Origin of the sequence: Stenotrophomonas chelatiphaga (assembly GCF_001431535.1) — a bacterium.
Taxonomy (GTDB): domain Bacteria; phylum Pseudomonadota; class Gammaproteobacteria; order Xanthomonadales; family Xanthomonadaceae; genus Stenotrophomonas; species Stenotrophomonas chelatiphaga.
The window spans coordinates 1-57,442 of the sequence record NZ_LDJK01000020.1 but is presented as its reverse complement, the minus strand read 5'-3'; the positions used below and the strand labels follow the sequence as shown (position 1 = coordinate 57,442).

At 67.6% G+C, this 57,442-nt stretch carries 47 protein-coding genes, 3 tRNA genes and 1 pseudogene (1 of these 51 cut by a window edge); 33 read left to right on the top strand and 18 right to left on the bottom strand.

Annotated elements, in window-relative coordinates; all coding sequences use genetic code 11:
* On the bottom strand, positions 1 to 927 hold the 5' portion of the coding sequence (locus tag ABB28_RS06645; RefSeq protein ID WP_057507890.1) for an ATP-binding protein. 486 nt of this gene lie to the left of the window's left edge; 927 of the gene's 1,413 nt are visible here — the first part of the coding sequence; the start codon lies at positions 925 to 927; its stop codon lies beyond the left edge, outside the window.
* The gene (locus tag ABB28_RS06640; RefSeq protein WP_057507889.1) at positions 924 to 1,652 is read right to left on the bottom strand and encodes a response regulator; all 729 of its coding nucleotides are present in this window, start codon (positions 1,650 to 1,652) and stop codon (positions 924 to 926) included. The genes ABB28_RS06645 and ABB28_RS06640 overlap by 4 nt, the downstream gene beginning before the upstream one ends.
* 201 nt (positions 1,653 to 1,853) lie before the next feature.
* On the opposite strand from ABB28_RS06640, the gene ABB28_RS06635 reads away from it, so the two are divergent.
* From ABB28_RS06635 to ABB28_RS06625, 3 genes are read left to right on the top strand one after another with little or no spacing between them, the layout of a single operon-like run.
* Positions 1,854 to 3,098, top strand: a complete 1,245-nt coding sequence (locus ABB28_RS06635; protein WP_057507888.1) for an efflux RND transporter periplasmic adaptor subunit — start codon at positions 1,854 to 1,856, stop codon at positions 3,096 to 3,098.
* The gene (locus tag ABB28_RS06630; protein WP_057507887.1) at positions 3,095 to 5,062 is read left to right on the top strand and encodes a MacB family efflux pump subunit; all 1,968 of its coding nucleotides are present in this window, start codon (positions 3,095 to 3,097) and stop codon (positions 5,060 to 5,062) included. Before ABB28_RS06635 ends, ABB28_RS06630 begins: the two co-directional genes overlap by 4 nt.
* A gap of 8 nt (positions 5,063 to 5,070) precedes the next feature.
* Positions 5,071 to 6,507 (top strand): efflux transporter outer membrane subunit, encoded by a 1,437-nt coding sequence (locus ABB28_RS06625; protein ID WP_245625299.1) that lies wholly within the window; start codon positions 5,071 to 5,073, stop codon positions 6,505 to 6,507.
* A 425-nt stretch (positions 6,508 to 6,932) separates the two neighbouring features.
* On the opposite strand, the gene rlmB is transcribed toward ABB28_RS06625, so the two are convergent.
* The 3 genes from rlmB to rnr all read right to left on the bottom strand — a co-directional run bounded on the left by rlmB (position 6,933) and on the right by rnr (position 10,829).
* A complete protein-coding gene (gene rlmB / locus ABB28_RS06620) occupies positions 6,933 to 7,679 on the bottom strand; it encodes a 23S rRNA (guanosine(2251)-2'-O)-methyltransferase RlmB (RefSeq protein ID WP_057507885.1) in 747 nt (248 codons plus the stop codon).
* Between the two features lie 137 nt (positions 7,680 to 7,816).
* A complete protein-coding gene (locus ABB28_RS06615; RefSeq protein ID WP_057507884.1) occupies positions 7,817 to 8,299 on the bottom strand; it encodes a GFA family protein in 483 nt (160 codons plus the stop codon).
* Positions 8,300 to 8,357: 58 nt separating this feature from the next.
* Positions 8,358 to 10,829, bottom strand: a complete 2,472-nt coding sequence (gene rnr, locus ABB28_RS06610; protein WP_057507883.1) for a ribonuclease R — start codon at positions 10,827 to 10,829, stop codon at positions 8,358 to 8,360.
* Between the two features lie 128 nt (positions 10,830 to 10,957).
* On the opposite strand from rnr, the gene ABB28_RS06605 reads away from it, so the two are divergent.
* Positions 10,958 to 11,044, top strand: a tRNA-Leu gene (locus ABB28_RS06605).
* A 108-nt stretch (positions 11,045 to 11,152) separates the two neighbouring features.
* Positions 11,153 to 11,239: transfer RNA gene (locus ABB28_RS06600), tRNA-Leu, on the top strand.
* A gap of 43 nt (positions 11,240 to 11,282) precedes the next feature.
* On the opposite strand, the gene ABB28_RS06595 is transcribed toward ABB28_RS06600, so the two are convergent.
* Positions 11,283 to 12,032: a sulfite exporter TauE/SafE family protein gene (locus tag ABB28_RS06595; protein ID WP_057507882.1), complete on the bottom strand. Its 750-nt coding sequence runs from the start codon at positions 12,030 to 12,032 to the stop codon at positions 11,283 to 11,285.
* Between the two features lie 89 nt (positions 12,033 to 12,121).
* On the opposite strand from ABB28_RS06595, the gene ABB28_RS06590 reads away from it, so the two are divergent.
* Together ABB28_RS06590 and ABB28_RS06585 are read left to right on the top strand one after the other, a co-directional pair.
* Positions 12,122 to 13,018, top strand: coding sequence for a LysR family transcriptional regulator (locus ABB28_RS06590; protein WP_057507881.1), 897 nt, complete (start codon positions 12,122 to 12,124; stop codon positions 13,016 to 13,018).
* A 75-nt stretch (positions 13,019 to 13,093) separates the two neighbouring features.
* Positions 13,094 to 13,180, top strand: a tRNA-Leu gene (locus ABB28_RS06585).
* 160 nt (positions 13,181 to 13,340) lie between these two features.
* Here ABB28_RS06585 and ABB28_RS06580 read toward each other — a convergent pair.
* The 4 genes and pseudogenes from ABB28_RS06580 to ABB28_RS06565 all read right to left on the bottom strand — a co-directional run bounded on the left by ABB28_RS06580 (position 13,341) and on the right by ABB28_RS06565 (position 18,129).
* Positions 13,341 to 14,924, bottom strand: a complete 1,584-nt coding sequence (locus ABB28_RS06580) for a DHA2 family efflux MFS transporter permease subunit (protein WP_057507880.1) — start codon at positions 14,922 to 14,924, stop codon at positions 13,341 to 13,343.
* Between the two features lie 96 nt (positions 14,925 to 15,020).
* Positions 15,021 to 16,184: pseudogene (emrA, locus tag ABB28_RS06575) on the bottom strand (multidrug efflux MFS transporter periplasmic adaptor subunit EmrA); the annotation flags it as partial.
* Between the two features lie 11 nt (positions 16,185 to 16,195).
* Positions 16,196 to 17,689, bottom strand: coding sequence for an efflux transporter outer membrane subunit (locus ABB28_RS06570; RefSeq protein WP_057507879.1), 1,494 nt, complete (start codon positions 17,687 to 17,689; stop codon positions 16,196 to 16,198).
* The gene (locus ABB28_RS06565) at positions 17,686 to 18,129 is read right to left on the bottom strand and encodes a MarR family winged helix-turn-helix transcriptional regulator (protein ID WP_057507878.1); all 444 of its coding nucleotides are present in this window, start codon (positions 18,127 to 18,129) and stop codon (positions 17,686 to 17,688) included. The genes ABB28_RS06570 and ABB28_RS06565 overlap by 4 nt, the downstream gene beginning before the upstream one ends.
* Positions 18,130 to 18,274: 145 nt before the next feature.
* On the opposite strand from ABB28_RS06565, the gene ABB28_RS06560 reads away from it, so the two are divergent.
* Together ABB28_RS06560 and parC are read left to right on the top strand one after the other, a co-directional pair.
* Positions 18,275 to 19,180: an AraC family transcriptional regulator gene (locus ABB28_RS06560; RefSeq protein ID WP_057507877.1), complete on the top strand. Its 906-nt coding sequence runs from the start codon at positions 18,275 to 18,277 to the stop codon at positions 19,178 to 19,180.
* Between the two features lie 58 nt (positions 19,181 to 19,238).
* Positions 19,239 to 21,482 carry a DNA topoisomerase IV subunit A gene (parC, locus tag ABB28_RS06555; RefSeq protein ID WP_057507876.1) on the top strand — a complete coding sequence of 748 codons (2,244 nt, stop codon included), beginning with the start codon at positions 19,239 to 19,241 and terminating at the stop codon, positions 21,480 to 21,482.
* 118 nt (positions 21,483 to 21,600) lie between these two features.
* Here the strand turns inward: parC and bfr are convergent, their stop codons facing one another.
* Positions 21,601 to 22,089, bottom strand: coding sequence for a bacterioferritin (bfr, locus tag ABB28_RS06550; protein WP_057507875.1), 489 nt, complete (start codon positions 22,087 to 22,089; stop codon positions 21,601 to 21,603).
* A gap of 152 nt (positions 22,090 to 22,241) precedes the next feature.
* On the opposite strand from bfr, the gene ABB28_RS06545 reads away from it, so the two are divergent.
* Positions 22,242 to 24,551, top strand: coding sequence for a penicillin acylase family protein (locus ABB28_RS06545; RefSeq protein ID WP_057507874.1), 2,310 nt, complete (start codon positions 22,242 to 22,244; stop codon positions 24,549 to 24,551).
* Between the two features lie 28 nt (positions 24,552 to 24,579).
* Here ABB28_RS06545 and asnB read toward each other — a convergent pair whose 3' ends face one another.
* A complete protein-coding gene (gene asnB / locus ABB28_RS06540; protein WP_057507873.1) occupies positions 24,580 to 26,271 on the bottom strand; it encodes an asparagine synthase B in 1,692 nt (563 codons plus the stop codon).
* A gap of 363 nt (positions 26,272 to 26,634) precedes the next feature.
* Here asnB and ABB28_RS06535 point away from each other — a divergent pair, with 363 nt between their 5' ends.
* The gene (locus ABB28_RS06535) at positions 26,635 to 27,528 is read left to right on the top strand and encodes a tetratricopeptide repeat protein (protein WP_057507872.1); all 894 of its coding nucleotides are present in this window, start codon (positions 26,635 to 26,637) and stop codon (positions 27,526 to 27,528) included.
* Between the two features lie 82 nt (positions 27,529 to 27,610).
* A complete protein-coding gene (locus tag ABB28_RS06530; RefSeq protein WP_057507871.1) occupies positions 27,611 to 28,294 on the top strand; it encodes a pentapeptide repeat-containing protein in 684 nt (227 codons plus the stop codon).
* Between the two features lie 93 nt (positions 28,295 to 28,387).
* On the opposite strand, the gene dapE is transcribed toward ABB28_RS06530, so the two are convergent.
* From dapE to map, 5 genes are read right to left on the bottom strand one after another with little or no spacing between them, the layout of a single operon-like run.
* Entirely contained in the window at positions 28,388 to 29,515 is a 1,128-nt protein-coding gene (gene dapE, locus ABB28_RS06525) for a succinyl-diaminopimelate desuccinylase (RefSeq protein WP_057507870.1), read from the bottom strand.
* Positions 29,512 to 29,874, bottom strand: a complete 363-nt coding sequence (locus ABB28_RS06520) for a Spx/MgsR family RNA polymerase-binding regulatory protein (RefSeq protein WP_057507869.1) — start codon at positions 29,872 to 29,874, stop codon at positions 29,512 to 29,514. The genes dapE and ABB28_RS06520 overlap by 4 nt, the downstream gene beginning before the upstream one ends.
* Positions 29,875 to 29,879: 5 nt before the next feature.
* A complete protein-coding gene (dapD, locus tag ABB28_RS06515) occupies positions 29,880 to 30,938 on the bottom strand; it encodes a 2,3,4,5-tetrahydropyridine-2,6-dicarboxylate N-succinyltransferase (RefSeq protein ID WP_057507868.1) in 1,059 nt (352 codons plus the stop codon).
* Positions 30,938 to 33,574 carry a [protein-PII] uridylyltransferase gene (locus ABB28_RS06510; protein WP_057507867.1) on the bottom strand — a complete coding sequence of 879 codons (2,637 nt, stop codon included), beginning with the start codon at positions 33,572 to 33,574 and terminating at the stop codon, positions 30,938 to 30,940. Before ABB28_RS06510 ends, dapD begins: the two co-directional genes overlap by 1 nt.
* Before the next feature lie 2 nt (positions 33,575 to 33,576).
* Positions 33,577 to 34,353, bottom strand: a complete 777-nt coding sequence (gene map / locus ABB28_RS06505; RefSeq protein WP_042613845.1) for a type I methionyl aminopeptidase — start codon at positions 34,351 to 34,353, stop codon at positions 33,577 to 33,579.
* Between the two features lie 223 nt (positions 34,354 to 34,576).
* On the opposite strand from map, the gene ABB28_RS06500 reads away from it, so the two are divergent.
* The 16 genes from ABB28_RS06500 to bamA all read left to right on the top strand — a co-directional run bounded on the left by ABB28_RS06500 (position 34,577) and on the right by bamA (position 52,295).
* Positions 34,577 to 35,119 (top strand): Csu type fimbrial protein, encoded by a 543-nt coding sequence (locus ABB28_RS06500; protein WP_057507866.1) that lies wholly within the window; start codon positions 34,577 to 34,579, stop codon positions 35,117 to 35,119.
* 14 nt (positions 35,120 to 35,133) lie between these two features.
* Positions 35,134 to 35,871, top strand: a complete 738-nt coding sequence (locus ABB28_RS06495) for a fimbrial biogenesis chaperone (RefSeq protein ID WP_057507865.1) — start codon at positions 35,134 to 35,136, stop codon at positions 35,869 to 35,871.
* A 7-nt stretch (positions 35,872 to 35,878) separates the two neighbouring features.
* Positions 35,879 to 38,233 (top strand): fimbria/pilus outer membrane usher protein, encoded by a 2,355-nt coding sequence (locus ABB28_RS06490; protein WP_057507864.1) that lies wholly within the window; start codon positions 35,879 to 35,881, stop codon positions 38,231 to 38,233.
* Positions 38,230 to 39,264, top strand: a complete 1,035-nt coding sequence (locus ABB28_RS06485; protein ID WP_057507863.1) for a Csu type fimbrial protein — start codon at positions 38,230 to 38,232, stop codon at positions 39,262 to 39,264. The genes ABB28_RS06490 and ABB28_RS06485 overlap by 4 nt, the downstream gene beginning before the upstream one ends.
* 114 nt (positions 39,265 to 39,378) lie before the next feature.
* Positions 39,379 to 39,627 carry a hypothetical protein gene (locus tag ABB28_RS06480; protein WP_057507862.1) on the top strand — a complete coding sequence of 83 codons (249 nt, stop codon included), beginning with the start codon at positions 39,379 to 39,381 and terminating at the stop codon, positions 39,625 to 39,627.
* A complete protein-coding gene (locus ABB28_RS06475; RefSeq protein WP_057507861.1) occupies positions 39,627 to 40,334 on the top strand; it encodes a fimbrial biogenesis chaperone in 708 nt (235 codons plus the stop codon). The genes ABB28_RS06480 and ABB28_RS06475 overlap by 1 nt, the downstream gene beginning before the upstream one ends.
* Before the next feature lie 237 nt (positions 40,335 to 40,571).
* Positions 40,572 to 41,381: a 30S ribosomal protein S2 gene (rpsB, locus tag ABB28_RS06470; RefSeq protein WP_042613841.1), complete on the top strand. Its 810-nt coding sequence runs from the start codon at positions 40,572 to 40,574 to the stop codon at positions 41,379 to 41,381.
* A 125-nt stretch (positions 41,382 to 41,506) separates the two neighbouring features.
* A complete protein-coding gene (gene tsf, locus ABB28_RS06465) occupies positions 41,507 to 42,385 on the top strand; it encodes a translation elongation factor Ts (protein ID WP_057507860.1) in 879 nt (292 codons plus the stop codon).
* Between the two features lie 212 nt (positions 42,386 to 42,597).
* Positions 42,598 to 44,136, top strand: coding sequence for a sensor domain-containing diguanylate cyclase (locus ABB28_RS06460; RefSeq protein WP_057507859.1), 1,539 nt, complete (start codon positions 42,598 to 42,600; stop codon positions 44,134 to 44,136).
* 122 nt (positions 44,137 to 44,258) lie between these two features.
* Entirely contained in the window at positions 44,259 to 44,990 is a 732-nt protein-coding gene (pyrH, locus tag ABB28_RS06455) for a UMP kinase (protein WP_057507858.1), read from the top strand.
* Between the two features lie 90 nt (positions 44,991 to 45,080).
* Positions 45,081 to 45,638 carry a ribosome recycling factor gene (gene frr, locus ABB28_RS06450; RefSeq protein ID WP_057507857.1) on the top strand — a complete coding sequence of 186 codons (558 nt, stop codon included), beginning with the start codon at positions 45,081 to 45,083 and terminating at the stop codon, positions 45,636 to 45,638.
* Entirely contained in the window at positions 45,635 to 46,411 is a 777-nt protein-coding gene (gene uppS / locus ABB28_RS06445) for a polyprenyl diphosphate synthase (protein ID WP_425479530.1), read from the top strand. Before frr ends, uppS begins: the two co-directional genes overlap by 4 nt.
* Positions 46,408 to 47,250, top strand: a complete 843-nt coding sequence (locus tag ABB28_RS06440; protein WP_057507855.1) for a phosphatidate cytidylyltransferase — start codon at positions 46,408 to 46,410, stop codon at positions 47,248 to 47,250. The genes uppS and ABB28_RS06440 overlap by 4 nt, the downstream gene beginning before the upstream one ends.
* 2 nt (positions 47,251 to 47,252) lie before the next feature.
* A complete protein-coding gene (locus ABB28_RS06435; protein WP_057507854.1) occupies positions 47,253 to 48,443 on the top strand; it encodes a 1-deoxy-D-xylulose-5-phosphate reductoisomerase in 1,191 nt (396 codons plus the stop codon).
* A 34-nt stretch (positions 48,444 to 48,477) separates the two neighbouring features.
* Complete coding sequence (gene rseP, locus ABB28_RS06430; RefSeq protein ID WP_057507853.1) at positions 48,478 to 49,836, top strand: RIP metalloprotease RseP; 1,359 nt, start codon at positions 48,478 to 48,480, stop codon at positions 49,834 to 49,836.
* A 95-nt stretch (positions 49,837 to 49,931) separates the two neighbouring features.
* Entirely contained in the window at positions 49,932 to 52,295 is a 2,364-nt protein-coding gene (gene bamA, locus ABB28_RS06425; protein WP_057507852.1) for an outer membrane protein assembly factor BamA, read from the top strand.
* A gap of 57 nt (positions 52,296 to 52,352) precedes the next feature.
* Here bamA and ABB28_RS17975 read toward each other — a convergent pair whose 3' ends face one another.
* Positions 52,353 to 52,895 carry a hypothetical protein gene (locus ABB28_RS17975; RefSeq protein ID WP_148049416.1) on the bottom strand — a complete coding sequence of 181 codons (543 nt, stop codon included), beginning with the start codon at positions 52,893 to 52,895 and terminating at the stop codon, positions 52,353 to 52,355.
* A gap of 269 nt (positions 52,896 to 53,164) precedes the next feature.
* Here ABB28_RS17975 and lpxD point away from each other — a divergent pair, with 269 nt between their 5' ends.
* From lpxD to ABB28_RS06400, 5 genes are read left to right on the top strand one after another with little or no spacing between them, the layout of a single operon-like run.
* On the top strand, positions 53,165 to 54,187 hold the full coding sequence (lpxD, locus tag ABB28_RS06420; RefSeq protein ID WP_057507851.1) for a UDP-3-O-(3-hydroxymyristoyl)glucosamine N-acyltransferase: 1,023 nt from the start codon (positions 53,165 to 53,167) through the stop codon (positions 54,185 to 54,187).
* Positions 54,184 to 54,639: a 3-hydroxyacyl-ACP dehydratase FabZ gene (gene fabZ / locus ABB28_RS06415; protein ID WP_057507850.1), complete on the top strand. Its 456-nt coding sequence runs from the start codon at positions 54,184 to 54,186 to the stop codon at positions 54,637 to 54,639. The genes lpxD and fabZ overlap by 4 nt, the downstream gene beginning before the upstream one ends.
* 19 nt (positions 54,640 to 54,658) lie before the next feature.
* Positions 54,659 to 55,450, top strand: a complete 792-nt coding sequence (gene lpxA / locus ABB28_RS06410; RefSeq protein WP_057507849.1) for an acyl-ACP--UDP-N-acetylglucosamine O-acyltransferase — start codon at positions 54,659 to 54,661, stop codon at positions 55,448 to 55,450.
* Positions 55,447 to 56,694: a lipid-A-disaccharide synthase gene (gene lpxB, locus ABB28_RS06405; protein ID WP_057507848.1), complete on the top strand. Its 1,248-nt coding sequence runs from the start codon at positions 55,447 to 55,449 to the stop codon at positions 56,692 to 56,694. The genes lpxA and lpxB overlap by 4 nt, the downstream gene beginning before the upstream one ends.
* Positions 56,691 to 57,368, top strand: a complete 678-nt coding sequence (locus ABB28_RS06400; RefSeq protein ID WP_057507847.1) for a ribonuclease HII — start codon at positions 56,691 to 56,693, stop codon at positions 57,366 to 57,368. The genes lpxB and ABB28_RS06400 overlap by 4 nt, the downstream gene beginning before the upstream one ends.
* Positions 57,369 to 57,442 lie beyond the last annotated feature (74 nt).

The window sequence follows — 57,442 nt, the reverse complement described above, 5'->3', positions numbered from 1 at the left end:
CGCCAGCTCCAGCCCCTCACGGATCAGTGCCTGCATGGCCGCCAGGTCAGCGACCAGGCGCTCGCGCAGGGCTTCGTCTTCCACGTTTTCTAGCCGAAGGCGCAAGCGCGTGACCGGCGTCTGCAGGTCGTGGGTGATCGCCGCCAGCATGTGGGTGCGCTCGGCCAGGTGCCGCTGCAGCTGCTGCTGCATGGCGTTGAAGGCTTCGGCGGCGCGCTGGACTTCCAGCGGGCCGGTGACCGGCATCGGCTCGCGGTGCAGGTCCACGCCCAGCTCCTGCGCGGCGCCAGCCAACCGCTGCAGCGGCGCACTGGCCATCCGCGCGACCGCATACGCCAGCACCGCGATGGCCAGCACCAGCAGGCTCAGGAACAGCGGATCCACCGCCAGCACGCCGTTGTGCGCCACCGCAGGCGATTCCAGCGCCAGCGCCAGCGGGGTGCCATCGGCCAGCGTCAACTGCACCGCCCGGCAGCGCGGCGGAATGAACGCCGGGTCGCGTTCGCGCGGCGGTCGATTGCGGTGCCTGTCCTTGTCCTGCGGCGGCAGCAGGTCCTCCATCCGCGGCAGGCACGAACGGAAGGAAGTGAAATGCACCGACGCGCCGGACACCGGCCCCGGACGCGCCGCCAGCACGTCCATCAACGCGTTGTCCGCCCTGCCCTGCCGCGCACCCGGCTGCAGCACGCGCACGCTGGGCCCACCGGCGGCCAGCAGCCGCTCGCGCAGTTCCGGATTGCCATCCAGCAGGTTCACGTAGCCCTGCAGGCGGTCGGCGATGCGGGTCAGGTTCTGCCGTTCGAACTCCTGCTGGCGCTTGGTCCCGGCCAGCAGGGTCGCGCCGATCGCCGCCACGCTCATGCCCAGCAGCAGGATCACGAACAGGCGTCCCACCATCGAAGACAGGAAGCGGCGCAGCCGGCTCATTCCAGCGTCACTGCCGTGGCCAGCACATAGCCTTCGTTGCGCACGGTCTTGATCAGGCCATCCGGGCCGCCATCATCGGCCAGCTTGTTGCGCAGCCGGCTGACCTGCAGGTCGATCGCGCGGTCCTGCGATTCGTAGTTGCGCCCCGTGCTGAGCGCCACCAGCTGTTCGCGCGAAAGCACTTTGTTGGCGTGCCCGACGAACACCCGCAGCAGGCGGAATTCGGCGCCGGACAGCACCACCACCCGTCCATCCGGATCGACCAGGTGGCGATGCTCCAGGTCGAAGATCCAGCGCGAGAAACGCGCACGGCGGATCGCCAGCGGTTCCAGGTTGGCCGGCAGCGCCTCGGTCCTGCGCAGCACGTTGCGGATCCGCGCCAGCAGCTCGCGCGGTTCGAACGGCTTGGCCAGGTAATCGTCGGCGCCCATTTCCAGGCCGAGCACGCGGTCGATGGGTTCGGCGCGTGCGGTCAGCATGATCACCGGCGTAGCCGAGCGGGCGCGCAGGTCGCGGCACAGGGTCAGGCCATCTTCGCGCGGCAGGTTCAGGTCCAGCACGATCAGGTCGACGTGCTCGCGTTCCAACACCTGGCGCATGCCCGCGCCATCGGCGGCGGTGCTGACCTGATAGCCGGCGCGACCGAGCTGCTCGGCCAGCAGGCTGCGGATGTCGTTGTCGTCATCGACAATAAGCAGGCGGTGCATCGGTTGAGTGGTCTCCATGACGGCATCATCCCCTGTCGGCAGCTGAACCGCACTCGGGCCAATGCGTTGCAGTGTATCCAGCGGCAATCGCGATACAGGGTGAAACAGACAGGGTGCCGCAATGTTACACACAGACACACGTTGAGGATTGAGCCTGCAGGCAAACGGTTCGCACAATGAACGCGACGCCGCTGGACGGCCTGCCGAGTACAACCCACCGTGAATTTCCGTCTGCTGCCCAGGACCCGTCGCGGTCGCCTGTTGCTGTCACTGCTGGTCATCGTGCTGCTGGCGGGTGGCGCCTGGTGGTTGCTGCGCAAGCCGGATGCGCCGGCCCTGGCCACGTCCCCGGTAACCCGCGCCGACGTGGAGCAGACGGTGGACGCCACCGGGGTCATCGATGCCTACCGGCTGGTCAGCGTCGGCGCGCAGGCCTCCGGCCAGGTGCGTTCGTTGAAGGTCCAGCTGGGCGACACAGTGAAGGAAGGCGACCTGATCGCCGAGATCGACGCCACCACCCAGCAGAACACCGTGCTCAAGGCCGAAGCCACCCTGCAGCAGCAGCGCGCGCAGTTGGCGGTGCAGCAGGCCAGCCTGCGCCAGGCCGAACTGGACTTCGCCCGCCAGCAGCAGATGCTCGCCGCTGAAGCCACCTCGCGGCAGGAGTACGACGCCGCCGAAGCTGCGCTGAAGACCGCCCGCGCGCAGATCCAGGCCAACCAGGCGCAGATCAAGGGCAGCGAAACCGAAGTGGCCACCGCGCGTGCCGACCTGGCCTACACCCGCATCACCGCGCCGATGGATGGCACGGTGGTGGCGGTGGTGACCGAAGAAGGCCGCACCGTCAACGCCAACCAGACCGCGCCGACCATCGTGATGCTGGCGCGGCTGGACCTGGTCACGGTCAATGCGGAGATTTCCGAAGCCGACGTGGTCAAGATCAAGCCGGGCATGCCGGTGTACTTCACCACGCTGGGCGAACCGGATCGCAGGTACCACGCCACGCTGCGCCAGGTGAATCCGGCGCCGGCGTCGATCGCCAGCGAAAGCGCGTCCAGTTCCAGCAGCTCGTCCAGCTCCAGTTCCAGCACGGCGGTGTACTACAACGCGCTGTTCGACGTGGAAAACCCGGATGGCACCCTGCGCATCGACATGACCGCCCAGGTGTCGGTGTTGCTCAAGCAGGCGAAGAATGTGCTGACGGTGCCGTCGGTCGCGCTGGGGCCCAAGACCCGTGATGGCCAGCAGCGGGTGCGCGTGGTCGGCGAGGATGGCCAGCCGCAGCCGCGCCGGGTCACGGTGGGCATCAACAACGGCGCCAATGCCGAGATCCTGTCCGGGCTGGCCGAAGGCGAGCGCGTGGTGGTCGGCGAAGGCGGCGCGGCCAGCGCCTCGGCCTCGTCCAACCGCGCCCCCGGCATGCGCATGGGTCCGGGCATGGGCGGCGGCGGGCCGCGCCGATGAGTACGCCGGCCGCTTCCACCGTGCTGCTGCGGCTGCGCGACCTGCGCCGCGAATTCCCGGCAGGCGAAGACACCATCGCCGTGCTGCGCGACGTCAACCTGGACATCCATGCCGGTGAGATGGTCGCCATCGTTGGCCAGTCCGGCTCCGGCAAATCGACCCTGATGAACATCCTGGGCTGCCTGGACCGCCCTACCCGGGGCAGCTACCAGGTGGCCGGCCGCGAGACCGGCCGCATGGGCCCGGATGAACTGGCGGAACTGCGTCGCGAGCATTTCGGTTTCATCTTCCAGCGCTACCACCTGCTGGGCGACCTGGATGCCCGCGGCAACGTGGAAGTGCCGGCCATCTATGCCGGCAACCCGAGCGAACAACGCAGCGCGCGCGCCGTGCAGCTGCTGCAGCGGCTGGGGCTGGGCGATCGCATGCAGCACAAGCCGGGGCAGCTGTCCGGTGGCCAGCAGCAACGCGTATCCATCGCGCGCGCGCTGATGAACGGCGGCGAGGTGATCCTGGCCGATGAACCCACCGGTGCGCTCGATACGCGTTCCGGCGAAGAAGTGATGGGCATCCTGGGCGAGCTGCATGCCGAAGGCCACACCATCATCATCGTGACCCACGACATGAGCGTGGCCGAACACGCCCAACGCATCATCGAAATCCGCGACGGCGAGATCATCGCCGACCGCATCAACCAGAACGCGCCGGCCTACCGTGCGCAGCGCGCGCCAAGCATCGATGCCGGCAAGGGCAACAGCTGGCGGGCGGCCCGCGACCGCTTCACCGAAGCGTTCAGGATGGCCCTGTTGGCGATGAACGCCCACCGCCTGCGCACCTTCCTGACCATGCTCGGCATCATCATCGGCATCGCCTCGGTGGTGTCGGTCGTGGCACTGGGCAACGGCTCGCAGCAGCAGATCCTGCAGAACATCAGCTCGCTGGGCACCAACACCATCGATGTCTACCCGGGGCGTGGCTTCGGTGACATGCGCTCGGCCCGGGTGCAGACGCTGAAGGCCAGCGATGCCGATGCCCTGGCCGGCCAGAGCTACGTGGACAGTGCCACGCCGAGCGTGTCCACGTCGGTGACCGCGCGCTACCGCAACCTGTCTGCCACCGCATCGGTAAGCGGGGTCGGCGAGCAGTTCTTCCGGGTCAAGGGCGTGAGCCTGGTCAACGGCAGCTTCTTCGACAGCGAGGCAGTGAAGTCACTGGCGCAGGTCGCGGTGATCGACGAGAACACCAGAACCCAGTTCTTCCCGGACAGCGATCCGATCGGCCAGGTGATCCTGCTCGGCAACGTGCCGGCGCGCGTGGTCGGCGTCGCCAAGCGGCAGAGTTTCGGCTTCGGTGGCAGCACCAGCCTGAGTGTGTGGGTGCCGCACACCACGGCGATGTCGCGCATGCTGGGCCAGAACCATGTCTCCAGCATCACCGTGCGGGTGAAGGACGATACGCCGATGGACGCCGCCCAGGCGGCAATCACCAATGTGCTGACGCTGCGCCACGGCACCGAGGATTTCTTCCTGAGCAACAGCGCGGAAATCCGCGAGACCATCGAGCAGACCACCCGCACGATGACCCTGCTGATCGGCGCCATCGCCGCCATCGCGCTGCTGGTCGGCGGCATCGGAGTGATGAACATCATGCTGGTGTCGGTGACCGAGCGCACCCGCGAGATCGGCGTGCGCATGGCGGTGGGGGCGCGCCAGAGCGACATCCGCCAGCAGTTCCTGATCGAAGCGGTGCTGGTCTGCCTGCTGGGAGGCCTGATCGGCGTCAGCCTGGCGCTGGCCCTGGGCTGGGCCTTCGGGCGGTTGTCCAGCGATTTCCAGATGGTGTTCTCGACCGCTTCCATCATTGCTGCCTTTGCCTGCTCCACCCTGATCGGCGTGGCCTTCGGCTTCCTGCCCGCGCGCAGTGCCGCGCAGCTGGATCCGGTGGATGCGCTGGCCCGCGAATGAGACTGCCCATGACCTGTTTTTATCCGGCGCCTTCGCGCCTGCTGTTGGCCACTGCCCTGCTTGCCTCGCTGGCCGGCTGCGCTTCGGCGGGGCGTTACCCGGTGCTGGCCGCTGCGGTTCCCGCCAGCTATGGCACCCACAGCACCAGCCTGGGCGCGGCCGATGCGGCCCCGGTGAGCGGGCTGGACCAGCCCCGTGCCGATGTGCGCGCCGATGCCTGGTGGACCGGTTTCGGCGATGCCGGGCTGGACCGGCTGGTCAGCCGCGTGCTGGAGGTCAACAACGACCTGGCCGTGGCCGGGCTGAACGTGCAACGGGCCCGGCTGCAGGCCGGCCTGGCGCGCAATGCGCTGTTTCCGGATCCTTCCCTGAGTGGCATCGGCACCAGCACCGCACGGCCGATCGACCGCAGCGCGGACTGGCAGCGCACCGGCGACTACGCCACCGGTGTTTCGCTGCAGTGGGAGGTGGACCTGTGGGGCAAGCTGCGCACCCAGCGTGACATCGCGGTGTGGTCGGCGCAGGCCACCGAGGAGGACCGGCAGAACACCGCGCTGATCGCCATCGGCGATGCGGTGGACTACTACTGGAACCTGGCCTACCTCAATCAGTCCATCGCCGCCGGGGCGGAAGACCTGGCGCGGCTGCAGCGCACCCTTGAGCTGGTGCAGGCACGGCTGGACGCCGGTGCCGCAGCGGGCATGGAAGTACGCCAGGCGCGGCAGAGCCTGGAAGCGCAGCGCGCCGCGCAATCGGCGCTGGAACAGCAGCGGGTGGAGGCACGCAACGCGCTGACCGTGCTGCTGGACGGCCAACCCTGGCCGCAGGCGGAAGAACCGCAGAGCCTGGCCGGCGCCACCAGCCCGGCCCTGCAGGCGGGCCTGCCGGCCGAGCTGCTGGCGCGCCGGCCGGACCTGCGCGCGGCCGAACTGCGGCTGCGCAACAGCCTCAAGCAGATCCACGTGACCGCGACCAGTTACTACCCGACGCTGAGCTTGAACGGCGGCATCAGTACCAGCGGCCCGAGCCTGGGCGATGTGCTGCGCAATCCGGTGGCCACGCTGGGCGCCGGGCTGGCGCTGCCCTTCCTCAACCTGCAGCGTGCGCAACTGGAGACGGACGTGGCCGGTACCGACTACCAGGTCGCCGCCACCACGTTCCGCAAGACGCTGTATACCGCGCTTTCCGAAGTGGACAACGCGCTGTCCGCGCGTGACCAGCTGGCCATCCAGGTGGCCGCCTCACAGGCCTCGTTCACCGAGGCGGTGGCGGTGGAGCGGGCCGAAGAAGTGCGCTACCGGGTTGGTGCGACCGACCTGCGTGACTGGCTGCTGGCGCAGCAGACCCGGCGCCAGGCCGAACTGTCGCTGGCGCGCGTGCGGCAGACCCAGTTGGCCAATGACGTCACGTTGTTCAAAGCACTGGGCGGCAGCGCAGCGCGGTAGCGACGGCCGCTGGCCGGCCTACTGCCGCAGTAGTGACGGCCGCTGGCCGTCAGGCTTTTCGCCGTGGTGGGTGACGACCGTTGGTCGTCACGCCGTTGCTGCCTCACCGCTGCGCTCGCCGAGCGCGGCTCGGCGCTACCAAGGGCGGCGGCTCCTGCCGCTGCCTTCGGCGCTACGCTACTGCCGCCGGTAGTGACGGCCGCTGGCCGTCAGGCTTTTCGCCGTGGTGGGTGACGACCGTTGGTCGTCACGCCGTTGCTGCCTCACCGCTGCGCTCGCCGAGCGTGGCTCGGCGCTACCAAGGGCGGCGGCTCCTGCCGCTGCCTTCGGCGCTACGCTACTGCCGCCGGTAGCGACGGCCGCTGGCTGTCAGGCTTTCCGCCGTGGTGGGTGACGACCGTGGGTCGTCACGCCGTTGCACTGGCTCAGCCGCGCTGGCGCACGACCTCGAACAGGCTGACGCCGGTGGCGACCGACACGTTCAGGCTTTCAATCTCGCCCGGCATCGGAATCTTGACCAGGCCATCGCAATTTTCGCGGGTCAGCCGGCGCAGGCCGTCGGCCTCACCGCCCAGCACCAGCGCGATGTTGCCCTTCAGGTCCAGGTCGTACAGCGACGCGGTGGCTTCACCGGCCAGGCCGTAGATCCATACACCCTGCTTCTGCAGGTCCTTCAGGCAGCGCGACAGATTGGTCACCGCGACCACCGGGATGCGGTCTGCGGCGCCGGCCGAGGTCTTGCGCACCGTGGCATTCACCGTGGCCGACTTGTCCTTGGGGATGATCACCGCCGTGGCACCGGCGGCAGCCGCGCTGCGCAGGCAGGCGCCGAGGTTGTGCGGATCCTGCACTTCATCCAGCACCAGCAGCAGCGCCTTGCCTTCGGCGGCTTCCACCAGCGCCTCCAGCTCGTTTTCGCTGTAGGTGCGCGCTGCGGCATAACGCGCGGCAACGCCCTGGTGGCGCACCGAACCGCCGACACCGTCCAGCGCCTGGCTGTTCACCTTGCGCACGTCGATGCCCTTGCGGCGGGCGTTTTCCTCGATCTCGGTCAGCCGCGGGTTCTTCGCGCCCGCCTCGACCAGCACCTCGCGGACGTTCTCGGCATCGTTTTCGATGGAGGAAGCGACGGCGTTGACGCCGACAATCCACTGGCTGCTCTTGCTGCTCATGCTCGGCGTGACCGGTAAGGGGGGTGGGTATGGTAGAGCATCTGCCGGGCGGGGTCAGGATGGGGTCAAACGCCTCTTCGTCCGAAAAGGACTCTGACCCCGTCAGCTACCCCGTCAGCGGATACCGCCATCACCGCTCAACGACTCTGCGGAGGCCAGTGCGGGGTGTCGTGGTCCGGATGCTGGTGGGATACCAGCCGGGCCAGGAACTCCAGCGCCTCCACGTCCTGCTCGGTGCGCGAGGACGGCAAGCCGCCCAGCGCATCGATGAACGGCAGCCGCGCTTCCATGCCGTACTGGCGCACCGGCGGCAGCCGCGCAGGCTGGTCGAAGGCCCCGGCCGCGATGGCCATTCCGTCCGGCGCTTCATAGGTGAGCGGCGTACCGCACTCGCTGCAGAAGCCGCGCCGCACCAGGTTGGAGGACTGGAAATGGCGAGGCTGGCCACGGGTCCAGCTGAACTGCGCACCGCGCACCGATACCAGCGGTGCGTAGTACGCACCGAAGGCCTTCTGGCACATCCGGCAATGGCAGATCGAGCTGTCCTTCAGCTCACCGCGGACTTCGAAGCGGACGGCGCCACACTGGCAACCGCCGCTGTGTTCGGGTTGGCCCTGCATGGTGTTCGCCTCCCTGTGCAGCGGACGCCGAGCAAAGCTCGGCGCTACCCGCGATGTCTCAGTACTTCTTCTTGGCGCGCTTGGCCGGCTTGCCGTGTTCGGGCAACGGTGCCGGGCGCGGCGCTTCTTCTTCCTCGCCCTTGTGCTCGACCAGGCGGAAGTCGATCTTGCGCTCTTCCATGCTGGCCTTCAGCACCAGCACGCGCACGCTGTCGCCCAACCGGTAGCTGGTGCCACGGCGCTCACCACCGAGGGTCTTACGCACCGCATCGAACTTGTAATAGTCATGCGGCAGCTGGGTGACGTGGACCAGGCCCTGCACCTTGGAATCGGTCAATTCGACGAACAGCCCGAAGCTGGTGACGCCGCTGATCACGCCGTCGAACTGGCCGCCGACGTGCTTTTCCATCCAGGCAGCGCGGTAACGCTCGTCCACTTCGCGCTCGGCCTCGTCGGCACGACGCTCGCGTTCGGAACACTGCAGGGCCAGCGCCGCCATTTCGCGCGCGGTGTAGATGTATTTCTCCACGCGTGCACCGGTCAGCGCGTGCTTGATCGCGCGGTGCACCAGCAGATCGGGGTAGCGACGGATCGGCGAAGTGAAGTGCGCGTACGCCTCCAGCGCCAGGCCGAAGTGACCGTTGTTGTCCGGGCTGTACACCGCCAGGCTCTGGCTGCGCAGCAGCACCGACTCCAGCAGGGCGGCATCGGGACGGTCGCGGATCTTCTTCAGCAGCTTGGTGTAGTCGCCCGGCACCACCTTCGACCACGGCGGCAGGCTCAGCTTGAACTCCTTGAGGAACTCCAGCAGGTCGGCGAACTTGGTCTCCGGCGGCTTTTCATGCACGCGATACGGTGCCGGCACGCCGTGGCCGAGCAGGTAACGCGCCGCCTCCACGTTGGCAGCGATCATGCATTCTTCGATCAGCTTGTGCGCGTCGTTGCGCACCAGCATGCCGGCCTGGGTGACCTCGCCGGTGTTGTCCAGCACGAAGCGCACTTCGCTGGATTCGAACTCGATCGCACCGCGCTTGCTGCGCGCCTTGGCCAACACGTGGTAGAGCTGGTACAGGCGTTCCACCTGCGGCAGCAGCGGACCGATCGCCGCCCTGGCGCCGGCATCGTCCTCGCCCACCGCCTGCCATACCTGGGTGTAGGTCAGCCGTGCGTGCGAGTTCATCACCGCTTCGTAGAATTTCGAGCTGCTGACCTGGCCGTCGCGGTCCACCTGCATGTCGCAGACAAAGCACATGCGGTCGACCTTGGGCATCAGCGAGCAGATGCCGTTGGACAGGGTTTCCGGCAGCATCGGCACAACGAAGCCCGGGAAGTACACCGAGGTGGCGCGCTTCTGCGCTTCGTCATCCAGCGGGGTACCGGGGCGCACGTAGTTGGACACATCGGCGATCGCCACCACCAGCCGGAAGCCGTTGGCATTGGGTTCGCAGTAGACCGCGTCGTCGAAGTCCTTGGCATCCTCGCCATCGATGGTGACCAGCGGCGTGCTGCGCAGGTCCACGCGGTTGCCGATCATCGCCGGTTCGACCACCAGCGGCACCGAGGCGGCTTCGTCCAGCACCTCCTGGGGGAACTCGAACGGCAGTTCGTGGCCGTGGATGGCGGTCTCCACCACGAGCGAAGCGGTCAGCTTGTCACCGAGCACCGCGATGATGCGGCCGATCGGCGGACGGCGGCTGTCCGGGGCCTGGGTCAGTTCGCACACCACCAGCTGGCCATCGCGCGCGCCGCCGGTGTGGTCCGGCGGTACCTGCACGTTGCGCTGGATGCGCTTGTCATCGGGCACCACGTAATTGATGCCCATCTCGACGCTGAAGCGGCCGATCAGGCGGGTCATGCCGCGCTCCAGCACGCGGGCGATGCTGCCCTCGCGGCGGCCGCGGTGGTCGATGCCGGTCACGTTGGCCAGCACCTTGTCACCGTGCATGACCTTGCGCATTTCATACGGTGGCAGGAACAGGTCGTCGCCCCCTTCCACCGGGCGCAGGAAGCCGAAGCCTTCCGGATTGGCGATCACCACGCCGGTCACCAGGTTCAGCGCCTGGATCGGAGCGAAGCCACCGCGGCGGTTCTGCACCAGCTGGCCATCGCGGACCATCGCGCCCAGTCGGCGCGACAGCGCTTCGGCGCGATCCGGTGCGGTCAGGCCCAGGCGGGCACCGACTTCCTCGGCAGTCTGCGGACCTTCGCAGCGTTCAAGCAGGGCCAGGATGGCCTCGCGGCTGGCGATGGGCTGTTCGTATTTTTCCGCTTCGCGGGCGGCATGCGGGTCATCCACCGGCGCGCCCATCGGCGGCAGCGGACGGCGACCGCGCGGGCCGGACGGAGCCGGGCCGCGGCGGCCTGCGCCACGCGGTGCGGACGCCGCAGCGGCGTTTCCACCGGTCAGGGTGTCCGGCATCCACGGCGGCAGGCTCTTCTTCTTCGCGCCCTTCGGCGATCCGGTGGGGGCGCCCTGGGGCGGCGACGTGCGGGAGCTCTTCCCGCCCTTGCTTGGTTTTTTGGTGTTCATCGCCCTCCATGGTAGCCGTTGCGGGCGTGCAGAACGGGTCATGGCCCGGCGTAAATGAATGGAGACCATGATTTTTCGAAAATCGTTGACAAGCGCCTCCCGCATCTTCAAAATCGCCCGCTCTGCAAGCCCAGATGGCGGAATTGGTAGACGCACTAGCTTCAGGTGCTAGCGGGGGCAACTTCGTGGAGGTTCGAGTCCTCTTCTGGGCACCAAAACAAACAACCCTCGCGCAAGCGGGGGTTTTTTGTTGGGCGCGATAAAGCGCTTGAAAAACAGGGTTGACAGCCTCTTCACCCCTCTGCATAATTCGCTCCCTCGATGCCCAGGTGGCGGAATTGGTAGACGCACTAGCTTCAGGTGCTAGCGGGGGCAACTTCGTGGAGGTTCGAGTCCTCTCCTGGGCACCATCGATAAAAAAAACCCCGCTGATGCGGGGTTTTTTTTGCCTGCTTATCCGATCCACGGACGCACCACCAGCTCGATTCCCAGCAACAGCAGGAAGCCGAGGAAACACAGGCGGAACGCGCGCGCGCTGATCCTCCCGCGGATCTTCTGACCCAGCCACATCCCCGCCAGCGCCGGCACGATCGCCAGTGCACTCAGCCCCAACTGCTGCACACCGAAGGCGCCGTGCACCAGCAGACCGGTGGTCAGCGAGATCGTCGAAACCGTGAACGCCAGGCCCAGCGCCTGCACCAGCTCATCGCGATCCAGCCCAAGCGACTGCAGGTACGGCACGGCCGGCATCACGAACACCCCGGTGGCACCGGTGACCACACCGGATACCGCGCCCACCAGGGGCGACAGCCAGCGCTCCTTGCGCGCTGGCACGCGGAACGCCGGCGCGAAGGCCGAGTACACCGCGTACACGATCAACGCTACGCCCAGTGCCAGGCCGGACCAGCGCGCCTGCACCCGCACCAGCAGCGCCGCGCCGGCCACGGTGGCGACCACCACGCCCAGCATCATCGGCCACAGCCGGCGCACGATGCGCCCGATCGACGGCCCGGCCAGGATCTGCCACGCATTGGTGACCAGCGTCGGCACGAACAGCATCGAGGCGGCGGCCACCGGTGACAGCGCGCTGCCCAGCAGGCCCATCGCGACCGTGGGCAGGCCCATGCCGGTCACGCCCTTGACCACGCCGGCCAACACGAACACCACCACCAGCAGGAAATAGAAGTACAGCGAATCGTTCATTGCGCCATTAGGACCCGGCACCGGCCTGCGGCACAATGCGGCCTGGATCATCGCGCCTTCGGCTGGGCCGAAGGCAGGGAGCAGCAGATATGCGAATGGACCTGGCCGACCTGCGCCTGTTCCTGGCGGTGGTTGAAGCCGGCAGCATCACCGCCGGGGCCGCACGCGCGCACCTCGCCCTGGCCTCCACCAGCGAACGACTGCGCACGATGGAGGCCGAAGCGGGGATCGCCCTGCTGACCCGCCACCCGCGCGGGGTCACCACCACCGAGGCCGGCGAGGCCCTTGCCCACCACGCACGCCTGATGCTGCGCCAGCAGTCGTTGCTGCGCGAGGAACTGCAGGAGTTCGCCAGCGGCGCGCGTGGCACCCTGCACCTGTATGCCAACACCGGCGCACTCACCACCTTCCTGCCCGGCCGCCTCGCCCCGTGGATGGCGACGCGGCCGCGCCTGCACGTGGACCTGAAGGAACGCACCAGCAAGGAGATCGTGCGCGCGGTGCGCGGCGGGCAGGCCGAGGCCGGCATCACGTCCGATGCGGTGGACAGCGCCCCGCTGCAACTGCAGCCGGTGGCCGATGACCCGCTGCTGCTGATCGTGCCGCCCCACCATCGGCTCGCGGCCAGCCCCTCGACCCGGTTCGCCGAGGTGCTGGGCGAAACCTTCGTCGCCCTCGCCGATGGCAATGCGCTGCAGGAACATATCGAAGACAACGCGCGTGCGCTCGGCCGCAGCCTGTCACCGCGCATCCGCATGAAGACTTTCGAAGGCGTGTGCGAGATGGTCGGCCATGGGATCGGCATCGGCATCGTGCCGCGCTCGATCTGCCGGCAGCATCGGCGCCGTTACGGCTTCCACGCCATCGCGCTGGAAGATGCCTGGGCGCGTCGCCAGCTGAGCCTGTGCTTCATCCGCTGGAACGGGCTGTCGCGTTCCATGCAGAGCCTGCTGCTGCACCTGGGCGGGCATGCAGTGGATGACTGATGCGGCGGCGTCATCGGAATGCAGAAATGTTGTTGACACAAATTAATTCGTTCCCCATAATTCTCCTCCTGAGTCGCCCAGGTGGCGGAATTGGTAGACGCACTAGCTTCAGGTGCTAGCGGGGGCAACTTCGTGGAGGTTCGAGTCCTCTCCTGGGCACCACGACTCGGAAAATGATCAAACCCGCGAAAGCGGGTTTTTTCATGTCCGGCGTTTACGTAGCGACGGCCGCTCACCGTCAATCTTCAGCGTTGGCCGTCGCTTGTTTACCGCTGTGCTCGCCGGGCATGGCCCGGCGCTACCGTAATGTCCGCGCCTGCGATCAGTGCCCGCCCGCCGCCGCCGCGCTGCCCGCACCCGCACCGAATGGCGGCTTGGCCAGCCACAGGAACGCGATGATGGCCAGGAATATCCAGCCCAGCAGGAAGAAGATATCGTTGAACCCCATCTGCGATGCCTGATGGTTGATCATCGTATTGAGCGCTGCCGCGCCGTGCTGCAGGTCGCCCTGCCCCATCGCGGTCACCTGCTCCTGGATGCCCGGCTGGTACACCGATATGTGTTCGGTGATGTCGGCATGGTGCACCTGGGTGCGCCGTGACCACAGCCAGGTGGTCAACGACGCCGCGAAGCTGCCGCCCAGCGTGCGCAGGAACGTGGCCAGGCCGGAGCCGGCGGCGATCTCGCGCCCGTCCAGGTCGGACAGCAGGATCTGCAGCACCGGCATGAAGAACAGCGCCACGCCCACGCCCATCAGCAGCTGTACCCCGGCCACGTGCTGGAAGTCCACCTGCAGGTTGAATCCGGAACGCAGGAAGCTGGTGAAGGACAGGAACACGAACGCCACCGAGGCGAGCATGCGCATGTCGAAGCGCGATGCGTACTTGCCCACGAACGGAGTCATGATCACCGGCAGGATGCCGATCGGCGCGGTGGCCAGGCCGGCCCAGATGGCCGTGTAGCCCATGTCACGCTGCAGCCATTGCGGGATCAGCAGCGACACGCTGAAGAACGCCGCATAGGCCACCACCATCGCCATCGTACCGGCCCGGAAGTTGCGATGCCGGAACAGGCGCAGGTCGACGATGGGATCCTTGTCGGTCAGTTCCCAGATCAGGAACACCGCCAGGGCGACCACCGAAACGCAGGACAGCGCGACGATCATCGGCGAACTGAACCAGTCTTCGTCGTTGCCCAGGTCGAGCACCAGCTGCAGCGCACCGACGCCGATCACCAGCGTGACCAGACCGACGTAATCCATCTTCGGCTTTTCGATCTGCTCCGGGCGGCCCTTCATCTGGTTGCCCACCACCAGCGCGGCGAAGATGCCCAGCGGTACGTTGATCAGGAAGATCCATTCCCAACTGTAGTTGTCGGTGATCCAGCCACCCAGGATCGGCCCGCAGATCGGTGCCACCACGGTGATCATCGCCAGCAGCGCCAGCGCCTGCCCGCGTTTCTCACGCGGGTAGATCGACACCAGCAGCGACTGGGTGATGGGATACATCGGGCCGGCAACGAAGCCCTGCAGTGCGCGCGATACCACCAGCATGCCCATGCTCTGGGCCAGCCCACACAGCAGCGAGGCGATGGTGAAGGCCAGCGTGGCCCACACGAACAGCTTGGTCTCGCCGACCCGGCGGCTGAGCCAACCGGTCAGCGGCAGCGCGATCGCGGTGCTGACCGCGAACGAGGTGATCACCCAGGTGGCCTGCTGCGAACTGGCCCCCAGGTTGCCGGCGATGGTCGGCAGGGACACATTGGCGATGGTGGTGTCCAGCACCTGCATGAACGAGGCCATCGCCAGGCCCGCGGTGCACAGGGCGACGTTGGGTGGCAGGAAACCGGCGGCCGGGGCGGCCGGCGGGCCCGGCGTACCGGGCACGGCAGGGGCTTGGGAAGACATGGAAACTCAGCCTGCCTTGGATACGTGGGGCGGCGTGGTCGGCTGCTGGCCCACCGCAGCGGTCGCCTTGGGGCCGGCCGCGGCGGCAGCGCCGGCGCGCTGTGGCAGGTTGCCCTGGATGATGGCGTGGATCGCATCATCGGCATCGTGCATCTGCTTGGCGTACACGTCGGTGTCGAACACCGAACCGGTGGCGGCCTGGCTGGGTAGCACTTCGCCCTTCTGGTCACGCAGGCTCACTTCGGCCTTCATCGACAGGCCGATGCGCAGCGGGTGTTCGGCCAGCTGCTTGGCATCGATGGCGATGCGCACCGGCACGCGCTGCACGATCTTGATCCAGTTGCCGCTGGCGTTCTGCGCCGGCAGCAGCGAGAACGCCGAACCGGTGCCCATGCCCAGGCTGGTCAGGTGCCCGGTGTAGCGCACATCGCCGCCGTACAGGTCCGAACGCAGCTCCACTTCCTGGCCCAGGCGCATGTGCCGCAGCTGGGTTTCCTTGAAGTTGGCTTCCACCCACATCTGCTCGGTCGGCACCACGGCCATCAGCGCATTGCCCGGCTGCACGCGCTGGCCCACCTGCACCGAACGACGCGCAACGTAGCCGGTGACCGGCGAGACGATGCCGGCACGCGCATTGTTCAGCCATGCCTGGCGCAGCTGCGCTGCGGCGGCCTGCACGTCCGGCTGGGTGGCGATCACGGTGTCATCCACCAGCGCACGGCTGCGCTCGAAGGTCTCGCGCGAACCGGCTACGGCCGCTTCGGCAGCGGCCAGTTCATCGCGTGCATGCGCCAGCTCTTCGTTGGAAATGGCGCCGGTGGTGGCCAGGTCCTTGCGGCGTGCGAAGTCATCGCGGGCGCGCTTCAGGGTGACCTGGCGGGCGTTGAGTTCAGCCTGCGCACCTTCCACGCTGCGGTACAGACCGCGCACCTGGCGCACGGTACCGGCCAGCTTGGCTTCGGCCTGCTGCAGGGCGACTTCGGTATCGGACGGATCCAGCTGCACCAGCACCTGGCCGCGCTCCACGCGCATGCCATCGTCGGCCGCAATGCCGACCACCGTACCGGTGATCATGGAGGTGATCTGCACCTGGTTGCCGCCGACGTAAGCATCGTCGGTTTCTTCGAACCAGCGGCCGAACATGAAGTACCACAGCGCGGCGGCAGCAATCAGCAGCAGCACGATGACAAGCAGTCCGCGCAGCAGCTTGCCGCGACGGCTGGGAGCGGCGGGGGCCGCGGATGAGGGAGTCTGGCTCATGGAAGGCTTCTTCAGGAATGCGAGGAATCGGAAAGGGAGGCGGCGCGGCGGCTGTCATCGGCGGTGGGATCGAAGCCCCCGCCCAGCGCCTGGCTCAGGCGGATCGAGGACAGCACCTGCTGCGACTGCAGCCCGGCCAACCGCTGCTGCGCCTGCAGCAGGGTGGACTGCGCGGTCAGCACATCGAGGTAGCCGCCGATGCCGGCGCGGTAGCGCTGTTCGGCCAGTCCATGCGCAGCGCGCGCGGTGTCCACCGCCTGCTGCTGCGACTGCGCCTGCTGCTGCAGAGAGCGCACCGCGTTGACCTGGTCGGCCACCTCGTGCAGCGCATCCAGCAGCCGCTGGTTGTAGCTGGCCACGGCCAGGTCATAGTCGGCGTCCTTGCTGTCCAGGCCGGCGCGCAGGCGGCCGCCATCGAATATCGGCAGGCTCAGCGCGGGGCCGATGTAGGCGAAGGTGGAGCTGCTCTGCAGCAGGTCGCCCACGTTCGGGGCGACCACCCCGGCCAGCGCGGTGAGATTCAGGCTGGGATAGAACTTCGCCTTGGCGGCATCGATCTGCCTGCCGGCCGCCTCCACCCGCCAGCGCGCGGCCACGATGTCCGGACGACGGCCCAGCAGCGCGCTGGGCAACACGCCGGGCAGCTGCAGGGCCAGCGGATCGAGATGGCGCGGCCGTTCGATCTGCAGCCCACGATCCGGGCCCTGCCCGACCAGCGCGGCCAGTGCCGTGCGGCCCTCGTCGATCTGCTGCTGGGCGGCCTGCAGCTGCTGCTGCGCGGCCGGCACGCGTGCCTCGGCCTGGCGTACCTGCAGGTCGCTGTCGATGCCGGCAGCGCGACGCTGGCCGGTCAGCTGCAACGCCTTCTGCGAGCGCGCCAGTTCTTCGGCTGCCACGTCGTGCAGCTGCCAGGCATAGGCCAGCCCGGCATACGCCTGGGTGATGTTGGCCGACAGGTTCAGTCGGGCGGCCTGCGCATCGATGGCCGCCGCGTGGGCGCTGTCCACCGCCGCTTCCCAGGTCGCACGCTTGCCGCCCCACAGGTCCACGCCATAGCTGAAATTGAACGCGACCTGCCCACTGCCGGCGTAATGGCCACCGGCTTCATCGCCGAGCATCGACTCGGGCAGGCGCAGCCCGGTGTAGCCACCGGATACGGACAGGTTCGGCAGCTGATCCGCACGCGCACCGCCGACCTGCGAACGGGCCTGGCGCAGGCGTGCGTCGGCCGCTTCCAGGCTGGGGTGGCTGGCCAGGCCTTCGCTGATCAGCGCATCGAGCTGCGGGTCGCCCAGCGCCGTCCACCAGTCGCGGGCGGGGAAACCGGCCGCGCCCAGCGTGGCATCGGCCAGCGTGCGCTCGCTGTGCAGGGAATCAACGTCGCGCAGCGCGCCCTGCGGCTGCAGGCCACGGCTGCTGGCGCACGCGGCCAGGGCCAGCGCCAGGCCGGCAAGCAGCAGCGGCCGGCCGTGCCGCCATGAAGTAGAGAGAGTGATGGGAGTCATGGAGTCGCCAGGGAGTCGCGGATTCGGGTCAACAGGGAGAGCAGCTGCGCGCGTTCGTCGGCGCTGAGCTCACGGGAGGCGTAATCGATCACGTCCTCGCCACGTTTCTGCAGCCGCAGCCACAGCGCGCGGCCTTCTTCGGTCAGTACGATCTGCAGCGCGCGCCGGTCCTGCGCATGGGCTTCGCGGCGAACGCAGCCCAGCGCTTCCAGCTTGTCCAGCAGGCGGGTCACCGCGCTGGGCACCTGGTCGATCGCCCTGGCCAGTTCGTTGGCGGTGCACGGCGCCATCCGCGCAAGCACTTTCAGGCCGATGTAGTGGGTGAAGTTGAGGCCAAGGTCTTCTTCGGCCATCGAGGCATCAAGCTGGCGGACCAGGCCGTCGCGCACCTGGCGCAGCAGCAGCCCGAAACTGGGGGGCGAGTCGGAAGGACAGATCATGGGGTAGCATTCTCTTCCAAAAATTATATTTCTCAATAGAAATATTTCGATCTGGCAATGAATGCTGTGTTGCAGCAATGGGCGTGATCGCGAAGGTGGCTACCTTAACGGGCGTCCGGAGTGGCCGGGTAGTACAATCCAGCCAATGAATGACAGTTTCCAGCCAATGCCGCCGGCCCATGTGCGCCAAGGTCCAGATACCGAAGCCGCCAGACAGCTGCTGCGTGACAGCGCGTTGGAGTGGTTCGAACGCGAGGACGGGCTGCCGGTAGTGGGCTTCCGCATCGACAGCCCGACCGGGCTGGCCAACGAGGTGGATTGGCATACCCACGGCCGTGCCCAGCTGATCTGCGTGGAAAGCGGCCTGCTGACCACCCGCACCCGCCACGGTACCTGGTCGCTGGCGCCCGGATCGGCCGGCTGGATGCCCGCCGCCGAACCGCACACGGTGGCCATCGATGGGCCCCTGCGCGGCTGGGGCATGGTGCTGGCGCCGGCGCTGTGCCATGACCTGCCCGCCGACCCCTGCGTGATCGGCATTTCTCCGTTGCTGCAGGCCGTGGCGCTGCGGGTCTGCGACTGGCCGATCGCCGATGCGGCCAGCGCCCGCCAGCAGCACCTGATCGAGGTGCTGCTGGACGAAATCCGCGCCGCCCCGCGCCAGCGCATGCACCTGCCGATGCCGCGCGACCGGCGCCTGCTGAAGATCGCCTCGCAGCTGCTGGCCGAACCGGCCGATGACCGCAGCCTGGCGCAGTGGGCGGCGTGGGCGGGCCTGTCGACCCGTTCGCTGACCCGCCATTTCCGCGAGGAGACCACGCTCAGCTTCGCCCACTGGCGCCAGCAGGCGCGGTTGGCCGAGGCGCTGCGCCAGCTCAGCGAAGGCCGCGCGGTGTCCGATATCGCCCACGCACTGGGCTTCAGCAGCTCCAGCGCCTTCGTCACCGTGTTCCGCCGCCACTTCGGGGTACCACCGGGACGCTACCTGGCGCGCGCCGGGCGCGGACTGGATCCGCCGCGTGGCTTGGCTTCTCCGGCCGCATCCGGATAATCAACGCATTGCGAGGGCGACGGCCGTCGCCGCCTCCGAACACAGGTAACAACCCCGCATGACCGATCTTGCCCGCCCCGTCTTCCACGGCTTCGAACAACTGCCGCTGCGCGAGTATGCCGAGCGCGCCTACCTCGACTACTCGATGTACGTCGTGCTGGACCGTGCGCTGCCGTTCCTCGGCGACGGCCTCAAGCCGGTGCAGCGCCGCATCATCTATGCGATGAGCGAGCTGGGACTGAACGCCGCCTCCAAGCCGAAGAAGTCCGCCCGCACCGTCGGCGACGTCATCGGTAAATACCACCCGCATGGTGACAGTGCCTGCTACGAAGCACTGGTGCTGATGGCGCAGCCGTTTTCGTACCGCTATCCGCTGATCGAAGGCCAGGGCAACTTCGGTTCCAGCGACGACCCGAAATCCTTCGCGGCGATGCGTTACACCGAATCCAAGCTGACCCCGATCGCCGAAGTGCTGTTGGGCGAACTGGGCCACGGCACCACCGACTGGACGCCGAACTTCGACGGCACCCTGCAGGAGCCGACCTGGATGCCGGCGCGGCTGCCGCACCTGCTGCTCAACGGCACCACCGGCATTGCCGTGGGCATGGCCACCGACGTGCCGCCGCACAACCTCAACGAGATCGTCAGCGCCCTGCTGCACCTGCTGGAAGATCCCGATGCCAGCGTGCGCGACCTGTGCGAACACGTGAAAGGTCCGGATTATCCGTCCAACGCGGAGATCATCACCCCGGCCGCCGACCTGCTGCACATGTACGAAACCGGCCATGGCAGCGTGCGTGCGCGCGCGACCTTCCTCAAGGAAAACGGCAACGTGGTGGTCAACGCCCTGCCCTTCCAGGTTTCGCCGTCGAAGGTGATCGAACAGATCGCCGCGCAGATGCGCGCCAAGAAGCTGCCGTGGATCGAGGACGTGCGCGATGAATCCGACCACGCCAATCCGGTGCGGGTGGTGCTGGTGCCGCGCTCCAACCGGGTCGACGCCGACCAGCTGATGGGCCACCTGTTCGCCACCACGGACATGGAACGCAGCTACCGGGTCAACCTCAACGTGATCGGCCTGGATGGGCGCCCGCAGGTCAAGAACCTCAAGACCCTGCTGAGCGAATGGCTGGCCTTCCGCAGCAGCACCGTGACCCGCCGCCTGCAGCATCGCCTGCAGAAGGTGGAGCGTCGCCTGCACCTGTTGGAAGGCCTGCTGGTCGCCTTCCTCAACCTGGACGAGGTGATCCACATCATCCGTACCGAAGACGAGCCGAAAGCCGCGCTGATCGCGCGCTTCGGCCTGTCCGACGACCAGGCCGAGTACATCCTGGAAACCAAGCTGAAGCAGCTGGCGCGCCTGGAAGAGATGAAGATCCGCGGCGAGCAGGACGAGCTGGCCAAGGAACGCGACAAGATCCTCGGCATCCTGGACAGCAAGGCCAAGCTGAAGAAGCTGATCAAGGACGAACTGACCGCCGATGCGAAGAAGTTCGGCGATGCCCGTCGTTCGCCGCTGGTGCAGCGCACGGCCGCCCAGGCCATCGACGAAACCGAGCTGGTGCCCAGCGAGCCGATGACCGTGGTGCTGTCGGAGAAGGGGTGGATCCGTGCGGCCAAGGGCCACGACGTGGATGCGTCGTCGATGAATTACCGCGACGGCGACAGCATGCTGGCTTCGGTGCGTGCACGCAGCACCCAGCAGGTCGCCTTCCTGGACAGCGAGGGCCGCGCGTACTCCACGCCGGTGCACACCCTGCCGTCGGCACGTGGCAACGGTGAACCGCTGACCGGCCGCTTCTCGCCGGCGCCCGGCACCAGCTTCGTCACCCTCGCCAGCGCCGAACCGAACGGCCGCTTCGTGCTGGCCTCCACCCACGGCTATGGCTTCGTGACCCGCTTCGAGAACCTGATCGGCCGCAACAAGGCCGGCAAGGCGATGCTCAACCTGGCATCGGGCTCTTCGGTGCTGCAGCCGGCGCTGGTGGCCAACGTGGACACCGACCGCATCGTGGCGGTGACCAGTTCGGGCAACCTGCTGGCGATCGCCGCCAGTGACCTGCCGGAACTGGACAAGGGCAAGGGCAACAAGATCATCGAGATCCCCAAGGCCAAGCTGGCCACCGAGCGGGTGGTGGCGGTGGTGGCGATCAGCCCCGGCCAGACCCTGCAGGTACGCAGCGGCCAGCGCACCATGGGCCTGAAGTTCAGCGAGCTGGACGCCTACCTGGGTTCGCGCGCCACGCGTGGACACCTTCTGCCGCGCGGTTGGCAGAAGGTGGAAGGACTTTCGGTGGACTGAGCGAGGTAGCGCCGGGCCCTGCCCGGCGCCACCCACCCTCCGCGATCGGACAAAAAAAAGCCGGGGAAATCCCCGGCTTTTTCGTTGCTGGCTGGCGCGAAGCTGGCTGGCTGCGAGGTCAGTGCGCGGCAGCGCCCTTGCCGTCGATCTTGCTCAGCTGGTAGAGCTCCAGGCCGATGCGCTGGATCAGGCCCAGCTGCTGCTCCAGCCACCAGGCATGGTCTTCTTCGGTGTCCTTCAGCTGCACCAGCAGCATGTCACGGCTGACATAGTCCCCGTTGGCTTCGCACAGCTTCATGCCGGCGGCCAGGTTGTTGCGCACCAGATACTCGGTGTCCAGGTCCTTGCGCAGCATCTCTTCCACGGTCTTGCCGGGTTCGAAGGCATGCGCGCGCATGTCCGGGTCTCCGCCCAGGAACAGGATCCGGCGTAGCAGCGCATCGGCGTGCTGGGTTTCTTCTTCCATTTCGTGGTTCAGGCGTTCGTACAGCGCGAACAGGCCCTGGTCCTCGTAGCGGCGGGAATGGATGAAGTACTGGTCGCGGGCGGCAAGCTCGCCGCGCAGCAGTTCTTTCAGGCAGGCGATGACGTCCGGATTGCCTTTCATGGGGGATGCTCCTTTGACTCGATGGCGCCATGGTGCCCTATCCGGAAATCCCGTGATCTAATCGGAATCAATCGCAGTCGCGTCACGTCTGCGATCTGCCACACCGGCTGGCTAGACTCGTCCCACCCTCCTCTCCTGCAAGGAAGCGTCCCATGCGTCGATGGTTGATGCGGCTGTTCTGGCTGCTGCTGGTACTGGCCCTGGGACTCGGCCTGGCCGGGTGGTGGCTGCTGCGCGGAAGCCTTGCGCCGCTGGATGGCGAGCAGGTCCTGGGCGGACTGCAGGCCCCGGTGACCGTCAGCCGCGACCGCCTGGGCGTGGTCACCATCGAAGGCGCCAGCGAGCGCGATGTGATGCGCGCGCTGGGCCAGGTGCATGCGCAGGAACGCGGGTTCGAGATGGACCTGATGCGCCGCAGTGCCGCTGGCGAGCTGTCGGTGCTGTTCGGCCCGGCCGCGCTGGAGGCGGACAAGCGGATGCGCGTGCATCGCCTGCGCCATCGCGCGTCACGGGAACCGGTGAGCGCCGAACTGCAGGCTTACGTGGAGGGCGTGAATGAAGGCATCGCCCGCCTGCGCGTGCGCCCCTGGCCGTACCTGCTGCTGCGCCAGCAGCCTGCGCCGTGGCAGGCCAGCGACAGCCTGCTGACCGGCTATGCGATGTATGCCGACCTGCAGGATCCAGGCAACCAGAGCGAGTTGGCATACAGCCGCCTGCGTGCGGTGGTGCCGCCAGCGCTGTATGCGCTGCTGAGCCACGATGGCAGCAGTTGGGATGCGCCGCTGATGGGCGGGCCGCGGGGCGATGCACGGCTGCCCGCCGCCGATGTGCTGGACCTGCGTGGCCAGCCTGCCGCGCCTGCCGCTGCCGTGGCAGATACGGATGTCAAAGGCAGCAACAACTTCGCCGTGGGCGCGGCGCTGACCGCCGATGGCCGCGCGATCCTGGCCGACGACATGCACCTGGGCCTGCGCGCGCCGAACATCTGGTTCCGCGTGCGCCTGCGCTACCCGGATCCGCAGGCCCCCGGCGGAAAAGTCGACGTGAGTGGATTTTCGCTCCCCGGCCTGCCGGCGATCATCGTCGGCAGCAACGGATACGTAGCGTGGGGGTTCACCAACAGCTACATCGACACTGCCGATTTCCGGCCGGTGCCAGCCGGTACCAAGCTGGCCGAGTACCACGAAAAGATCGAGGTGGCTGGTGCCCCGCCGGTGGATTTCATCGTGCGCGAAAGCGCATGGGGTCCGCTGCTGCACCAGCGCGCTGATGGCAGCGGCGATGCGCTGCGCTGGGTTGCCCACCAACCCGGTGCGGTCAGCCTGGCGCTGACCGGACTGGCACGCGTGGCCGACATCGACCAGGCATTGCAGGTTGCCGACCACACCCGCATCCCGGCGCAGAACCTGCTCCTGGCCGACCGCAACGGACGCATCGGCTGGCGGGTGCTGGGGGCGCGCCCGGACCGTGCCGCCGGCTGCGCGCCCACCGACATGCGCACCACTGCGGCCGATGGGTGCCCGGCATGGGGAATCCGCAGTGATGCGGCGCCCTCGCTGGTTGATCCACCCAGCCACCGCCTGTGGACGGCCAACGGCCGTGTCATGGACGGCGAGGCACTGGCCGTGGCCGGTGACGGGGGCTACGACCTCGGCGCGCGCGGGGCACAGATCCGCGATGCGCTGCAGGCCAGCGAACGTTTCAGCGAAGCGGGCCTGCTGGCGATCCAGCTGGATGACCGCGCGCTGTTCCTGCAACGCTGGTGGCAACTGCTGCGCCAGGTAGTGGTGGGCTCCAATGATCCGCAACTGCAGCGGCTGGAGGTCGTCACGCGCACCTGGGACGGCCATGCTTCGGTGGACTCGGTGAGCTACCGGGTGGTGCGCGGCTTCCGCGGGATGCTGCTGGACGAGGTCTCCGGCGCGATGCTGGCACCGGCCAGACAGACGCTGGGCGATGACTGGCTGGAGCCGCGGCTGGCGCAGTTCGAAAGCGTGCTGTGGCCGCTGGTCACCCAGCGCCCGGCGCACCTGCTGCCGCCTGGCCACGCAAGCTGGGACGCGCTGCTGGCCGACACGGCCAAGCGCCTGGAAGCGGACCTGGGCGCGCAGGGACCACTGGCCGAACGCAGCTGGGGCGAGCGCAATACCGCCGCGATCTGCCACCCGATCAGCCGTGCCCTGCCGGCCATCGCCAGACGCTGGCTGTGCATGCCGGCCGAGCCGCTGCCCGGTGACAACAACATGCCGCGCGTGCAGGGACCGGGCTTCGGCGCTTCGCAGCGGATGGTGGTGTCCCCCGGCCACGAAGACCAGGGCATCATCCATATGCCGGGTGGCCAGAGCGGCCACCCGTTGTCCCCGTTCTGGGCGGCCGGACACGAAGATCATGTGCACGGGCGGCCGACCCCGTTCCTGCCGGGCCCCAGCCAGCACACGCTGACCCTGCGGCCTGCGCGCTGACTTCCCCGCCTGGCGGGCTAGCCGTGCATTACGCCAGTGCGGCTTCGTGCACGCCGGCGATCGCCCGGCCGGACGGGTCCGCCGCAGCGGCGAAGCTGGCATCCCAGGCAATCGCCGCCGGTGACGAACAGGCGATCGACTTGCCGCCGGGCACCGTTTCCGCCGCCGCATGGCTGGGGAAGTACTGCTCGAACACGTGGCGGTAGTAGTACGCCTCCTTGGTCTGCGGCGGGTTGTGCGGGAAGCGCTTGTCGGCGGCAGCCAGCACACGGTCGCTGACCTGCGCTTCGGCGTGTGCCTTCAGCCCGTCGATCCAGCCGTAGCCCACGCCATCGCTGAACTGCTCCTTCTGGCGCCACAGGATGCTCTCCGGCAGGTAGCCTTCGAACGCCGCACGCAGCACGCCCTTCTCCACCCGGCGGCCACCGGAGGCTTCGCTGCCGACCATCTTGTGCGCGGCATCGAAGCGCATCGCCACGTCCAGGAACTCACGGTCCAGGAACGGGACGCGTGGCTCCACGCCCCAGGCCATCATCGACTTGTTGGCGCGCAGGCAGTCGTAGTTGTGCAGCGCATCCAGCTTGCGCACCAGCTCGCTGTGGAACTCACGTGCATCCGGCGCCTTGTGGAAGTACAGGTAGCCACCGAAGATCTCGTCGCTGCCCTCGCCGGACAGCACCATCTTCACGCCCATCGCCTTGATCCGGCGCGCCAGCAGGAACATCGGGGTGGAGGCGCGGATGGTGGTGACGTCGTAGGTCTCGATGTGGCGGATCACCTCCGGCAGCACGTCCAGGCCTTCTTCGAAGGTGTATTCGAAGCCATGGTGCACCGTACCCAGCGCCTCGGCGGCAATGGCGGCGGCGGCGAGATCAGGCGAGCCCTTCAGGCCGATGGCGAAGGAATGCAGCCGCGGCCACCACGCCTCGCTCTCACCACCGTCTTCGATGCGTCGGCGCGCATAGCGTGCGGCCACCGCGGCCACCAGCGAGGAATCCAGGCCACCGGACAGCAGCACGCCGTAAGGCACATCGCTCATCAGCTGGCGCTCCACCGCGCGCTCGAACGCTTCGCGCAGTTCGGCCAGGTCCACCGGCTTGCCCTGCACCGCGTCGTACTCGCGCCAGGACTGCTGGTAGTAACGCACCAGCGCGCCGGTTGCGCTGTCGTAGTAATGGCCCGGCGGGAACTGCGCGGCATCGGCGCAGGTATCCACCAACGCCTTCAATTCGGAGGCCACGCGCAGGCGCCCCTGCGCATCGTGGCCCCAGTACAGCGGCACCACGCCGATCGGATCACGCGCCACCAGCACCCGCCCAGCCGCCTTGTCCCACAACGCAAAGGCGAAGATGCCGTTGAGCCGTTCCAGCCACTGCGACGGTTCACCCTGGCGGTACAGCGCGTTGATCACCTCGCAATCCGAGCCGGTCTGGAACGCGTACGGCTGGTCCAACCCGGCCTTCAGCTGCTGGTGGTTGTAGATCTCGCCGTTGACCGCCAGCGCCAGGCCGCCATCTTCGGACAGCAGCGGCTGCGAGCCACCGGCGGGATCGACGATGGCCAACCGCTCATGCACCAGCAGCGCGCCGTCGTCCAGGTAGACACCGCTCCAGTCCGGGCCGCGGTGGCGCTGGCGCTGCGAGGATTCCAATGCGTGGCGGCGCAGCGCGGGGAGGTCATCGCCGGCCTGCAGGCCGAATATTCCGAAGATCGAACACATGGGGGGAAGCTCCTGTTTGGGGTCTATACGTGGCGGGGGTGTTCGACCGGCCAGCCTGGCCCGGGAGGTTTCCCGGGCACAAAAAAAACCCGCATCGGTCGATGCGGGTTTTCTGGTGTCCGGGTGTGTAGTGTCCTATCTACCCAGGGCGCAGTCCCGCATCGGCCGCGCACGATTATTCGCGCGCAGGTTATTGCGGTTGGTATTGCCGACGGCGGTGGCGGGGAGCAGGGACATGGATCGACCGTAACCGGGTTCCGGCGGCGGCGCAACTGTTGCGATGGCAACCGTTCCTGCGTGCGCGTTCAGCCGCCACGCGGTCGGCGTCGCGGATAATCTCCCGCCCCCTGCAGGACTTCACGGATGATTCCCTTCCCCCGCCGCGCGCTGTTGCACGCGCTGGCACTGCTCGCGCTGGCCGGTTGTGCCAGCACGCCGACCCGCCCACCCAGCGACACCGAGCGCGATGCCCTCGCTGCGGCCGCCGATGGCCGTTTCGACTCGGCGCTGCGCGTGGCCCGGATGTACCAGGGCTGGAATGATCCGCGCGCGCTGGACTGGTATGCGCGCGCGGCCGCGACGACCCCGCGCACGCACCACAGCACCAGTGCGGAGGAAACGCTCGGCACGCTGTACGCGCGCGGCCGCCTGGACAGCAGCGACGAACCTCAGAAGCCCGCCGACGTGGTCATGAAGGCATCACCGCGCAAGGCGTTCCACTGGTTCCAGAGCGCGGCCTACCACGGCTCGCCCTATGCAATGCACGACCTGGAGCGCTGGTACGAGGGTCGCGGCGACATGACCGGCGCGCTGCGCTGGCGGCTGCGTTCGGCGGTGTACCTGCGTGAACTGTACAAACTGAAGCCGCTGCGCGAGGCGACCAGCGGCTCGGCAGCGCACGGCCAGCCGATCGCTCCCGGCCCGTCACCCAACCCGGTCATCGCCGGCATCCAGCGCCGCGCCGCGCGCGGCGACGCCGAGGCCCAGGTCGACCTAGGCGCACTGCATGAAGCCGGCATCGGCGTGGTGCAGGACAAGGCCGAAGCATTGCGCTGGTACGCACGTGCTGGCAACCAGGGCAACGTGTATGGCCAGTACCTGGCCGGGCTGGCCGTCGGCCGCGGTGGCGATGGACTGGCCAAGGACGTGGAGGCAGCGGCGGCATGGTTCGCCCAGGCCGAGGCACAGGGTTTCTACATGGCAGCCGAATCCTACTGGCGCGAGGCGATCGCACCGCCGTTCTGGACCTTCGAGTAAGCGCGTAGCAGGCAACGTTGTACACACTCCGGCGCAATGCTCAAGACTACTGCGTGCGCTGCCCATCACCCAGAATGGCGGCATGAAAACCCCCATCTTCCGTGCTGAAATCCTCACCCGGGAACGCATGCAGGCGATCATCGCCGCGCATCCACGCGCGGCGATCTTCGAAGGCTGCACGTTCGACCACGGCGACTTTTCGCGGCTGGACATGGACGGATTCCAGTTCATCCAGTGCTCGCTGGCGGGGGCGAACTGGTTGGCGGCGTCGCTGGAGGAAAGCCAGTGGAGCAAGTGCCGTGGCGCGGCGTGCGACTTCAGCTCGGCCCTGCTGAGTGACTCGCGCTTTTCGCACTGTGATCTCAACAACAGCCACTGGCGGCGCGCCACGTTGTCCTCGGTGCAGTTCCAGGATTGCAAGCTGACCGGGGCCCACCTGCAGGAGGCAGGTGGGTGGGCGTTGGAGTTCCGCGACTGCCTGCTGGTCAGCGCCGACCTGCGCGGCCTGTCGTTCCGCAAAGCGCAGTTGCACGGCCTTGATTTCTCCGACGCGGAACTGTCCGGCTGCGACTTCCGCGATGCCGTGTTCAACGGCGGCAGCCTGCGCAATGCGCAGACCCGGCTCACCCGTTTCGACGGTGCCGACCTGCGCGGCACCGACATCAGCGGGCTCAACGTGATGGATGCCAAGCTGTTCCGGAAGGCGGTGATTTCGCAGCGCCAGGCCGCCGCGGCGCTGGCCGCGTTCGGCCTGGTGGTGGCCTAGGCGCTATCGGCGGCAGCGCCGAGCCATGCTCGGCGAGATGCATCCGCGCGCCCGTTGCAAGGAGCCGCCGAGCATCGCCCGGGGCGACCCACCTCACGCCAACAGGCGTTCAATCAGCCGCTGGTACAGCGCCGGCAGCTGCTCCAGGTCGTCCACGCGCACGTTCTCGTCCACCTGGTGGATGCTGGCGTTGACCGGTCCTACTTCGATGCACTGCGCGCCCAGCGGCGCGATGAACCGCGCATCCGAGGTCCCGCCACCGGTGCTTTCTTCCGGCGGCGCACCGGCGAATTCGCCCAGCACCTCACGCGCCACCCGGCGCAGCGTGCCTTCCGGGGTATGGAACGGCTCACCGCTGCGATGCCATTTGACGGTGTATTCCAGCCCGTGCCGGTCTAGCAGCGCAGCGATCTCCGTCTCCAGCTTGTCTGCGTTCCAATGCGGGTTGTAGCGCAGGTTGAAGTCCACCTGCAGCTGGCCGGGAATCACGTTGTTGGCACCCGTTCCCGCATGCACGTTGGACACCTGCAGGCTGGTCGGCGGGAAGCTTTCAAAGCCCTCGTCCCAGCGCCGGGCCGTCAGCTCGGCCAATGCAGGCGCGGCCTGGTGGATCGGGTTGCGCGCCTTGTCCGGATAAGCGACATGGCCCTGCACGCCCTGCACCAGCAGCCGCGCGGACAGGCTGCCGCGCCGACCGACCCGCAACAGGTCACCCAGCCGCGCAGTCGATGACGGTTCGCCGGTGATGCACCAATCGATACGCTCGCCACGTTCGGCGAACAGCCGCGCGACATGACGCACCCCGTCGATCGCATCGCCTTCTTCGTCGCTGGTCAGCAGCACCGCCAGCGTGCCCGGATGCTCCGGGTGCGCGGCAACGAACTGCTCGGCCGCCACCACGAAGGCGGCCACGCTGCCCTTCATGTCGGCCGCCCCGCGGCCGTACAGCACGCCATCACGCACGGTCGGCACGAACGGATCGCTGGCCCAGTCCGCCACCGGCCCGGTCGGCACCACATCGGTGTGGCCGAGCAGTACCAGTACCGGTCCGCCGCTGCCGTGGGTGGCCCACAGGTTGTCGACCTCGCCCAGCCGCAGGTGCTCGCACTGGAAGCCAGCGGCCTGCAGCCGCGTGGCCAGCAGCTGCTGGCAGCCCGCGTCGTCGGGGGTGACCGACGGCCGTGCGATCAGGTCGCAGGCCAGGTCGAGCACCGCACTCACGCGCCCACTCCGAAGCGCTGCTTGAAGCCATTGTCCGAAAAGCCCTGGCTGACCGTGCCATCGTCGGTCACCACCAGCGGCCGCTTGATCAGCTGCGGGTACTCGCGCAGCAGCAGCTTCCATTCGGCATCCGAACCGGCCGCCTTGCGGTTGTCCGGCAGTTGCCGCCACGTGGTGGAGGATTTATTGACCAGCGCGGGGAAGCCACCGGCCTGGCTGGCCCAGTCGACCAAGGTCTCAGGCGACGGCTTGTTCTCGCGGTAGTCGACGAAGGTATACGGCACCTCGAAACGGTCCAGCCACTTGGTGGCCTTCCTGCAGGTATCGCAGTTCTTCAATCCATGCACGGTGGTGGTCATCGCGGTCAGTCAGCCAGGCCGCGCAGCAGGTCGTTGACGCTGGTCTTGCTGCGGGTACGCGCGTCGACCTGCTTGACGATCACCGCGCAGTACAGCGAATGGGTGCCGTCGGCCGAAGGCAGCGAACCGGACACCACCACGCTGTACGGCGGGATGTAGCCGTAGCTGATCTCGCCGGTGGCACGGTTGTAGATGCGGGTGCTCTGGCTGAGGAACACGCCCATGCCGATCACGCTGTGATGGCCGACGACAACGCCTTCCACCACTTCCGAACGCGCGCCGATGAAGCAATGGTCTTCGATGATGGTCGGGCTGGCCTGCAGCGGCTCCAGCACGCCACCGATGCCGGCACCGCCGGACAGATGGCAGTGCTGGCCGATCTGCGCGCACGATCCCACCGTGGCCCAGGTATCGACCATGGTGCCTTCGCCGACGTAGGCGCCGATGTTGGTGAAGCTCGGCATCAGCACCACGTCCTTGCCGAAATACGTGCCGCGACGCGCGATCGCACCCGGCACCACGCGCACGCCGGCGCGGCGGAACTTCGCTTCGTCATGGCCGGCGAAGCGCGATTCGACCTTGTCCCAGAACGGCGCCGGGCGCGCATCGACCACCGCCATGTCGTTGACGCGGAAGTACAGCAGCACGGCCTTCTTCAACCATTCGTTGACCTTCCAGCCGCCGTGCCCGTCCGGCTCGGCGACGCGGAATTCGCCGCTTTCCAGCCCATCGATGACCCGGCCGACCAGCGGCTTGGTGGAACCTTCCAGCTCATGCAGGGTGAGCGTGGCACGGCGCTCGAAGGCGCTCTCGATGCCGAACTTCAGCTCTTCCACGCCCACGGCGGGCGGCTTGCGCAGCGACTTGCGCGCGATGTTTTCCGCGCGTGCCTTCTCCGCCGGGACCTTCTTCGCAACGGCAGGCTTGGCCGCCGCCTTTTTCACCGTCTGCTTGACGGCCACAGTCTTGCCGGCGGTGCTCTTCTTGGTTGCCACGGTCTTGGCAGCGGCGCTCTGACCAGCCTTCGGCTGTTGTGAAGCTTTCTTGGTCGGCTTGGTGGCCATCAGTGGGTATCTCCGGTGTTTCGGTCTGGGTCCAGGCAGGACAGCATGGCGTCCTGCAGCTGCTGCCTGGCGGTTTCATCCAGGGGAAGGTCGTGTTCGTCAGTGATCACGAAAGTGTCTTCGGCGCGCTCGCCGAAGGTGGCGATGCGCGCGTCATGCACGCGCAGTCGCTGGTTGCGCAGCACGTGCGCCACATCGGCCAGCAGGCCGGGGCGGTCGGGCGCGACCAAGCTGAAACGGGTGCCGGCGGCATCGCCCGCTTCGTCGCGGAACTCGATGCGCGGAGCGAAGCGGAAGTGCCGCAGCTGGCGCGGGATCGCACGCCGAGAAGGACGCAACCGCGACAGGTCGCCGGACAGCGCCTCGCGCAGGGCGGCCTCAAGCCGCAGCGGGTCGCCGTCGGCGAAGCTGTCGGCCGGATTCACTTCGAACGTATCGAAGATGGTGTCGGAAGGTCCATCCAGCACGCGCGCACGGTGGATGCCGTAGCCCTTGCGGTCCAGCGTCATCACGATCGCGGCGAACAGGCCATCGCGGTCGGGCGAATGCACGAACACTTCCAGCGCCGGGTCGTCCGGGCTGATCGGGCGCACTTTCACCAGGGTGTGGCCCTGGCGGACCGGCACCAGGGCACCGGCCTGCCACGCCAGCTGCTCCGGGCGCAGGCGGATGAAACCTTCATCGGGCATCACCGCGAACTGGCGGTTGATCGTGGCATCGTCATAGCCCTGCTCGCGCACCAGCTGGCGCACGTACTCACGCGCCTCGATCACCCGCTCGGCGGCCGGCAGCGGCGGCTCCAGGCCTTCGCGCAGCGCGCGGCGGGTGGCGAAATAGAGGTCGGCAAGCAGCCGGTCCTTCCATGCATTCCACAACTTCGGGCTGGTGCCGGCGATATCGGCGCAGGTCAGCAGGTACAGGTAATCCAGCCGTTCGCGGCTGGCCACCAGCGTGGCGAAGCGATGGATGACCGCCGGATCGGAGATGTCCTGCTTCTGCGCGGTCACCGACATGCGCAGGTGCTGCTCGACCAGCCAGGCCACCAGATCGGTGTCGGCAAGGCTCATTTCCAGGGTCTGGCAGAATTCCCGCGCGTCCACCGCGCCGAGCTCGGAATGGTCGCCACCGCGCCCCTTGGCGATGTCATGGAACAGCCCGGCAAGCAGCAGCAGTTCGGGCTTGCGCAGGCGCGGCCATACCTCATGGGCGATCGAGAAACGTTCAGCGGCCTTGCTGCTGGAAAACTCGCCCATGTTCCGCAGCACCATCATCGTGTGCTGGTCCACCGTATAGACATGGAACAGGTCGAACTGCATCCGCCCGCTGACCTGGGCGAAGGCCGGGATCCACTGGCCGAGCACGCCCAGCCGCGCCATCCGTGACAGGGTATCGACCGGCCGCGGCTGGCGCAGCAGCGAAAGGAACTGCTGCCGCGTGTGTGGCCAGGCGTGCTGGTAATCCGGCAGTTGCGGCAGCGCTTCGGCCAGTGCGCGCGCAGTGAGCGAATGCAGGCCGCGCACCTGGCTGTTGTTGGCCCAGCTGGAGAACAGCGCGAACACTTCGCCGATGTCCCCGCGTGGCCAGTCCGCATCGTTGGCGGCCAGGTAACCGCGGCGCAGCGAGAAGCCGACCGTCAGCGGTTCGGGCACCGCTTCGCCATCGAACTGTTCCTCGAAGCGCTGCAGCAGCCGGTCGCTGATCCGCCGCACCACCGATGCGGCGCGGTAGAAGCCCTGCATCATTTTTTCGACGCCCAGGCTTTCCACATCGTCTTCGAACCCCAGCCGCGCGGCCAGGGTCTTCTGGTAGTCGAAGCGCAGCCGCTCTTCAGGGCGGCCGGCCACCAGATGCAGTCCGTAGCGCAGCCCTGCCAGCACCCCACGCTCGCGCTGCAGGGCCACTGCCTCGTCCGCGCCGAGGTGGCCGAGGCCGACCAGCGCCTCCAGCTCGCTCACGCCGAAGGCGCGCAGCGCCATCCAGCCCAGCGTATTGAGGTCACGCAGCCCGCCGGGGCCGTCTTTCAGGTCCGGCTCCAGGTTGTCGGCGGTATCGCCGAAGCGGGCATGCCGCGTGCGCAGTTCGTCCAGCTTGGCGAGGAAGAAGGCACGCGGCGGCCACAGCGCGCCATCGTCGATGGTCTGGCGCAGCGCGCGGCGCGCGCCTTCGGCGGCGACCAGCGGACGCGCTTCGATCAGCGCGGTCAGCACGGTCTGGTCGGCGGCGGCGTCGCGGCATTGCTGCAGCGAGCGTACTGCATGGCTGACCGGCAGGCCGCAATCCCACAGCAGCGCGAACAGGCGCGACAGCCCGGCTTCGGCGGCGTGCTGGGCCGACGTTTCGCCCAGCACCAGCACGTCGATGTCCGAATGCGGGAACAGCTCCCCGCGCCCGTACCCGCCCACCGCAAACAGCGAAAGTGCCTGCCCGGCCGGCATGCAGCGCTGCCAGGCGAGGCGGATCAGATGATCGGCGGCGCGCGCGCGCAGCGCCAGCAGGCGTTCGATCCGATCGCCCTGGTCGAAGCGGCGGTGCAGGCGCGCATCGGCCTGCTGCAGCGCCTGGCGCGCCGCGGCAGCCCATTCGGCATCGGGCACCGACGAAGCCGGCGTGTCCAGCAACGAACCCGCCGGCAGCATCGTCAAGCGACCTGCGATTCGCCCGGCGACAGGGTCAGCACGTCCACGCCGGTCTCGGTGACCGCGATCATGTGCTCCCACTGCGCCGACAACTTGCGATCCTTGGTGACCACGGTCCAGCCGTCCGGCAGCACCTTGTTGTAGCGGGTGCCCTCGTTGATCATCGGTTCGATGGTGAAGGTCATGCCCGGCTGCAGCACCAGGCCCTGCCCCGGGCGGCCGTAATGCACCACCTGCGGCTCATCGTGGTAGACCTTGCCGATGCCATGGCCGCAATACTCGCGCACCACGCTGAAGCGCTCGCTTTCGGCGTAGCTCTGGATGGCATGGCCGATATCGCCCAGCGTGGCGCCCGGCTTGACCGCACGGATGCCGCGCCACATGGCTTCATAGGTCGCATCGACCAGGCGCTTGGCCATCACCGACGGCGTGCCCACGTAGTACATGCGGCTGGTGTCGCCGTGCCAGCCATCCTTGATCACGGTGACGTCGATGTTGACGATGTCGCCGTCCTTGAGCACCTTGGCCTCGCTGGGGATGCCATGGCAGATCACGTTGTTGACCGAGGTGCATACGCTCTTGGGGAAGCCGCGATAGCCGACGTTGGCCGGGATCGTCTTCTGCACGTTGACGATGTGGTCGTGGCAGATGCGGTCCAGCTCTTCGGTGGTGACACCGGGCTTGACGAAGGGCGTGACGATGTCCAGCACTTCGCTGGCCAGCCGCCCGGCCTCGCGCATCAACTCGATTTCCTGGGGGGTTTTCAGATTTACGCTCATGCCCGCCATTATCGCCGATCCGGGCCCGATGCTGAACGGGTCCGTTGCATCTGCGACAGCCGGGGTTGAGGGTCCGACGCGGAGCGGGCAACGAAAAGTGTGACGGCCGTCGGCCACCCGTCACCCTCCGACCACGGTTTTGCGCTTATAAACGTCATGTAGCAACGCGTTCGACTGCATCGTTTCGGTTCAGGACCCTGAAGGGTCCAAGGAGATCCCGCCCATGCGCTCTTCACGTAGTTCTCGCCGTCTTGCCCTCAGTGGCCTGACCCTCTGCCTGGCCTTCGCGGCCGCCCCTGCCTTCGCGCAGAACAGCGTGACCTTCAACGTCCGCATCGCCATCACCACCTCCTGCACGATCGCCGCCGCCGCGCCGACCGACGTCGATTTCGGTACGGTCGCGTCGACCGCCACCGCCCCGGTACTGGCGCAGGGCACCATCACCGCCCAGTGCTCGGCACTGACCCCCTACTCCATCGCGCTCAACGCAGGCAGCAATGCCGCGACCGCCGGTGACGTGACCACGCGCCGGATGCGGCATACCGATGCGGCGGTGACCACCAACAACTTCGTCGGCTACCAGCTGTACCAGGACGCCGGACGCACCAACGTATGGGGCGCGACCACCGCCACCAACACCGTGGCAGCGGTGGGCAACGGCACTCCGCAGCCCTACAACGTCTACGGCCGGGTACTCAATCCCAGCGTGAACAACGCAGCCGCCGGTTCCTACCTGGATACGGTCACCGCCACGATCACCTACTGAAGAGGGTGACCGTGATGACCCCGACCAAGCGCCGATGGGCATCCATCGGCCTGCTGGCTCTGTGCGCGCCGATGTTTCCTGCCGCCGCCATCGCCGCCAGCCTCCAGGTAGCGCCGACCCGGCTGGAACTGCGCCCCGCGCAGACCAGCGAGGCCCTCTGGCTGACCAACACCGGCACCGCGCCGATGAAAGTGCAGATCCGAGTGTTCGGCTGGCAGCAGGCCGATGGCGAGGACCAACTGGTGGAAACCCAGGACATCCAGCCCAGTCCACCGGTACATGACCTCGCTGCGGGCCAGCAGCAGCTGGTACGCCTGGTGCGCATGGCACCGGCCGAAAGCGCCGCCCAGCAGGCCTACCGGGTGGTGGTGGACGAACTGCCGCGGCTGGACCCGGATGCGCGCGGCATGCAGTTCGTGCTGCGCTACTCGGTGCCATTGTTCCTGCAACCGGCCGATGCCGATGGCCTGAAGCCGCGGCTGGCCGCCCGCGCGCTGCCGATGCCCGACGGCACCCCCGGCCTGGAGGTGCGCAACGAAGGCGATGGCTATGCGCAGTTGGCCGACGTCGCCATCGGCGACCCGCAGCGCCCACGCATCCTGCGCCCCGGGCTGGTCGGCTACGTTCTGCCTGGCCAGGTGATGCACTGGAATCTGGACACCGCGTCGTTGCCCGAGGCGCCCACGTTCTCGGCGAAGATCAATGGCGAACCGGCACAGACCGCGCTGCCCGCGACGCCACCGGCTCGCTGAGGCGGCCGTGCGCATCCTGCTCGGGCTCGTGCCGATCAGCGCCCAGGCGGCGGACGTGGTCGCCGCCGGCGCGATGCCCGATGCGATGCTGCCACCGCCGACTCCGCTTACTGCCAGCCAGTCGCTGTACCTGGAAGTCACCCTGAACCAGGCGCCGCGCGGGCTGTTGCCCTTCATCGACCAGCACGGCCGCCTGCAGGCCTTGCCCCAGGTGCTGCGCCAGCTGGGCTTCCCTGCCCGGGGCGAGGCGCCGGTCTACCTGGACCAGCTGGTCGGCGTGCAGGTGCGCTACGACGCCCGCGTGCAGACCCTGGCCATCGATGCCCCGCTGGACCAGTTGGACCTGCCCACCGCCTCCATCGGCGCCCGGGCCAACGACATCCCCCGTGCCAGCGCCTCGCCCGGCGTACTGCTCAACTACGACCTGTACGCCACCCATGTCGAAGACCAGTCCAGCCTGGCCCTCACCTCGGAACTGCGGGTGTTCGGCGTCGGCCGCGGCACGCTGTCCAACCTCTCGCTGCAGCGCCGCTTCCAGGACGGCGATGCGCGCCGCTGGCGCAGCGAAAGCGTGCGCCTGGATACACGCTGGACGCTGGATTTCCCGGAACAGGCGGTCAGCCTTGAGGTCGGCGATTTCTACAGCGGCTTCCTGGACTGGAGCCGACCGGTGCGGATGGGCGGCATCCAGGTAGGGCGCAACTACGGCCTGCAACCCTATCGCGTGTTGTCACCGACGCCGAGCTTCCTCGGCCAGGCCGTGGTGCCTTCGAACGTGGAGCTGTACGTGGACGGGCTGCGCCAGTACAGCGGTGAGGTCCCGGTGGGGCCGTTCCAGCTGGCCACCCAGCCCGGGATCAGCGGCACCGGCACCGCGCAGGTGGTGATCACCGATGCGTTCGGCCGCAGCCGCACGGTGGATTTCGACTTCTACGGCACCCAGCAGCTGCTGGCACGCGGGCTGACCGACTGGTCGGTGGGCGTGGGGCGACTGCGCGAAGACTACGGCGTGCGCTCGTTCGCCTACGACGACCGCACCCTGGTCAGCGCCACCTGGCGCCACGGCGTCACTGACCGGTTCACGGCCGAAGCCCACGCCGAAGCCGGTGGCGGCCTGCACCAGGCCGGCTTCGGCGGCGGCTGGCTGGCGGGCCGCGCGGGCGTGCTGACCGCCGCCTATGCACGCAGCCAGTACGGCGATCTGCAGGGCGGCCAGTATTCGGTCGGCTACAACTGGAACAACCGCCGGTTCAACGTGAACCTGCTGAGCCGACGCAGCCACGGCGACTACCGCGACCTGGGCGCCCTGCAGGACAGCCTGCCGCCAGACATCACCGAACAGGCCACCTTCGGGGTCAGCCTGGAGCGCTTCGGCGCGGTCAGTGCCAGTTACCTGCGGCTGCGCCAACCGGATGGGCAGGACGACCGCTATGCCAGCCTGTTCTGGTCGCGCAGCTTCGCCCAGCGTTGGTCGGCGTATGTATCGGCCAACCAGAACCTGGGCGACAGCAGCGACCGCAGCGTCTACGTTTCGCTCGCCGCCACCCTGGGCAACAACCGCCAGGCCAGCGTGGCCGTACAACGCAACGGCGGCGAACAGCTGTACAGCGTGGACGTGTCACAGCCGGTACCGGGCGACGGCGGCGGCAATGGCATGGGCTGGCGGGTGCAGGCCCGGCAGGGCGACCGCGGCACCGGCGGCCTGGCGGAGGCCGGCTGGCTGACCCCTACCGGGCGCTATTCGGTGGGCGCGGTGCACGAGGGCGACAGCACCTACGGTTATGCCAACGCCGGCGGCGCACTGGTGTGGATGGGCGGCCACGTGTTTGCCGCGCGCGAAGTCAACGATGCGTTCGCGGTGGTGTCCACCGGCGGCATCGCCGGGGTGCCGGTACGCCTGGAAAACCGGGAAATCGGCGTCACCGACCGCAACGGCCTGTTGCTGGTCAGTCCGCTGCTTTCCTGGCAGCGCAACCGGCTGTCGATCGACACCATGGGGCTGCCGGCCGACATCGCCGCCGAGCGGGTCGACGATTGGGTCACGCCCAGCCAGGGTGCCGGGCTTGGGGTCAGCTTCGGCCTGCGTCGCAGCCGTGCCGTGCAGTTCGTAGCGCAGGACCGCGCCGGCGTCGCCTTGCCGGTCGGCAGCGTGGTCCGCTTCGGACAGCAGGGTGAAGCGCTGGTCGGCTATGACGGTGCGGTGTACCTCCAGGACCTGCCCGCCGATGGCCGCTTGCAGGTGACCACGCCGGAGGGCCCGTGCCAACTGCAGGTCAGCCCGCCGCCGGTGACCGCCAGCGGCGCGATCCCGCGCCTGGGCCCGGTGACCTGCACGCCGCTGCCAGCGCAGGAGACCCGATGATCCGTGCATGGGCGGCCGGGCTGCTGGTGCTGCTGGTGCTGCTGGCCTGGCCTGGCGCTGCACGCGCGGATACCACCTGCACCGCCACCGCGTCGGCGGTGGCCTTTGGCAACATCACCAACATGGCCGCGTCGGCCACGCCGGCCAACATGGGCGTGACCATCACCTGCACCACCGGCGGGTTGACCCTGCTGGCCAACGTGCGGGTGCGCCTGTGCGTGGGCATCGGCAGCGGCAGCGCCTCCACCGCGGTGCTGCCGACCCGGCAGATGACCAACGCCACTGCAGACCCGCTGGCGTTCCAGCTGTACACCGATGCCGCCCGCCAGGTGCCCTGGGGGCTGCTGCAGGCTGGCTCGCCGCCCGCGCAGGACCTGCAGCTGAGCTACGCCGCGCCATTGCTGGGCGGCAGCGGCAGCATCACCACCACGGTCTACGGGCAGGTCCCGGCCAACCAGACACTGGCCACCGGCAGCTACAGCAGCGCCTTCACTACCGGCAACGTGACCCTGACCTACGCCTACAACGAGGTGCTGCTCGGGACCCCGACCATGCCGGGCAGCTGCACCGACGCCGTCGCCACCAATCGCAAGAGCGCCAGCAACGCCTTCCCGTTCACCGCCACCGCCACCGTGCTGCCGCAGTGCGGCAGCTACCTGGTGACCGACATGGAGTTCGGCACGGCCGCAGGACGGATCGCCACGCCGATCAACCAGACCGCCCAGCTGACCCTGACCTGCGTGCGCCGTACCGCCTTCAACGTGTCGTTGGATAATGGACTGTATGCCTCCGGCAGCACCCGACGCATGCGCCATGCGACGACCACCACGGCGTTCATTCCGTATGAGCTGTACCGCGACAGCGCGCGGTTGCAGCGCTGGGGCAACACCGTGGGCACCGACGTGGTGGCCGGCACCGGCACCGGCGTGGCGCAACAGGTCACCATCTACGGGCGCGCTCCCGCCACCACCGGTGCCCTGCCGGTGGCCGGCAACTACGCCGACCGGATCACCGTGACCATCACCTACTGACCGCGACGTGCAGGGGTTCCCCGTTAAAGCCGGCAGGCACGCAGCCGATAAGGGCTGAAGTGCAGCGCAGGGGACGACGGGATGGCAACGCGACGGGGGTACAGGGCACCGGCCATGGCGGCCTGCCTGCTGCTGGCCGGCGGCGCGCATGCCGCGACCGAAGGCCAACCGCTGCGCCTGCGGCTGGTGATCGTGGAAAGCTGCCAGGACGGCCCGCTGCCTGCAGGCGCGGCGGACGCTGCCGCACGCTGCGGCGCTCCGCACCAGCGCAGCGAGCCGGCCCGCCTGCCCGAACAGCTGCGCCAGCTGGCCCCTGACACCGACGCCACGGAAGGCAGCAGCGCACCCCTGATGGTGTTCTGATGCCTGCGGCAGGCCCACTGCGAGGACGACGGACGCTGGCCCTGCTGCTGGCCGGCTGCGCCGGCGCCAGCCAGGCACTGGAGCTGCGCCCGACCACGCTGCAGCTGCAACCGGGCCAGACCCAGGCCGAACTGTGGCTGGTCAACGACCAGCCCTCGCCCTGGCAGGGTCGCATCCTCGTCCATCAGTGGGACCAGTCCAGCGGCCGTGACCGGTTGCGGCCCACTACCGCCATCGTCGCCAGTCCGGCCCTTCCGCACCTGCCTGCCGGCGCCCGCCAGCGGGTCCGGCTGGTACTGCCGGCGGCCCTGCACGCGCCGGGCGAACAGGCGTTCCGGGTGCTGATCGAGCCGTCCGACCCCCGCCTGCCGCGTTATTCATTGCCGCTGTTCATTTCGCCACAACGCACCGTGGCCAGCGCGTTGTCGGCGCAGCTGGGCGCGCGCGGCGCCACGCCCTGCCTGCGACTGCACAACCCCGGCAGCCACCGCGCGCGCCTGCAGGACCTGGCCTTCGTTGCTGCTGGCGGCGCGCGGCAGCTCCTGCAGCCCGGCCTGTCCGGCTATGTACTGCCCGGCGCCACGGTATGCTGGGGGCTGCCCGAGCGTGCCGATGGCTACGCGGGCGGCCGTTTCCAGGCCCGCCGCGACGGCACGGCAGCCGAAGACCTGGGGCCGATTGCAGCCGGCGCCAGCGCCGGTCTATAATCCCCGGATTACCTGCCGCATCCTGCGCGGGAAATCGTCCACACCGGACGTCACCGGTGAATCCACACCCATCGTCCCGATCCGTGCCGGGGTGCCCCGCAAGGGGTTCGGCCACGGAGACGATGGGGAAGCCCAACCCCGGAACCATCAATGCGCGCCCGCGCAGTCCCGCACACTTTCCGCGGGCGTCCCGCAAGGGGCAACGGAGCACGCCGGTTCCCTGCCAGGAGTTTTGCAATGCCCCAGATCACCATGCGCCAGATGCTCGAAGCCGGCGTCCACTTCGGTCACCAGACCCGTTACTGGAACCCGAAGATGGCCCCGTACATTTTCGGCGCCCGCGGCAAGATCCACATCATCAACCTGGAAAAGACCGTCCCGCTGTTCAACGATGCGATGAACTTCATCTCCTCGGTTGCCCAGAAGCGCGGCACCATCCTGTTCCTGGGCACCAAGCGCAGCGCGCGTGAGTCGATCCGCGAAGAAGCCGAGCGTTGCGGCATGCCGTTCATGAACCAGCGTTGGCTGGGCGGCACCCTGACCAACTTCCGTACCGTCAAGCAGTCGGTTGCGCGCCTGAAGGAACTGGAAGCCGGCGAGAACGACGGCAGCTTCGAGAAGCTGGTCAAGCACGAAGTGCTGGGCCTGCGTCGCGAGCGCGACAAGCTGGAAGCTTCGCTGGGCGGCATCAAGGACATGAACCGCCTGCCGGACGCGATCTTCGTCATCGACATCGGCCACGAAGACATCGCCATCAAGGAAGCCAAGAAGCTCGGCATCCCGGTGATCGCCGTGGTTGACACCAACTACAACCCGGAACTGGTGGACTACGCCATCCCGGGCAACGACGACGCCATCCGTGCCGTGCAGCTGTACGCCCGTGCCGCCGCTGACTCCGTGCTGGAAGGCAAGGCCGCTGCTCCGCACGCCGCCACCGTGCGCGAAGAAGAGTTCGCCGAAGCCGCTGAAGGCGAAGAGGCCAAGCCGGCCCGTCGCGCTCCGGCCAAGAAGGCTGCGCCGAAGAAGTCCGACGACGCACAGGCCTGATCCAGGCCGCGGGTGGATGCGTTGCGTCCACCCGCCCTGCCGGCCGCCTTGGGCGGCTGACAGCACCCTGTCATACGGGCCGGCCAGCATGCCGGCCCAACCCCTTTCTTTTGTGAGGTAATCCCATGGAAATCACTGCTTCCCTGGTCAAGGAACTGCGCGAGCGCACCGGCGCCGGCATGATGGAATGCAAGAAGGCGCTCGTTGAGAACAACGGCGACATCGAAGTCTCCATCGAAGCGCTGCGCAAGTCCGGCCTGGCCAAGGCTGACAAGAAGTCCGACCGCGTTGCCGCCGAAGGCGTCATCGTGGCCGCCCAGGAAGCCGGCAAGGCCGTGCTGGTCGAGATCAACTCCGAAACCGACTTCGTCGCCAAGGATGAGAACTTCACCAACTTCGCCAAGTCGGTGGTCGACGTTGCGCTGTCCTCCGGCGCTGCCGACATCGATTCGCTGAAGGCCGCCAAGCTGGCTTCGGGCGACACCGTCGACGAGACCCGCGCTGCGGTCATCGCCAAGGTCGGTGAGAAGGTCGACGTGCGTCGCATCGTGCGCCTGGAAAGCAGCAACAACGTGGCGGCCTACGTCCACGGCGGCCGCATCGGCGTGCTGGTGGAACTGGCTGGCGGCGACGCCGAGCTGGCCCGTGGCCTGGCCATGCACGTGGCCGCGATGAATCCCCCGCACAACAAGGCGTCCGACGTTCCGGCCGACTTCGTTGCCAAGGAGAAGGAAATCGAGCTGGCCAAGATGACCGACAAGGACAAGGCCAAGCCGGCTGACATCCTGGAGAAGATCATCAGCGGCAAGATTGCCAAGATCGTCAACGAAGTCACGCTGTACGGCCAGCCGTACGTGCTGAACACCGACCAGACCGTCGAGCAGGTGCTGAAGGCTGCCGGCGCCGACGTGGTGGGCTTCAAGCGCCTGGCCGTTGGCGAAGGCATCGAGAAGGTGGTGGAAGACTACGCCGCCGAAGTGATGAAGCAGGCCGGCCTGGCTTGATTGCCGGACTGACCTGATCCACGGAGAAGCCGCGCCCTGCGCGGCTTTTTCGTTTCCGCGCCGGGCATGCACGACGCGCGGGGCAGGACCGCCTTTGCGTTATGCGGCGATCGCGCCGATACTTCTTCCGGGGGAGTTCGTTGGGTGCAAGGGGCAATACGCAGATCTGTGACGGAACCCTCATCCCGCCACACATGAACGAACGACCCGATATGCCTCCCGAGCTGACAGCTGTCCTGGCGCTCTGCCGCAATCTCCCGTCGCCTCCCGGCATCGCGCTGCGCATCATCGAACTGGCCCAGGATCCCGAAGCGGACCTCAGCACGGCCGCCGACATCATCGCCATCGACATGGCGCTCAGCGCGCGCATGCTGCGCATCGCCAATTCGCCGCTGTACGCCAGCCGCCGCCGGATCGACAACCTCGGCCAGGCACTGACCATGCTGGGGCTCAATGCCACGCTCACCCTCGCGCTGGGCTTCACCCTCACCCAGGGCGTGGTCGGCGCTCCGGGTGGCCGCGAACAGGACCTGCGCGAACGCGCCTGGCGCCGCAGCATCCTCAGCGCGCTGGCCGCCAGCCAGCTCGGCCAGGCGCGCGGCCTGCGCCGACTGGAAGAACTGATGCTGGCCGGGCTGCTGCAGGACATCGGCGTGCTCGCCCTGGCCCAGTCCCATCCGGATACCTACCTGCCGTTGCTGCGCGATGCCGGCAGCAATGCTGCCCTGCTGGACGCCGAACGCGCGCAGCTGCAATGCACCCATGCCGAGGTCGGCGCCTACATGGCCGCGCAGTGGGACCTGCCGCGCTACCTCAGCGAAGCGATCAGCCACAGTGAAGACACGGCGCTGTCCGAGGACGTGTTCCAGGCCTGCGTCCAGCTGTCCGGCATGGTGGCCGACATCTGGCTGGACAGCGACCCGGACGCCGCACGCGAGCGTGCGCTGGAACAGGTGCACGCGCGCCTGCAGCTGGACAGTGCGCAGTTCGACCAGGTGCTGGCGCAGATCAGCGAGGCCCTGCCGACCATCGCCAGCCTGTTCGACACCTCGCCAACCACCCCGGCGCGCGTGCAGCTGCTGATCGACCACGCGCAGGAGCTGGCCACGCTGCGCAACCTCCGCCAGATGCAGGACGCCGAGCAGGCGCGCCGCCGCGCCGACGAGTTCGAAGCGCGTGCCAACCGGCTGTCCGAACAGGCCCACCGCGATGCCCTGACCGGCGTGCTCAACCGCCGCCAGCTGGAAGCGGTGCTGGAACAGGAATTCCTGCGCGCCACGCGGCATGGCTGGCCGCTGTCGGTCGCCTTCATCGACCTGGACGACTTCAAGAAGATCAACGATGCGCACGGCCACCTGACCGGCGATGAAGTGCTGCGCGAGTTCGCCGGCACGCTGCAGGGGCAACTGCGCACCAGCGACACGGTGGCACGCTTCGGCGGCGAAGAGTTCGTCGCGCTGCTGCCCAACACCACCGAATCGGTCGCCCTGGATGTGATCCGCCGCGTGCTGGCGCGCATCGTGTCCACCCCGATGGCGATGCTGGAAGGCGGGCCGCTGTTCATCACCTTCTCCGCCGGCGTGGCGACCCAGGGCGGCTATGAGCGTTTCGCCGACGTCCAGGGGCTGCTGCGTGCGGCCGACGATGTGCTGTACCGCTCCAAGAACCTCGGCCGCAACCGGGTGATCGCCCGTTCCCCCGGCGACGGCGCGGTACCGCTGCCTCCACTGGAAACGCCCACCGTCGCCTGAACCACGGCAGCGGCCACACGCTGGTGCGACGGGCCTGGCGCGGGGCCGTGCGCGAAATAACTACAGCAGCGCCTCGCTTGCCAGTAGAATCTGCCGGGAATTCACGCACCCTGAGGTCCCCCATGTCCAAGCTCGCCTATCGCCGAATCCTGTTGAAACTTTCCGGGGAGGCGCTGATGGGGGACGAGGACTACGGCATCGACCCCAAGATCATCAACCGCCTGGCCCGTGAAGTGGTCGAAGCCCAGCAGGCCGGCGCGGAAGTGGCACTGGTGATCGGTGGCGGCAACATCTTCCGCGGCGCCGGCCTGGCCGCAGGGGGCATGGACCGCGTCACCGGCGACCAGATGGGCATGCTGGCCACGGTGATCAACGCGCTGGCCATGCAGGACGCGCTGGAAAAGGTCGGCGCCAAGGCCCGCGTGATGAGCGCGATCAAGATAAACGACGTGTGCGAGGACTACATCCGCCGCCGCGCCATCCGCCACCTGGAAAAGGGCCGCCTGGTGATCTTCGCCGCCGGCGTCGGCAGCCCGTTCTTCACCACCGATTCGGGCGCCGCCCTGCGCGCCATCGAAATCGGCGCGGACCTGCTGCTGAAAGCCACCAAGGTCGATGGCGTGTACGACAAGGATCCGAACAAGCACAGCGATGCGGTGCGCTTCGACAGCCTGACCTACGACGAAGTGATCATCCGCGGCCTGGAAGTGATGGACACGGCGGCCTTCGCCCTGGCGCGCGACAGCGACCTGCCGATGCGCGTGTTCGACATGGGCCAGCCGGGTGAACTGCTGAAGATCCTGCACGGCGAGAACATCGGCACCCTGGTCAGCGGCCGCAATCCCGCCGCCTGAGCGCCGGATGCATGACCGGGGCCCTGCGGTCCCGGCTGGGCGCCTATTCGCCTATAATCGCCCGATTCCAGTAATACCCAGGACCGGGCGATGCTCAACGACATCAAGCAGAACGCGCAGACGCGCATGGCCAAGAGCATCGACGCTCTGCGCCACACCCTGACCACCATCCGCACCGGCCGCGCCTCGCCGGCGCTGCTGGACGGCATTTCCGTGCTGGCCTATGGCTCGCAGTCGCCGCTGGCCAACGTGGCCACCATCAGCGTCTCCGAAGGCCGCTCGCTGGTGATCTCGGTGTTCGACAAGTCGCTGGTCTCAGCGGTCGAAAAGTCGATCTACGCCTCCGACCTGGGCCTGACCCCGACCGTGGTCGGCACCGTCATCCGCCTGAACCTGCCGCCGCTCACCGAAGAGCGCCGCAAGGAACTGGCCAAGACCGTGGGCAAGGAAGGCGAGGAGACCAAGGTATCCATCCGCAACATCCGCCGTGATGCCAACCAGGAAGTGGCCAAGCTGCTCAAGGACAAGGAAATCACCGAGGACGACAAGAAGCGCGCCGAGGACGATATCCAGAAGCTGACCGACAACAGCATCAAGGACGTGGACAAGGTCGTTGCGGAAAAAGAAAAGGAACTGATGGCGGTCTGAAGCCGATGCCTTCAGCCCCGCCCCCGCTGCCCAGCGCGCTGCCGCGCCACGTTGCCATCATCATGGATGGCAACGGGCGTTGGGCGCAGCAGCGCCGCCGTCCGCGCATGATCGGCCACCGTGCCGGCGCACGCGCGGTCAACCGCACCATCGACCGCTGCCTGGAACTGGGCATCCCGGCACTGACCCTGTTCGCGTTTTCCAGCGAAAACTGGGGCCGCCCGGATGACGAAGTGCAGGCGCTGATGAAGCTGTTCCTGCACGCGCTGGATCGCGAAGTGGACGAACTGCACCGGCGTGGCGTGCGCGTGCGCTTCATCGGCGAACGCGAGCGCTTCGGCGCCTCGCTGGTCAGCCGCATGCAGCTGGCCGAACAGCGCACCGCGGGCAACACCGCGATGACCCTGTCCATCGCCGCCAGCTACGGCGGCCGCCAGGACATCGCGCGCGCCGCGCGTACGCTGGCCCAGGAAGTGGCCGCCGGCCGCCTGTTGCCCGAACAGATCGACGAAGACCTGCTGGGCAGCCACGTGGCGCTGGCCGACATGCCGGCCCCGGACCTGTTCATCCGCACCGGTGGCGACACCCGCATCAGCAACTTCCTGCTGTGGCAGCTGGCCTACACCGAACTCTGGTTCACCGATGTACTGTGGCCGGACTTCGATACCGACCAGCTGCAGCGCGCGCTGGACACCTACGCCGGGCGGGAGCGCCGTTTCGGCCTGACCAGTGCCCAGATCGCTGCCCTGGCCACCGAGACGTCCAGCCCATGACCAAGACCCGAGTCCTCGCCGCGCTGATCATGGCGCCGGCGGCCATTGCCGCGATCCTGCTGCTGCCCAGCCAATGGCTGGCCGCCGCCGCTGCCGCGGTGTTCCTGATCGGCCTGTGGGAATGGCTGAAGCTGGCCGGCGTGGAAGATACGCTGGCCCGTACCACCCTGCTGCTGCTCAACCTGGTGCTGATGGTGCTGGTGGTCTGGGACCGCGACGCCTCGCTGTTCCTGTTCCGCGTGGCCGCGCTGGTCGGCGTCGGCTGGTGGCTGCTGGCCCTGCTGTGGCTGCGCTTCTTCAATTTCGGTGCACAGCCGGACAGTCCAGCGCGCGCCCTCAAGCTGCTCGCCGGCACCCTGGCGATCCTGCCGGCGTGGGCCTCGCTGGTGCTGCTGCATGCGTCCAGCGACCAGGGCCACCTGTGGCTGCTGACCGCGCTGGCCGTGGTCTGGGCCGCCGATTCGGGCGCCTACTTCGCCGGCCGCACGTTCGGGCGGCACAAGCTGGCCCCGCGCATCAGCCCCAACAAGACCTGGGAAGGCCTGTTCGGCGGGCTGCTCGCCGGCCTGCTGGTGGCCACCGTGTTCGGCCTCGGTTTCGGCGTGGACGCTTGGCAGCTGGTCACCCCCGCGCAGCTGCCCTGGCTGCTGCTGGTGACCGTGGTGGCGGTGTTCGCCTCGGTGCTTGGTGACCTGTTCGAGAGCCTGCTCAAGCGCCACGCTGGCGCCAAGGATTCGGGCCACATCATTCCCGGCCATGGCGGCGTGCTGGACCGTGTCGACGGCGTACTGGCCGCATTGCCGGTGTTTGCCATCGGCAAGGAAATCTTCGGACTCTGACCATGCATGCTGCCCCTGCCCTGCGCCGTGTCGCCGTGTTCGGCGCCACCGGCTCGATCGGCGCATCGTCGCTGGACGTCATCGCGCGCCACCCGGACCGCTTCCAGCCGACCGTGCTGGCCGCCGGCACCCAGGTCGATGCACTCATCGCGCTGTGCCGTGCCCACCGTCCGCTGCACGCGGTGATCGCCGATGAGGCGCTGTACGCGCGCCTGCGCGATGGCCTGCGCGAGGCCGGGCTGGACACCGCCGCGCACGCCGGCAGCGCCGCGCTGGACGCGCTGGCCGCCGGCGATGACTGCGATACCGTGATCGCCGCGATCGTCGGTGCCGCCGGGCTGTCCTCCACGCTCGCCGCCGCTGCGGCAGGCAAGCGGATCCTGCTGGCCAACAAGGAATCGCTGGTGCTGGCCGGCGAGCTGCTGATGCACACCGCGCAGCAGGCCGGCGCGGAGATCATCCCGATCGACAGCGAACACAGCGCCATCTTCCAGTGCCTGCGCTCGCGCGATGCCAGCCTGGAAGGCGCCGGCGTACGCCGCATCCTGCTGACCGCGTCCGGTGGCCCGTTCCGTGGCCGCAGTCGCGCCGAACTGGAACAGGTGACCCCGGCGCAGGCCGTGGCCCATCCGAAGTGGTCGATGGGCCCGAAGATCTCGGTGGATTCGGCCACCCTGATGAACAAGGGGCTGGAAGTCATCGAAGCCCACCACCTGTTCAACGTCCCGGCCGCGCGGATCGAGGTGCTGGTGCACCCGCAGAGCCTGGTCCATTCGCTGGTCGAGTTCATCGATGGCTCCACCCTGGCCCAGATGGGCCTGCCGGACATGCGCACCACCCTGGCCGTCGGCCTGGGCTGGCCGCAGCGGATCGACGCCGGGGTCAGTGGGCTGGACCTGCTGCTGCAGGGACGTCTCGATTTCGAAGCCCCCGACACCGATGCGTTCCCGTGCCTGGCGCTGGCCTGGCAGGCGATGCAGGCCGGTGGCACTGCCGCGGCCGTGCTCAATGCCGCCAACGAAGAAGCCGTTTCAGCGTTTCTTCAGGGAAGGATAGGCTTCCTGACCATTCCCGCGCTTGTGGATAACGCTCTGTCAACACTGCCGGTCGAGCCTGCCGATACACTGGACGGCCTGCTCGCCGCCGACCAGCGTGCCCGCCTGCTCACCCGGACTGCCATCGAAGCCCTCTGAATGCCCTGCCCCGCCACCACCGCCGTGCGCTGCCATGACTGAGTTCCTCGGATCGGTATGGTGGATGATCGTCAGCCTGGGCCTGCTCGTGACCATCCACGAGTTCGGGCATTACTGGGTTGCGCGCCGCTGCGGGGTCAAGGTGCTGCGCTTCTCGGTGGGCTTCGGCAAACCGCTGTGGTCGCGCCGCGACCGCCATGGCACCGAATTCGCCATCGCCGCCATTCCGCTCGGCGGCTACGTGAAGATGCTGGACGAGCGCGAGGTGGAGGTGCACCCCCACGAGCGTGGACAGGCCTTCAACCACAAGACCGTCTGGCAGCGCATCGCGGTGGTGGCGGCCGGTCCGCTGGCCAACCTGCTGCTGTGCATGCTGCTGCTGTGGGCGATGTTCGTGATCGGCAAGCAGGATTATTCCGCCACCGTCGGCCGCGCCACCGGCATGGCCCAGGCCGCCGGCCTGCAGGGCGGCGAGCGCATCCTGTCGGTGGATGGCCGCAGCGTGGCCACCGTCGGCGAAGCCAGCATGGCGCTGACCGCTGCCGCCATGGACCGCCACGATGTCACCCTGCAGGTGGTCGACGCGCAGGAACGCCAGCACCAGCGCGTGCTGCCGCTGTCCCAGCTGCCGGCCGGCTTCGATGAACGGCGGGTCGCCCCGCTGGCCGGGGTCAACTGGCAGTTCTGGCTGCAGCCGGCGCTGGTGGACCGGCTGGTGGACGACTCCGCGGTGCGCGGCGTGCTTCAGCCCGGCGACCTGATCGTGGCGGTCGACGGCGAGCGCATTGATGCCGCCGACCAGGTCTACCCGGCCGTACAGGCGTTGGGCAAGCGCGGCGGTGCGGGCATGATCGACGTGCTGCGCGGCGGCGAGCGGCTGGCACTGGAAGTCACCCCCCGGCAGGGCCTGGACGGCAACCGGCAGCCCATCTGGCAGCTCGGCATTGGTTTTTCCGAGTCCCATGCCCCGGCCTACGACACCGTACTGAAGTACGGCGCCTTTGCCGCCGTGCCCGTGGCCATCCGGGAAACCGGGCGCATGGCCGCCGATTCGCTGGGCATGATGCGCCGGATCGTCACCGGCAGCGCCTCGCTGCAGAACGTTTCCGGCCCGGTCACGATCGCCCGGGTGGCCAATGTTTCCGCGCAGCGCGGGCTGGATTGGTTCCTCCAGTTCCTGGCCCTGCTGTCGCTGAGCCTGTGCATCATCAACCTGTTGCCCATCCCCGTCTTGGACGGAGGGCACCTGCTGTATTACCTTATCGAGTTGGTCAAGGGCAGCCCGCTCAGTGAGCGCGCCATGGCCGCCGGGCAGTTCGTTGGCCTGGCGCTGCTGGCAGGGCTGATGGGATTGGCGTTCTACAACGACATCCTTGGCCTGGTCACCCGATGAACCTGGGCTCCTTGATGAACTTTTTCCTGCTGTCGCCGTCTACACGTCGGCATCCCGCATCCCGCAACACGCAATCGACCTCAACCGGACGTGACATGACGCGACTCCCGAACCGCCGCCTGCTGGCCCTCGCCCTCGCTGTTGGCATCGGCGCCCCCGCACTGGCCCAGGCTGCCGCCCCCTTCACGGTCAGCGACATCCGCGTTGACGGCCTGCAGCGGATCAGCTCCGGTACCGTGTTCACCTACCTTCCGGTGGAACGCGGCCAGGCACTGACCGACGCCAAGATCAGTGAAACCATCCGCGCCCTGTACAAGACCGGCTTCTTCGAAGACGTGCAGCTGGACCGGCAGGGCGACATCCTGGTGGTCACGGTCAAGGAACGCCCGGCCATCAACAAGCTCACCGTCACCGGCAACAAGGACATCAAGTCCGACCAGCTGCTGAAGGGCCTGAGCGACATCGGCCTGAGCGAAGGCGGCACCTTCGACCGGCTCAGCCTGGACCGGGTGACCCAGGAGCTTCGCCGCCAGTACAACGACCGCGGCAAGTACAACGTGGAAATCACCCCGGTGGTGAGCCCGCTGGACCGCAACCGCGTGGACATCGCGATCACCATCAAGGAAGGCAAGGCGGCCAAGATCCGCCACGTCAACCTGATCGGCACCGAGAAGTTCGAAGCCGAAGACATCCTGGACACCTGGGAGTCGAAGGAACACAACTGGGCCTCGTGGTATCGCCGCGATGACCAGTACTCCAAGGAAAAGATGTCCGGCGACCTGGAAAAACTCAATTCCTGGTACCTGGACCGCGGCTACGTGGACTTCAGCATCGACTCCACCCAGGTGTCGATCAGCCCCGACAAGCGCGACATGTTCATCAGCGCCGGCGTCACCGAAGGCGAGCAGTACAAGATTTCCGAGATCAAGGTCAGCGGCGATACGGTGCTGCCGCAGGAAGACGTCGAGCGCATGGTCATCCAGAAGGCCGGCGACACCTTCTCGCGCGCGCTGCTGGAATTCAGCAGCAACAGCATCACCAATTCGCTGGCCAACATCGGTTATGCGTTCGCCAAGGTGAACCCGATCCCGACCAGCAACCGTGCCGACCGTACCGTGGCGATCAACATGCAGGTCGTCCCCGGCCCGCGCGTTTCGGTCCGCCAGATCGTGTTCCGCGGCAATACCCGCACGTCCGACGAAGTGCTGCGCCGTGAAATGCGCCAGTTCGAGAACAGCTGGTACTCGCAGGCCGCCATCGACCGTTCCAAGATCCGCCTGCAGCGCCTGGGTTACTTCGAGGCGGTGGAAGTGGAAACCCCGGCTGTCACCGGCAGCAACGACCAGGTCGATGTTGTGTACAACGTCAAGGAAACCACCTCGGGCAGCTTCGTGTTCGGCCTGGGCTACTCGCAGTCCTACGGCATGACCACCTCGGTGCAGCTGTCGCAGAACAACTTCCTCGGCGGCGGCAACCGCGTGTCGGTGGAAGCATCGCGCAGCAGCTACCTGCAGCGTTACGGCTTCAGCTACACCAACCCGTACTTCACCGATGACGGCGTGTCGCTGGGCTACAACCTGTCCTGGCGCGAACTGGACTACTCCGACTTCAATACCGCGCAGTACAACAGCACCAACGGTGCGGCGCAGATGGTGTTCGGCGTGCCGATCACCGAGACCGATACGGTTTCGTTGATGTTTGGTATTGATAGCAACCAGATCCAGACGTACGAAAATGCTACGCCGAAGTCGATCATCGACTACATCAATGCGGTAGGCCGCAAGACCTTCCATGCGTGGCGCACGGAACTGGGTTGGGCACGCGATTCGCGTAACGACTATTTCATGCCGACCCGCGGCACCTACCAACGCGTGGGCCTGGAGACCACGCTGCCCGGATCCACGGTTGAGTACTACAAGCTTAATTATCAGATCAGCAAGTACTGGCCGATCATCCCGTCGCTGGTGATCAACACGCGTGTTGAAGTCGGCTACGGCGACAGCTACGGCAAGGACGAGTCCCGCGTGGTCACGGAGTCGGACGGTACGCAGCGGGTGATCACTGCATCCGGCCTGCCGTTCTATGAGAACTTCTACGCAGGCGGCACGAACTCGGTTCGCGGCTTCGAAGACAATACGCTGGGCCCGCGCGAGGTCACTAATGGCTATCCCAATGGCCAGCCGCTGGGTGGCTCGTTCAAGACCGTTGGCTCGGTTGAAGCCTATTTCCCGCGCCTGTTCGACAGCCCGTCGGCGCGCGTGTCCGCGTTCCTTGATTTCGGCAACGTCTACAACGGCGTCGACAACTTCAAGGCCAACGAACTGCGCGTCTCTACCGGTGTCGCCCTGCTGTGGCGTGCCCCGGTGGGTCCGATCTCGATCAGCTACGCCTTCCCGCTGAAGAAGGAAGACGGCGACGAAGTCGAGCGCCTGCAGTTCACCTTCGGCGGCCAGTTCTGACCCACCGCAGTGTCGCGAACGAAAAACGCCGGGCAATGCCCGGCGTTTTTCTTTGCGCTATAGCCACATATAACCTAGGACGCCTTCATTGACTGCTGCTCTTTTGCCTTCGCAGTTCGGGTCAAAGCTATCGAAGTGGTTATTTTTGCCCGGTATGATCTGGTAGCAGCGGTAAAGCGGCATAGTCCCCGGTAGTTGCACAGATGCGACGAAACCTATGATTGGCCGCCCTACTGGCGTGTCACCACCCCCTTCACAGTCTGAATATGTCGACGTGAATCGGTCGCCAGGGCCAAAGCAGTTGAATAGCGCATGCCCCCCTTGGAATGGCCCGTACGACGCGAAGCCGAGCATCCTGTCTCGCTTGCCCAACGGGCCTTGGCCACCAGGGTGCACCAGATTGTCGGAAAAATGAGTACCGGCCCATATACGACGCTCGATCGCAGCCAGCACCACATCCCCCGGCACCTGTGATGGCGCCTTCTGAATCTGCGCCACGGTCTTCGCGTCAATACCTGCGTAGTCGGACTCCTGGGCCGTGACGCTGCCAGCAACGACGGTCAGCGCTCCAAACACAAGCGCACTCAAACACTTTTTCATGTTTCCTCTCTTCTGCGATGACGCGGGACTCGGATATACCGCGGCAGGCGCCATGCCTGCCGGCCGAGCCTAAGCAGAGCCTTCCAAATGCGCTCCCAGGTTTCGCTCATTTGCACAGGGCCCAACTGCGCGACGCCGCGCGCTTCTCCGCGATGCCAAGGCGTCCCGCGCTGCGCGCTCGCCGAGCGTGGCTCGTCGCTACCCTGCCCCCCCTCCCCCGCCTGACTCGGCAACATGACCGCTGTCACGGCACGCGGTAAACTCCCCGCGTGAATACTCCTACCTACACCGCCCAGCAACTCGCCGAGCAGTTCGGCCTGCAGGTCCATGGCGATGCCTCCACCTCCATTGGTGGCGTGGCAACGCTGGCCCATGCCGGACCCGGCCAGCTCACCTTCCTGGCCAACCCGCGCTACCGCGCGCAGCTGGCCGACAGCCAGGCCGGCATCGTGGTGCTGCGCGCCGACGACGCCGAAGCCGCGCCCGGCACGGCGCTGGTGGCCAAGGATCCCTACAACACCTTCGCCCGCATCGCCGCCCTGTTCGACGTGGCGCCCACGCGCGCGTCCGGCATCCACCCCAGCGCGGTCATCGACCCCAGCGCGCAGGTGGCCGCCAGCGCCCATGTCGGCCCGTTCGTCACCATCGGCGAGCGCAGCGTGGTCGGCGAGAACTGCATCATCGGCGCCGGCAGCGTGATCGGCGAAGACTGCACGCTGGACAGCGGCTGTGAGCTGATCGCCCGGGTCACCCTGGTCACCCGGGTCAAGCTGGGCAAGCGCGTGCGCATCCATCCCGGCGCAGTGCTGGGCGCCGATGGCTTCGGCCTGGCGATGGACGCCGGCAAGTGGATCAAGGTGCCGCAGCTGGGTGGCGTGCGGATCGGCGACGACTGCGAGATCGGCGCCAACACCTGCGTAGACCGCGGCGCGCTGGAAGACACCGTGCTGGCCGAAGACGTGCGCCTGGACAACCTGGTGCAGATCGCCCACAACGTGCAGATCGGTGCGCATTCGGCGATCGCCGGCTGCACCGGCATCGCCGGCAGCGCCAAGATCGGCCGCTACTGCCTGCTGGGCGGTGCGGTGGGCGTGGTCGGCCACCTGGAAATCTGCGACAAGGTCGTGATCACCGGCAAGTCGGTGGTGCGCAACTCGATTACCGAGCCAGGCGAATACTCGTCCGGCACCCCGTTGACCGACAACCGCACGTGGCGCAAGAACGCCGCGCGCTTCAAACAGCTCGATGCGCTGGCCCGTCGCATCCTGTCTGTGAGCAAGGAGAAGGAATGAGCCAGGAACAGACCCTGCCGGACATCGCCCAGATCCGGGCATTGATCCCGCACCGCTACCCTTTCCTGCTGGTGGACAAGGTCGTATCGCTCGACTTCGAGAACCGCAGGATCGTGGCGCGCAAGAACGTCAGCATCAACGAGCCGTTTTTCCAGGGGCATTTCCCGGAACAGCCGATCATGCCCGGCGTGCTGATCATCGAAGCCATGGCCCAGGCCGGTGGCGTGCTGACCCAGCTCACCCTGGGCCGCGATGCACAGTCCAAGCTGTTCTACATGGTGAAGGTCGACAACGTCCGCTTCAGTGACAAGGTCGTCCCCGGCGATGTGCTGGAAATGCACGTGGAGATCAAGCGCGTGATCCGCAACATGGCGGTGTACGACTGCAAGGCCTTCGTCGACGGCAAGATCGTCGCGTGCGCCGAAGTCATGTGTGCCGGCACCCGCGAATAACCCAACAGGAGGACCACCGATGAGCGGACACGCTCCGTTGATCCACCCCACGGCCGTGATCGATCCGTCGGCGAAACTCGCCGACGGCGTCCGCGTGGGCGCCTTCACCCTGATCGGCGCCGATGTCGAAATCGGTGAAAACACCGAGATCGGGCCGCACTGCAGCGTGCACGGTCCCACCCGGATCGGCCGCGACAACCGCTTCATCAGCCACGTGGCGGTGGGCGGTGAACCGCAGGACAAGAAGTACGCGGGCGAGCGCACCGAACTGGTGATCGGCGACCGCAACGTGTTCCGTGAGTTCGTCACCCTCAACCGCGGCACCGGCGGCGGCGGCGGCATCACCACGATCGGCAACGACAACTGGATGCTGGCCTACACGCACGTGGCGCATGACTGCCACGTGGGCAACCACTGCGTGTTTTCCAACAACACCACGCTGGCCGGCCATGTGACCGTGGGCGACCACGTGATCATCAGTGGTTTCGCCGGTGCGCACCAGTTCTGCCGGATCGGCGCGCATGCGTTCCTCGGCATGGGCGCGTTGACCAATGGCGACGTGCCGCCGTTCACCATGGTGGGAAGTGATTCGCTCGGCCGCCCGCGCGGCATCAACAGCGAAGGCCTCAAGCGCCGCGGTTTCGATGCCGAACGCATCGCCAGCATCAAGCGCGCCTACCGCACCCTGTACGTGGCCGGCCTGCCGCTGGCCGAAGCCAAGGTCCAGCTGGCCGAACAGGCCCGCAGCAGCGAGGACGTGGCCGAGCTGCTGGCATTCATCGAGCAGGCCGAGCGGCCGCTGCTGCGATGAATCCTGCGCCGCTGCCGCCGACCGCCGCGGTCATCCCGCTCCGCGTGCACAACGCCAGCCTGCCGGCGCGCGTGGATCCGCGGCCGCTGCGCGTTGCGCTGGTGGCCGGCGAAGCCTCCGGCGATCTGCTGGGTGCAGGGTTGGTGAGCGAACTGAAGGCCCGTTTCCCGAATGCCGAATTCGCCGGTATCGGCGGCGACAGCATGCGCGGTGCCGGCTGCCAGACCTGGTTCGATGCCAGCGAGCTGGCCGTGATGGGCCTGACCGAAGTGCTGCGGCACCTGCCACGCCTGTTGAAGCTGCGCGCACAGTTCCGCCAGCGCGTGCTGGAATGGCAGCCGGACGTGTTCATCGGCATCGACGCCCCCGATTTCAACCTGCCCGTGGAGCGCTGGCTGAAGCAGCGTGGCATCCGCACCGTGCACTACGTCAGCCCCTCGGTGTGGGCCTGGCGCGAGAAGCGTGCCGAGAAGATCGGCGCCAGCGCCGACCTTGTGCTGTGCCTGTTTCCGATGGAACCGCCGATCTACGCCCGGCACGGAATCGATGCGCGTTTCGTCGGCCATCCGATGGCCGATGACATTCCCCTGCACGTAGACCGCGAGCAGGCGCGCGCGGCGCTGGGCCTGCCTTCCAACGCCAAGGTCCTGGCGGTGCTGCCCGGCAGCCGGCTAGGTGAAATCAGCCGGCTCGGCGAACCGTTCTTCGAGGCGGCCTGGCAGGTATGCGAACGCATCCCGGGCCTGCACGTGGTGGTGCCGGCAGCCAATGCGGCCTGCCGTGCATTGATCGACCAGCAACTCTCCGGCTCGGCCCTGCCGGTCGCGCATTCGCATGTACTGGATGGCCAGGCGCGCATGGCGATGATCGCCGCCGACGTGGTGGTGCTCGCCTCCGGTACCGCCACCCTGGAAGCGATGCTGGTGAAGCGCCCGATGGTGGTGGGCTACCGGGTCAACGAGCTGACCTACCGCCTGGTCAAGGCGCTGGGCCTGCTCAAGGTGGACCGCTATGCCCTGCCCAACATCCTGGCCAACAAAGACCTGGCGCCGGAACTGATGCAGCACGACTGCGTGCCGGAAAAGCTGGCCGCGGCAATCCAGCAGTGGTTCGACCATCCGCAGAAGATCATCGACCTGCAGGCGACCTACGAGCAGCTGCACGGTGTCCTGCGCCGCGATGCGTCGGCACGCGCCGCCGACGCCGTAGCCGAACTGGTCGCACGCGGGGCGGTGGCTTCGTGAGCCGTCGCGGCGCTGCCGCCGCCACGCTGGCGCTGTTCGGCGCGGGCGGTCCGGCACCGGTGGCGGTGCAGCGCATCGCCGGGGTGGACGAAGCCGGTCGCGGCCCGCTAGCCGGTCCCGTTGCAGTGGCCGCGGTGGTCTTCAACCCGGCACGGCCGCGCATCAACGGACTGGATGATTCAAAACAGCTGACCGCCGCCCGCCGCGACCAACTGTACGACCGCATCATCGACCGTGCGCTGGCGTTCCATGTCGTGCTGGTGGATGCGCCCACCGTGGATCGCCTGAACATCTACCAGGCCACCCTGCAGGGCATGCGTGAGGTGGTGGCTGCGGTGGCCCACGTGGCCGATTTGGCCCGCATCGACGGCAACGTAGTGCCCAAGGGCCTGGTGCTGCCGGGCGAGGCGTTGATCGGCGGCGATGCCATCGACCGCGCGATCATGGCCGCCTCGATCCTGGCCAAGGTCAGCCGCGACCGTTACATGCAGCAGGTGCATGCGCAGTACCCGCATTTCGGTTTCGACCAGCACAAGGGGTATGGCACGCCGGCGCACCTGGCGGCGTTGCGCGAGCACGGCCCGTGCGTGGAGCACCGACGCAGTTTCGCCCCGGTGCGGGAGTGCCTGGCGGTTCCGGTTGCGGTGCCTGTGGAGATGGCGCTGGCGCTGTGAGTTGGGCGAACGGGTGAGACCCCCTCGCGGGTGGCTGTTGTTTGAAGCTGCAGTTGGGGGTGGGCCGGGCGGGG

Coding starts and splice junctions, on each gene's coding strand:
- ABB28_RS06640 (WP_057507889.1), bottom strand. CDS start 1,652: ATGGAGACCACTCAACCGATGCACCGCCTGCTTATTGTCGATGACGAC.
- ABB28_RS06630 (WP_057507887.1), top strand. CDS start 3,095: ATGAGTACGCCGGCCGCTTCCACCGTGCTGCTGCGGCTGCGCGACCTG.
- ABB28_RS06625 (WP_245625299.1), top strand. CDS start 5,071: ATGACCTGTTTTTATCCGGCGCCTTCGCGCCTGCTGTTGGCCACTGCC.
- rlmB (WP_057507885.1), bottom strand. CDS start 7,679: ATGAGCAGCAAGAGCAGCCAGTGGATTGTCGGCGTCAACGCCGTCGCT.
- ABB28_RS06615 (WP_057507884.1), bottom strand. CDS start 8,299: ATGCAGGGCCAACCCGAACACAGCGGCGGTTGCCAGTGTGGCGCCGTC.
- rnr (WP_057507883.1), bottom strand. CDS start 10,829: ATGAACACCAAAAAACCAAGCAAGGGCGGGAAGAGCTCCCGCACGTCG.
- ABB28_RS06595 (WP_057507882.1), bottom strand. CDS start 12,032: ATGAACGATTCGCTGTACTTCTATTTCCTGCTGGTGGTGGTGTTCGTG.
- ABB28_RS06590 (WP_057507881.1), top strand. CDS start 12,122: ATGCGAATGGACCTGGCCGACCTGCGCCTGTTCCTGGCGGTGGTTGAA.
- ABB28_RS06580 (WP_057507880.1), bottom strand. CDS start 14,924: ATGTCTTCCCAAGCCCCTGCCGTGCCCGGTACGCCGGGCCCGCCGGCC.
- ABB28_RS06570 (WP_057507879.1), bottom strand. CDS start 17,689: ATGACTCCCATCACTCTCTCTACTTCATGGCGGCACGGCCGGCCGCTG.
- ABB28_RS06565 (WP_057507878.1), bottom strand. CDS start 18,129: ATGATCTGTCCTTCCGACTCGCCCCCCAGTTTCGGGCTGCTGCTGCGC.
- ABB28_RS06560 (WP_057507877.1), top strand. CDS start 18,275: ATGAATGACAGTTTCCAGCCAATGCCGCCGGCCCATGTGCGCCAAGGT.
- parC (WP_057507876.1), top strand. CDS start 19,239: ATGACCGATCTTGCCCGCCCCGTCTTCCACGGCTTCGAACAACTGCCG.
- bfr (WP_057507875.1), bottom strand. CDS start 22,089: ATGAAAGGCAATCCGGACGTCATCGCCTGCCTGAAAGAACTGCTGCGC.
- ABB28_RS06545 (WP_057507874.1), top strand. CDS start 22,242: ATGCGTCGATGGTTGATGCGGCTGTTCTGGCTGCTGCTGGTACTGGCC.
- asnB (WP_057507873.1), bottom strand. CDS start 26,271: ATGTGTTCGATCTTCGGAATATTCGGCCTGCAGGCCGGCGATGACCTC.
- ABB28_RS06535 (WP_057507872.1), top strand. CDS start 26,635: ATGATTCCCTTCCCCCGCCGCGCGCTGTTGCACGCGCTGGCACTGCTC.
- ABB28_RS06530 (WP_057507871.1), top strand. CDS start 27,611: ATGAAAACCCCCATCTTCCGTGCTGAAATCCTCACCCGGGAACGCATG.
- ABB28_RS06520 (WP_057507869.1), bottom strand. CDS start 29,874: ATGACCACCACCGTGCATGGATTGAAGAACTGCGATACCTGCAGGAAG.
- dapD (WP_057507868.1), bottom strand. CDS start 30,938: ATGGCCACCAAGCCGACCAAGAAAGCTTCACAACAGCCGAAGGCTGGT.
- ABB28_RS06510 (WP_057507867.1), bottom strand. CDS start 33,574: ATGCTGCCGGCGGGTTCGTTGCTGGACACGCCGGCTTCGTCGGTGCCC.
- map (WP_042613845.1), bottom strand. CDS start 34,353: ATGAGCGTAAATCTGAAAACCCCCCAGGAAATCGAGTTGATGCGCGAG.
- ABB28_RS06500 (WP_057507866.1), top strand. CDS start 34,577: ATGCGCTCTTCACGTAGTTCTCGCCGTCTTGCCCTCAGTGGCCTGACC.
- ABB28_RS06495 (WP_057507865.1), top strand. CDS start 35,134: ATGACCCCGACCAAGCGCCGATGGGCATCCATCGGCCTGCTGGCTCTG.
- ABB28_RS06485 (WP_057507863.1), top strand. CDS start 38,230: ATGATCCGTGCATGGGCGGCCGGGCTGCTGGTGCTGCTGGTGCTGCTG.
- ABB28_RS06480 (WP_057507862.1), top strand. CDS start 39,379: ATGGCGGCCTGCCTGCTGCTGGCCGGCGGCGCGCATGCCGCGACCGAA.
- ABB28_RS06475 (WP_057507861.1), top strand. CDS start 39,627: ATGCCTGCGGCAGGCCCACTGCGAGGACGACGGACGCTGGCCCTGCTG.
- rpsB (WP_042613841.1), top strand. CDS start 40,572: ATGCCCCAGATCACCATGCGCCAGATGCTCGAAGCCGGCGTCCACTTC.
- tsf (WP_057507860.1), top strand. CDS start 41,507: ATGGAAATCACTGCTTCCCTGGTCAAGGAACTGCGCGAGCGCACCGGC.
- ABB28_RS06460 (WP_057507859.1), top strand. CDS start 42,598: ATGCCTCCCGAGCTGACAGCTGTCCTGGCGCTCTGCCGCAATCTCCCG.
- pyrH (WP_057507858.1), top strand. CDS start 44,259: ATGTCCAAGCTCGCCTATCGCCGAATCCTGTTGAAACTTTCCGGGGAG.
- frr (WP_057507857.1), top strand. CDS start 45,081: ATGCTCAACGACATCAAGCAGAACGCGCAGACGCGCATGGCCAAGAGC.
- ABB28_RS06440 (WP_057507855.1), top strand. CDS start 46,408: ATGACCAAGACCCGAGTCCTCGCCGCGCTGATCATGGCGCCGGCGGCC.
- ABB28_RS06435 (WP_057507854.1), top strand. CDS start 47,253: ATGCATGCTGCCCCTGCCCTGCGCCGTGTCGCCGTGTTCGGCGCCACC.
- rseP (WP_057507853.1), top strand. CDS start 48,478: ATGACTGAGTTCCTCGGATCGGTATGGTGGATGATCGTCAGCCTGGGC.
- bamA (WP_057507852.1), top strand. CDS start 49,932: ATGACGCGACTCCCGAACCGCCGCCTGCTGGCCCTCGCCCTCGCTGTT.
- ABB28_RS17975 (WP_148049416.1), bottom strand. CDS start 52,895: ATGAAAAAGTGTTTGAGTGCGCTTGTGTTTGGAGCGCTGACCGTCGTT.
- fabZ (WP_057507850.1), top strand. CDS start 54,184: ATGAGCCAGGAACAGACCCTGCCGGACATCGCCCAGATCCGGGCATTG.
- lpxA (WP_057507849.1), top strand. CDS start 54,659: ATGAGCGGACACGCTCCGTTGATCCACCCCACGGCCGTGATCGATCCG.
- lpxB (WP_057507848.1), top strand. CDS start 55,447: ATGAATCCTGCGCCGCTGCCGCCGACCGCCGCGGTCATCCCGCTCCGC.